The organism is Microbacterium sp. KRD172 (genome assembly GCF_017168295.1).
GTDB lineage: Bacteria > Actinomycetota > Actinomycetes > Actinomycetales > Microbacteriaceae > Microbacterium > Microbacterium profundi.
In genome coordinates, this window is the sequence record NZ_JABFAS010000002.1 from 2020460 (window position 1) to 2076529 (window position 56070).

A 56070-nucleotide genomic window follows, 5' to 3' on the forward strand; every position below is an offset into this window, starting at 1 on the left:
GGTGCCGTCGGCGACGTCGGCGTTAGGCTGGTGGCGTGCTGGAGACTTTCACTGTTGCGGATGCTGTCGAACTCGCCGTCGTCGAACGCAGCGGACTCATCGAATCCCGCCATGCCGGTTCGGCCATCGTCCTGTCGCCGGACGGAGATGTCGTGCGCCGGTTGGGAAACCCTGACGCGTTGGTCCTCCCCCGCTCCAGTCTGAAGCCGCTTCAGGCCATCGCATGCGTCACTGCGGGCGCCGAGCTGGCGGGTGAACAGCTGGCGATCTCCACGGCGAGTCACGTCGGCACCGATCGTCACGTCGATCTGGTCCGCGAGATCCTGACCGCCGGCGGTCTCACAGAAGACGACCTCGGCTGTCCCTCGACGTGGCCGCGAGACACCGGCACGCGCGACGAACTCGTCCGAGAGCACGGACGACCCACGCGCATCCGAATGGACTGCTCCGGCAAGCATGCCGCGATGCTTCGCGCGTGCGTCGCCACCGGCTGGCCGACCGAGGGATATCTGCATCCGTCGCATCCGCTGCAGCTTCACATCCGCGAGGTGGTCGAACGCCTGAGCGGCGAGAAGATCGCGCACACGGCGGTGGACGGATGCGGTGCGCCGATCCACGCGATCACCCTCGCCGGGCTCGGACGTGCCATTCACCGGATCGGGTCCGCCTCCGAGCGATCGCCGTTCGCCCTGCATCGGGTCGCGGGCACCCTTGTCCGCGCTGTCAAGGAGAACCCGTGGACGATCGAGGGCCCCGGACGAGCGGACACGATCGCGATCGAGACACTCGGCGTGTTCGCCAAGAGCGGTGCTGAAGGGATCATGACGATGGTCGCCCCTGACGGTACGACCGTCGTGCTCAAGATGCTCGACGGCGGCGCACGCGCACTCGTGATCGTCGCGGCGACACTGCTCGCTCGCGCCGGAGCACTGAGCGAAGCCGATCTGGCGACGCTCGCCAACGCACTTCCCCTCGCCGTCCTCGGCGGAGGGAGCGACGTCGGGATGATCCGTCCCGGCGCCGCCGTCTGATGCCCTGACCCGGGGCAGTATCCCCTCAGAGTCGAGGGAGGAGAGGAGCCACGATGAGGATCAGCGTCCCCACCGAGGTCAAGAACAACGAGTACCGTGTCGCTCTGACACCGGCGGGAGTGCACGATCTGGTGCGTTCCGGTCACGAGGTTTTCGTGCAGTCCGGAGCAGGCGTCGGCTCGTCCATGCCCGACGCCGAGTACGCCGAAGCCGGCGCGACGATGCTGGACGACGCCGCAGAGGTCTGGGCGCGCGCCGAACTTCTGCTGAAGGTCAAGGAGCCGATCGCGAGTGAATACGACCACTTCCGCGACGACCTCACCCTGTTCACTTACCTGCACCTGGCCGCCGACCGTCCGCTGACCGACCGGCTCCTCGCCGACCGCGTCACAGCGATCGCATACGAGACGGTGCAGCTTCCCGGAGGCGGGCTTCCGCTTCTCGCGCCGATGAGCGAGGTCGCCGGGCGGCTCGCCCCGCTCGTCGGCGCCAACACCCTGCTGCGCTCCAACGGCGGCCTCGGACTGCTCATGTCCGGCGTGCCGGGCACCCGACCGGCGACGGTCACAGTGATCGGCGGCGGCGTGGCCGGAGCGAACGCCGCGGTCATCGCGAGCGGCATGGGCGCGGATGTCACGATCTTCGACACGAACATCCCGAGACTGCGGATGCTGGACGACCACTTCGCTGGACGGGTGAAGACGGCGGCCTCCAATCCGCTGGACCTGCGCCGCGCGGTGATCGACTCCGATCTCGTCATCGGATCGGTGCTGATCCCGGGTGCGCGGGCGCCGAAGCTCGTCACGAACGATATGGTGGCCCAGATGCGACCCGGTAGCGTGCTCGTCGATATCGCCGTCGACCAGGGCGGCTGCTTCGAGGACACGCACCCGACAACGCATGACAACCCGACGTTCGGGGTGCACGACACCGTGTTCTACTGCGTTGCGAACATGCCAGGGGCGGTGCCGAACACCTCGACCTCGGCTCTCACGAACGCGACGTTGCCCTACGTGCGCCAGATCGCATCCCGCGGCTGGCGCGACGCGCTCGGCGCGGACGCCGCACTCGCGAGCGGACTCAACACCGCGAAGGGCGCCGTGATCAACGATGGCGTGGCAGTCGCCCACGGCCTGGAGGCGAGCGCGATCGCATCCGTGCTGTGAGATCCGGTGCGGAATCAGCCGTGCGCGCGCCCATCACCGCGAGGCGTCCAGTTCGGGGATGACGACGCGCTGCGGGGCGCGACCGTCATGGATCGTCCAGGCCCGGCCCGCATGCGGCTCGGCGAACGGCGGCAACTCTCGGATGCTCGCGAATGACCGCAGCTCTCCCCCGCATTCGGCGAGGAACAGCATCTCGCCCTCGAGGCGAATCCGCTGCCACAGCGGCCACTGGCGCTGCCAGCTGTCGGCGTCGCCGACCAGTATCGTCGGCGCGGCCCCGGCTGAGATCGCGGCCCCCGGCACTCCGACCACCGGCAGCGCCGACGGAGCATCCTGATGCTGATCCGCGACCGGCGAGACCACGTGATCGGGATAGGCGGCTCGCAAGCCCTCCACGACCCGTCGGACGCCGAGTGCGATCACGCCGACCACTCGCGCGGTCGGGGTCCACCGTTCCACGGCGCCGGTTCCGGCGGCATCCGTTTCGCCGGTTGCTTCAACCCAGACGACCTGCACCTCACGATCATCGACTCTGGCACGACCTGCCGGACGGTCGCGACGGTAGCCGTCGTTGTCCCCGCCTGCGGCGAGGTGCTCCATCTTGGTACCCATCCGCAGCAGCATCCGCGTCGGCAGTGCCTCGAGCACGCGTGCAGTCTGGCCGGACGCGCGCCCTGTCGTGATGACGACGGTGCATCCTCGCGCCGCAGCCGACCGCACCAGCTTCTCCATCCGTTCCAGGAACGCCTGCGCGTACTCCACCGGGAAGGCTGCGAGGAGCTGATCGAGGTCGTCGCACAGCACGAGTTCCGGTGCGTCCGCGCCGGCGTCGAGCAGCTCGGCCAGCGCATCCCAGGCGCGCTCGGGTTCGGCACGCAACAGCATCGACCGTGTGCTCTGGGTCGCCAGGGCGCGCAGCACAGACGTGCGCCCTGAGCTGCTGCCCCCGATCACGGCAAGCCCACGGTCGATTCCGGGCCGCAGCAGCATGGGTCTCTGACGCTGTCGTTCCGGCTCATCCGTGAGTCCGACCAGCAATGCGCCCTCGTGGGGGTAGGCGGTGACCAGCTCATCGAGATCGAGCCTTCGTGGCAACGGCGCGAGCCACGGGCTCGCCGGCTCGCCGGCGTCAGACCAGCGGGCGCCGATCTGGCGCAGGTCGCCCGCACCCGTGAGAGCGACACGCACGGCCACCGCTGCCGTGTCCTGCGGACGCCGGACGAATGCGAGGCCCCTGGAGGCCGCGCCGCCCGGGAGCTCGGCCGCGTCATCGGATCCGATGACGAGTCGGCTGTCCGCGGCCTCGGTCACCCGCAGACTCACCCGAAGCGGGCAGTTCGCCGCGAGCCCGTCACGGATGACACCGGCCGCTCGCTGCGTGCCGAGGATGAGGTGCATCCCGAGCGCTCTGCCACGGGCTGCGACGTCTGAGAACACAGCGCCGAGGTCCGGATGCTCCTGCAGAAGCGCGGCGAACTCATCGACGACGATCACGAGTCGGCCGAGCCGACCAGACGCCTCGGAGACACTTCGCACGCCGAGTTCGGCGAGCACCGCCTCGCGACGACGAAGCTCCGCCGTGAGGCTCTCCACTCCGCGGCGCGCGCCCTCCTCGTCGAGATCGGTGATCACCGCGGCGACGTGCGGAAGCGCCCGCAGCGGGTCGAATGCGGTGCCGCCCTTGAAGTCAGCCAGTACGAATGCCACCTCGTCCGGGCCGTGCGAGCGCGCCATCGAGGCGATCCAGGTCACGAGCAGTTCACTCTTGCCCGACCCGGTCATCCCCGTCACGATGGCGTGCGGGCCGTCCTCTACGAGGTCGAGCACGACGTCGGTGCTCTCTGTGCGACCGATCACGGCCGCAAGACCTGCACGACCCGGCTCCGCAGTCATCGCAAGCTCACCCAGCGCCACCACGTCCGGCAACTGTGCCGCCTCGCCCTCCCGTTCGGCGCTGCCCGCGGCGATCGCCATCGCCTGCGCGCGGGAGAGGCATTCCACAGCGATCCCCTCGATGCCTGCCGAGGTACGCAGCCGCGCTCGTGCCGGATCTGCGAAGTCGATGAGTGTCGTCACACCCTCAGGCACTTCGCCATCCGTCTCGCACACGCGTATCTGCGCGGAAGCATCCGGACATTCCTCATCCCCCACCACTACGGCGAGCCGCCACGCCCCGCGCCTGGGTCTTCCGGCATGCGGAAAGCCTGCGAGCCCGAGCACCTCCAGTCCCCCGCCGATGAGTGCGAGCTGTCCAGACGAATGACGCAGGCACAGCTGCACCACCAGCGCCCTCGCGGCAGCGCCGGCGACGGCCGCGGGTCCGCGCAGGCAGATTCCGCGTCCCATCGCGACGGCGATCGGAACGCCCTTCACCTGCGATGCGCGCTCTCTGAAGGCACGTGCGCGTTCGCCGTCATCGCCGGTCACCCGGAGGGCACTGCGCCTGGCGCCTGAACCGACGACGATCGGTGTCGAATCGTCGATCGGCCGAAGATCGCGCAGGGGCGCATCCACGACGGACGCGGCCGCGTCCGGATGGACACGCCGCAGCTCACGACGTTCGGTCTGATGCCGTCGCATGAGGTCCTGCTCTGCGCGACGCCACCCGGCCGTCTCGTCATCGGCTGCGGCCCGTCGTTCGCGGCGTCGAGTGCGCAGACCGTCCAGCAGCGAAGCGCCGATCATCAGCGGGCCGAGCGCCGCGAAAGCGAGTGAGAATATCGATCCGGTGATGAGCCAGAGCACGATGCCCGCGGCGATCGGCACGACGGCGGCGAGCACCGGTACGGACTGCCGTCGTGGCTCGGCGGCAGCAGCGGGAAGCGTGAGCGGTTCGAGGTCCATGACCTCATTGCACGGCATCCGAACACGGCGGATGCCGTTGTCCACAGCTCCGCGGAGCTATTCTTCGGTGGGCTCCGCTGTGGAGGAAGATTCGGAGGATGATTCGTCTTCGGTCGTGACCGCGTCATCACCTGCGGCAGGAGCGTGCCCCGGCCGCTCCACCTGAACGACGATGAGCGTCACATTGTCGCGGCCGCCGTTCTCCAGCGCCGCAGCCAGCATCGCGTCAGCGGCGACTGCGGGGTCCGCCTGCTCACGCAGGAAATGCTGGATGCCGTAATCGGTGAGCTCCTTGGTCAATCCGTCGGAGCAGATCACGAACCGGTCACCGTCGAGCACCTCGATTCCGAGGTAGTCCGGCGGCGTGAGCTCGCTCGCCCCGACAGCGCGTGTGATGACGTTGCTATAGGGGTGGCTCTCCGCCTCCTCCGCGCTGAGCCGTCCCGAGCTGATCAGCTCCTGCACCACGGAATGGTCGGTCGTGACCTGAACCAGCCGCTCATCACGAAGCAGATAGACACGGGAATCGCCGATATTGAGCGAGACCCACCGGGGTTCGTCGTCCGTCGTGTCGAAGAAGATGCCGGTGAGAGTAGTACCGGTTCCTTCGTCAGTGGTCTCCGGGTGCGAGGCGATGTCGCCCACAGCCTGCGTGAGGGCATTCTCGATGGCAGCGGTGCCGACCTCGCCGGAGTCGACGACCTCCTGCAGGCGCGTGATCGTACTCTGACTCGCGATCTCCCCGCCCGCGTGCCCGCCCATGCCGTCTGCCACGACGAACAGCGGGTACTGCGCCAGGAACGCATCCTGATTGTTGTCCCGGCGACGCCCGGTATCGGTCACTCCAGCCCAGACCAGGACGATCTCCCCGCCGTCCGGGGCCGCGACGCGATGGGTCTGCGTGGACGTCTCAGACAAAGGGTTCCTCCGGGTTGGATGCGGCGGTGCGAGTGGCCGCAGGATTCTCACACATCGTAGTGGAACTACGACATGGCCATGTGTCCACGCTATCGGAATCTCCGCCGGGTACGACGAAGGACCCCCGATCACGATCGAGGGTCCTTCGTTCAGCTCATCAGGCTGGTGGCTGCGTCGGCGGTGCCGGTGGAGCGGCGGGCGGTGCCGGCGGAGTCGCGGGCGGCGTCGTCGGTGCGGCCGGCGGAGTGGCCGGTGCTGCCGGCGGCGTGGACGGTGCAGCCGGCGGCGTCACGGGCCCTGCGGGAGGCGTCGCGGGGCCGGCCGGCGGCTGGTATCCGGGAGCAGCCGGTGGCTGGTAGCCGGGCGCAGCGGGCTGCTGGTAACCCGGAGCAGGCTGCTGGTACCCCTGCGGCGGACCGTATCCCTGCGGCGGTGCGTATCCCTGCGGGGCTGCGCCGTAGCCGGGGGCCGCACCGGGTGCGACCTGCGCCGAAGGCTGAACCGGGATGCCGTCCCACGCGGTGCGGTCGGCGAAGAACGCGTTGCCGCCCCAAGGGGAGGCCGGGATCTGCGGGTTCCAGCGCGACTTGTCGAACGCATTGATTCCGAGCCAGATGAGGGACGTGATGCCGGCGGTGATGATACCCAGGGCATACAGCACGACCCAGGCCGGAGTCTTGCCGAGCTTGAGACCGATGCGGTAAGCCGCGAGAGTCATGAGGGCGAAGGATGCGAGGCCGAGGACCTGGCCGATCACCGGGATCCAGCCGAGCACGATCGTCGCACCGATCGCGTAGAGGAACAACCACGGACTGAGGTCACCCAGCTTGAGGAACACCATGCTGTTGTATACCGGGATCCACGCGCGCCATTTACCCTGGACGCCGGCCTTTTCGAAGATCTTCATCATGAAGATCGAACCGATGACGTAGATGGCGACGGCGACGAGGAACCCGACGAGGTACACCGCCCCGAGTATCGCGAGGCTTTGGGAATCGTAGGAGGACATGAGACTCTCAATCCTTGAAGACAGGGAGCGAACCTCGCCCCCCGGTTACGAAGCCTTCGCTTCGCGCATTGGCCATGGTAGCGGGGTCATCCGCTCACTGGCAATGACACACTCACCCGCATCGTGATGTGTCGACACGACGCTCAGGTCTCCGTCACGAGCTCGAGCACGCCTGCCTGCTCCGCCTGCCGGATGGTGATCGATCGTGCACGCGCCCATCCCTGCAGGGCTGCGAGGGAGCGCACCCTGGGTCGGTCCTCGGCCAGCGCTCGCACGAGTTCGCCCTTGGCCTTCTTGTTGAAGTGGTTGAGGGCACGTCCTTCACCTGTCACGACACGCACGTACGCGTACGGCACGGATGCCGGTACCGGGCCGAGTGCGACATAGGCCTCGCTGCGGAGGTCCAGGACGAACCCTGGCGCGTCTTGAGCCATCGCCTCTGACGTCGCGAGCGCCCAGTGCCGACGCAACGGCGCGATCCCGGGAAGCGACGTGCCCGCCGCGAGCCGATACGTCGGAATCGCATCGAGCGCGGCGATCGGACCGAACGGCGCCGAATGGATCCACACGTGCCTGTCCAGCCATCGCCTGGCAACGGCGTCCAACGACGTCGCATCCAGGGCATCGTAGAGAACGCCCGTGTAGCGGTCGACCGCGGCCATGGTCGGCGCGGAACCCAGAGCGGCATTGTGGTCGATGTCGCCGAGTTGACGGTCGCTGAGCTTGTGCACGCGCCTGGCTGCGGCCGGATCCGCCGCGAGTCCTATGAGCGCCGTCACGACGGCAGTTCGTTCGGCAGCCAGAGCAGGCAGCGCGAGGGAGTCGATCGCCAACGGGGCACCCGACCCGCCTGGGCGCTTGGTCTCGGAGGGAGGGAGGAGTATTTTCATGGGGCTCGAGATGCCGAATCAGATCGGTGACAGCAGACGAGAACGCGCCCGCCCGTCAACTCGAGGGTGACAGGCGGACGCGTACGTGATGAGTGCGCTCAGGCGATGAGGGCCGCGTTGCCGGCGACGATCGTCAGCTGGCTGCCTTCCATGGAGAGGAAGCCGTCCTGCGCGTTCGCGAGCACTTTGCTGCCGTCGGCGCGCGTGATGCGCACCTGGCCCTCTGCGAGGATCGCCAGGATCGGCTCGTGACCGCTCATGATTCCGATCTCACCCTCGACGGTCTTGGCGACGACGAGAGTCGCGTCTCCCGTCCAGACCTCCGCGTCCGCGGAGACGAGGCTGACGTTCAGAGCCATGATCAGCCGTTCTCCTTCTGGAGCTGAGCCCAGCGCTCTTCGACGTCGGAGATGCCACCGACGTTGAAGAAGGCCTGCTCGGCAACGTGATCGAAGTCACCCTTCGCGATCGCGTCGAACGACTCGATCGTCTCCTTGAGAGGAACGGTCGAGCCCTCGACACCGGTGAACTTCTTCGCCATGTAGGTGTTCTGCGAGAGGAACTGCTGGATGCGACGTGCACGCGACACGACGATCTTGTCCTCTTCGGAGAGCTCGTCGACACCGAGGATCGCGATGATCTCCTGCAGTTCCTTGTTCTTCTGGAGGATCTGCTTGACCGTGGTGGCGACGCGGTAGTGGTCCTCGCCCAGGTAGCGAGGGTCCATGATGCGCGAGGTCGAGGTCAGCGGGTCGATGGCGGGGTACAGACCCTTCGACGCGATCTCACGGCTGAGCTCGGTCGTCGCGTCGAGGTGCGCGAAGGTCGTCGCCGGAGCCGGGTCGGTGTAGTCATCGGCGGGAACGTAGATCGCCTGCAGTGAGGTGATCGAGTGGCCGCGGGTCGAGGTGATGCGCTCCTGGAGGAGGCCCATCTCGTCAGCGAGGTTCGGCTGGTAGCCCACAGCGGAGGGCATGCGGCCCAGCAGCGTGGAGACCTCGGAACCTGCCTGCGTGAAGCGGAAGATGTTGTCGATGAACAGCAGAACGTCCTGCTTCTGCACGTCACGGAAGTACTCCGCCATCGTCAGGGCCGAAAGGGCGACGCGCAGACGCGTTCCCGGCGGCTCGTCCATCTGGCCGAAGACGAGAGCAGTCTTGTCGAAGACGCCCGCCTCTTCCATCTCGGCGATGAGGTCGTTGCCCTCACGTGTGCGCTCACCGACTCCGGCGAACACCGACACACCGCCGTGGTTCTGTGCGACGCGCTGGATCATCTCCTGGATGAGGACGGTCTTGCCGACACCAGCACCACCGAAGAGGCCGATCTTTCCGCCGAGCACGTACGGCGTGAGAAGGTCGATCGACTTGATGCCGGTCTCGAACATCTGGGTCTTCGACTCGAGCTGGTCGAAAGGCGGCGCCGAACGGTGGATCGGCCAGCGCTCCGTGATCTCGATCTGCTCGCCAGGCTCGGCGTTGAGCACCTCGCCGATGACGTTGAAGACCTTGCCCTTGGTGACGTCGCCGACGGGAACCGAGATCGGCTCGCCGGTGTCGCGCACCTCCTGGCCGCGGACGATGCCGTCCGTCGGCTTGAGCGCGATCGCGCGGATCAGGTCGTCGCCGAGGTGCTGTGCGACCTCGAGCGTGATCTCCGTCGACTCCTCGCCGATGACGATGGTGGTCTTCAGCGCGTTGTAGATGTCAGGAATCGAGTCGTGCGGGAACTCGATATCGACGACCGGGCCCGTGACGCGTGCGACGCGCCCGACGACCGCGGTCCCAGCCTCAGCTGTGGCGGTGGGGGTCATATCTTCGTCTCTTTCTTGATGGTCTATTTGCTCGAGAGGGCGTCGGCGCCGCCGACGATCTCAGCGATCTGCTGCGTGATCTCCGCCTGACGCGCGTTGTTGCGCAGGCGGGTGTAGTCAGTGATGAGCTTGTCGGCATTGTCGCTGGCGGACTTCATCGCCTTCTGCGTCGCGGCCTGCTTGGCCGCCGACGACTGCAGCAGAGCGTTGAAGATGCGGCTCTGCAGATACACCGGCAGGATCGCATCGAGAACGGTCTCGGCATCCGGCTCGAACTCGTAGAGCGGATACACCGCTCCGCTCGGCTCAGCGGCCTCGGTGTTCTCGACGATCTCCAACGGAAGCAGGCGCACCGTCTCCGGCGACTGCGTCATCATGCTGACGAAACGGTTGTAGACGAGGTGGAGCTCGTCCACTCCGCCATCCTCACCGCCGCGGTTGAACGCTTCGAGCAGCGTGGCCGAGATCTCCTCGGCCGTCTTGAACTGCGGAGTGTCCGTGTCGCCCGTCCACTCTGCAGCGGCCTTGATGCCACGGAACTGGAAGTATCCGACGGCCTTGCGACCGACGAGGTAGTACACCGGCTCGCTGCCCTGAGAACGGATCAGCTCGCCGACTTCCATCGCCTCGCGGAGGATCTGCGAGTTGAAGGCACCCGCGAGTCCGCGGTCGGAGGAGAAGACCACGACGGCGGACCGGCGGATCGTCTCGGGCTCACGCGTGAGCGGGTGATCGACATTGGAATACGTCGCGACGGCGGAGACAGCCTGCGTCACGGCCCGAGCGAAGGGCGACGACGCGCGCACGCGCGCCATCGCCTTCTGAATGCGCGAAGCCGCGATGAGCTCCATCGCCTTCGTGATCTTCTTGGTCGTCTGAGCAGAAGAGATCTTCTGCTTGTAGACCCTGAGTTGAGCGCCCATGTTTCAGTACCTCACGCGATTACGCGCGACGACCCTTGACGATCTTCTCCTGGTTGACGTCGTCCACGTCCTGGGCTGCGTGCTCCTCATGGCCCACGGCGCCGATGGACTGGCCCTTGCCACCCTGGAACTCGAGCAGGAAAGCGTCGACCTGCTTCTCCAGTTCGGCCGCGGTGTCGTCATCGAGGACGTTCGTCTCGCGCAGGGTGTCGAGCACCTTGGTGTTGCGTCGCAGGTGATCGAGGAGCTCGCGCTCGAAGCGCAGCACATCGGAGACCTCGAGCTTGTCGAGCTTGCCCTTGGTGCCGGCCCAGATCGAGACGACCTGGTCTTCGACGGGGTACGGCGAGTACTGCGGCTGCTTGAGCAGCTCGGTCAGACGAGCACCCCGATCGAGCTGACGACGTGAGGTCGCGTCGAGGTCGCTCGCGAACATCGCGAAGGCCTCGAGCGATCGGTACTGCGCAAGTTCCAGCTTCAGCGTTCCGGAGACCTTCTTGATGCTCTTGACCTGAGCGTCACCACCGACACGGGACACCGAGATGCCCACATCGACCGCAGGGCGCTGGTTGGCGTTGAAGAGGTCGGACTGCAGGAAGATCTGGCCATCGGTGATCGAGATCACGTTGGTCGGGATGTACGCCGAGACGTCGTTCGCCTTGGTCTCGATGATCGGGAGACCCGTCATCGAACCGGCACCGAGCTCGTCGGACAGCTTCGCGCAACGCTCCAGCAGACGGGAGTGCAGGTAGAAGACGTCGCCAGGGTATGCCTCGCGGCCCGGCGGACGGCGCAGGAGGAGCGAGACGGCGCGGTACGCCTCTGCCTGCTTCGACAGGTCATCGAAGATGATGAGGACGTGCTTGCCGCTGTACATCCAGTGCTGGCCGATCGCGGATCCGGTGTAGGGCGCGATGTACTTGAAACCGGCCGGGTCGGAGGCAGGAGCGGCGACGATGGTGGTGTACTCCATCGCTCCGGCGTCCTCGAGCGCACCCTTGACGGAGGCGATCGTGGAACCCTTCTGACCGATGGCGACGTAGATGCAGCGCACCTGCTTGTCGACATCGCCGGAGGCCCAGTTGTCCTTCTGGTTGATGATCGTGTCGATCGCGATGGCCGTCTTGCCGGTCTGGCGGTCGCCGATGATGAGCTGACGCTGGCCGCGGCCGACGGGGATCATGGCGTCGATGGCCTTGATTCCGGTCTGCATCGGCTCGTGCACGCTCTTTCGCTGCATGACACCCGGTGCCTGCAGCTCGAGCTCACGACGTCCCTCCGATGCGATCTCGCCGAGGCCGTCGATCGGGTTGCCGAGCGGGTCGACCACGCGTCCGAGGTAGCCGTCGCCGACAGCGACCGAGAGGACCTCGCCGGTGCGGCGGACTTCCTGACCGGCCTGGATCCCGGCGAAGTCGCCGAGCACCACGGTGCCGATCTCGCTCTCGTCGAGGTTCAACGCGAGGCCCTGCGTGCCGTTGTCGAACGTCAGGAGCTCGTTCGCCATCACGCCCGGCAGCCCCTCGATGTGGGCGATGCCGTCTGCCGCGTCGATGACGGTGCCGACCTCGGTCGCTGCGGCGCCTGTGGGCTCGTACGCAGCGGCGAAGTCCTTCAGCGCGTCACGGATGACGTCGGGGCTGATCGATAGTTCTGCCATTGTCTTCCCTTTGTATTGAGAGAGTCTGCGCGGTTCCCCGCGCGAAGTCGTATTAGCCCGCGAGCTTCTGTCGAAGATCGGCGAGCCGCGCGGAGATGCTGCCGTCGATGACGTCATCGGCGATCTGCACACGCAGTCCGCCCACGACGGTGGGGTCGATCACTTCGTTGATCGAGACCTGGCCGTCATAGCGCGCTGCCAGCGCGTCGCCGAGACGGGTGCGCTGCGCGGCGGACAGTGGGGTCGCGGTCTGAACCGTGGCCACGATGCGGTCGCCCTGCGCCGAGACGATCTTCATCGCACGGTTCAGCAGCTGACGGACGCGACGTCCGCGTGGCTGCCGGACGAGCGAGGAGACGATCAGCGTCGTCGGTGCACTCGCCGTGCCGCCGATCAGCTTCTCGACGAGCGCGCCCTTCGCATCGTCGTCGCCCAATCGGGTTCCGAGCGCGAGCTCGAGCTCCGGGTTCGCGGCGATGACGCGGAGGAAAGAGAACAGCTCGCCTTCGATGTCGACCGCGGGCTCGGCGATGGCTGCGGCGCGGATCGCGAGTTCCTCGATCCCGGAGACGAGGCCGTCCACGTCGGACCACCTCTCCCCGACTGCAGCAGAGAGCACCTGACGCGTGGTGTCCGACAGTGTGCCGAAGACCGTCGCGACGACCTGCTCACGCAGGCCCGCAGGAGCAGCCGGGTCGGCCAGCGCGCCGCTCAGCTGACCGGATTCGCCCACCAGACGCGCCACGGTGAAGAGCTCACCGGCCGTGTCGAGGGTGACGTCCTTCGCTTGAGCGAGGGCCGCCGTCGAAGCCGCGAGCGCCTGAGTGGTCGCGCTGCCCATCAGGAAGCCCCGCCCGGTACCTGAGCCTGTCGAAGATCTGACGCCTCAAGGTCTGCGAGGAAGCGATCCACGACAGCGGTCGCACGCGCATCATCCGAGAGGGTCTCGCCGACCACGCCACCGGCGAGGTCGATCGCGAGCGTGCCGACCTCGGAGCGCAGCGCGACGAGCGTCGTCTGACGCTCCGCCTCGATCTGCGCGTGCGCGGCTGCGGTGACGCGTGCGGCCTCGACCGTCGCGGCATCCTTCGCCTCGGCGACGATCTTCCTGCTGTCCTCACGGGCAGCCTCACGGATCTCACCGGCCTCGGTACGAGCCTCGGCGAGCTGACGCGTGTACTCCTCGAGAGCCGCCTCAGCCTGCTTCTGCGCTTCGTCGGCCTTGGCGATGTTGCCCTCGATGGCGGCGGAGCGCTCGTCGAGCATCTTCGCCACATTCGGGAGAGCGACCTTCCAGGCCACGATCAGGATGATGACGAAGCAGACGGCTGACCAGACGATGTCGTACGTCGCCGGCAGAAGCGGGTTCTGCTCCTCGGCTGCGAGCGTGACAAGAGCGTTCAGCATCCTGTCTCCTTACGTGTGGGTGAGAGGATCAGTAGCCGAAGAGGAACGCGACGCCGATACCGACGAACGCAAGCGCCTCGGTGAAGGCGATACCGATCCACATGGTGCCCTGAAGCTTGCCGGACAGCTCAGGCTGGCGCGCGATGCCCTCGATCGTCTTGCCGACGACGATGCCCACACCGATGGCCGGGCCGATTGCTGCCAGGCCGTAGCCGACGTTGGCGATCGAGCCGGTGATGTCGATGTTGATGGCTGCAAGAACCGAGTTGGGATCCACAGGTGTTTCCTTTCATTGAGGGGAGCTGGCGCGCCCCGATTAGTGTTCGTCCGCGACTGCGAGCTGAATGTAGACCGCGGTGAGGATGGTGAAGACGTACGCCTGGAGGAACGCCACCAGGATCTCGAAGGCCGTGAAGGCGAAGCCGAAGGCGAGCGTTCCCGCTCCCAGCACAGACCAGAAGCCGCCCATCGAGAAGATGAAGAACTGGGTCGCCGCGAAGAACAGCACCAGCATGAGGTGGCCGACCATCATGTTCATCAGCAGTCGCAGCGTGAGCGTGACCGGACGGACGATGAAGGTCGAGATGAACTCCAGCGGCGCGACGATGATGTACAGGAACGGCGGCACTCCGGGCGGGAAGAGCGAGTTGCGGATGAAGTGCCAGACGCCCTTGCGCACGCCGGCGTAGATGAACGCGACGTAGGAGATCACCGCGAGCATCAGCGGCACGGCGATGATGCTCGTGCCTGCGATGTTCAGGAACGGGATGACACCCGTGATGTTCATGAACAGCACCATGAAGAAGATCGTGGTGAGCAGCGGGAGGAAGCGGTCGCCGTCCTTCTTGCCGATCATGTCGTGCGCGATGTTGACGCGGACGAGGTCGAAGAGCATCTCGATGACGCCCTGGCCGCGGCCGGGGATCAGCTTGAGCTTGCGCGTGCCGAGCCAGAGGATGAGAACCACGACGATCGTCGCCAGAAACTGCACCAGATGGATGCGGTTCACTGAGAGCGGGCCGATCGAGAAGAGGATCTCCGGAAAGAACTCTGCGATCGACGGTGGTTGGAATTCGTCCGTTGCGAGACGGACGAGGAGGCTCGCGGCGTGAGTCAACGTTGCTCCAGCTTCGGGGCATCGACCAGGATCGACGCGACGATTTGGGTGGGGAGTTCTAGCTGAGTCGGAGCATCTCGCACGACGCGAAAGCTCGCCCAGCGAACCCGGAATCAGACTATCAAGATTTTCCCAGCGTCACGAATCCTCGCGGTCTTCGGGGTTGGATTCCGGCAGCGAGACGTCTGAGACGTACGGCATGCGCATCCGCGTGAACACGACGGCGTCGATCACCAGGCTCACCACGATCCCGGCGACGAGCGCGAGGAAGATGATCAGCGGGACTACCCAGTCCTGCCCGCGCAGGATCACGATGGCGACGACGAACACGACCAGTTTGAGCAACCAGCTGCCCATCACGATCCCGAAGAAGACCGTCGCGAACATCTCCCTGCCGTACCAGCGGTTCGCGATCAGCACGCTCAGCGGGGTCAGCGCCAGGAAGACGATGGCGAGGGCGACACCTGCCAGCCCACTCCACAGCCCATCAGCGCCCGCGACGAGGAAGCCGATGCCCCCGCCGAGGATGACGAGAACGATCGCGGCGATGCCCGTCCAGATCAGCACCTGCCGCAGCATCGAGGTGATCGCGGGCATCGGACGTTTCGGTGTGTCGCTCATCGGTTCTCCGGAGAAGGTGTCGGCACGGTGGTTGAAGGATCAGTGGCTGAAGGATCAGTGGCTGAAGGATCAGTGGCTGGCAGATCGGTCGGCACGCTCGGAGCGCGCCGGGTGGGAAGCAGAGTGACGAGGAGGCATGCTGCGACCCCCACCACGCCGAAGGCGACACCGGGGAGGTACTGGCCTGGCCAGTCCTCACGCGATCCGATGTACATGAGCAGCACGGCGAGCGAGATCACGGCCGTCCATGCGTAGAAGATCAGGACGGCGTCGCGGTCGCGGTGACCGAGATCCAGCATCCGATGGTGCAGGTGCTTGCGGTCCGGCGAGAAGGGCGACCTGCCGGCCCTCATGCGCCGGAACACGGCAAGACCGAAATCGAGCAACGGCAGCATGACGACCACGAGCGGCAGCAGGATCGGGATGAAGGCGCCGAGCAGCTGCGAGCGGCCGAATTCCTCCGGGTCCATCGCACTCGAGGACATCTGGCCGGTGAGCGCGATCGCGGATGTCGCCATCAGCAGGCCGATCACCAGGGCACCCGAGTCGCCCATGAACAGCTTCGCCGGGCTCCAGTTCAAGGGCAGGAAACCGATGCAGGCGCCGATCACGACGGCGGCGAGGAATGACGCCAGGTTGAAGTAGCTGCTGGTTCCCGTGTCGCGCGTGAGGATGTACGAATATGCGAAGAACACACCGTTGGCGATGAGGCAGACGCCCGCGACCAGTCCGTCGAGTCCGTCGATGAAGTTGACCGCGTTCATGACGACGACGATCGCGAACATCGTCACGGCGATGCTCAGCCAACTGGAGACGATGACCATCTCTCCGAGCGGCAGCGAGAGGATCTGCAGCCCGCCGAGCACCGTGATGATCCCGGCAGCGAGGAACTGCACGCCGAGCTTGATGAACCAGTCGAGATCCCAGAGGTCATCGATCACGCCGATGATGGCGATGAGCAGCGCGGCGCCGAGCACGGCCCACATCGTCTGCGGCGGCACCCACATGATGCTGAAGAACGGATTCGCCGCGGACACGCCGATGGCGGCGGCGATACCGAGGAACATCGCCACTCCCCCGAGCCGCGGCGTGGGAGTCGTATGAACGTCGCGTTCCCGGATGCCGGGATACAGCTTGAAGCGCAGGCTGAGCTGCCAGACCACCCATGACATCACGAGCGTGACGGTCGCGGTGAGGATGATCGTGAAGAGGTACTGCTTCACGCCGCGCCGTCCGGCGCATCCAGCAGGTCGCCGATGACGCCGCGCAACTGCTTCATCGTCACGGCACCCTCACGAAGGAGCCGGATCCGCGCGTCTCCCTCACCGTCGCCTCGACGAACGAGCGATGTGGCGTCGATGATCGTGGATGCCACGCCCGTCGCGCTCATGCCGCCGTCGAGATAGACCGCGACGCTGTCGCCCAGCATCCGCTCCGCGCCCTCGGCGGAGATGGCAGCGGACTCCCCGGTGAGGTTCGCGCTCGACACGGCGAGAGGACCGGTCTCCTCGAGGAGCTCGAGCGCCACTCGCTGGTCGGGCATGCGCACCGCGACGGTTCCCAGCGTGTCGCCGAGATCCCACGCGAGCGAAGGCTGCGCGGGCAGGACGATGGTCAGTCCGCCGGGCCAGAACTCGTCGACGAGCTTCTGCACCGGCTCAGGGATCTCCTCCACGAGGGCGGCAAGCGCCGCCTGACCGGCCACGAGCACAGGCGGCGGCTGATTGCGGCCACGGCCCTTCGCATCCAGCAGCCGCTGGACGGCAGAGGGCGTGAACGCGTCGGCGGCGATGCCGTAGACCGTGTCGGTGGGCATGACGATGAGCTCGCCCCTGGCGATCGCCTGACGAGCGTGGCGCATTCCGGCGAGCAGCTGTGCCTCATCGCGGCAATCGAAGACAGAGGACATGACCCCACCATTCTAGGTGCACGAGCACGGCCGAGCCTGCGGAATGCTCAGGGGCGCAGCGCCGTCGTCGCCCTGTCCCGGTGCGTCAGATCGGGATGCGTCCTCGGCACCCGCCAGCCGTCGGCGGCGAGAAGGCTGCGGACCGCCTCGCCCTGGAGCTCGCCGTGCTCGATCACCAGCAGCCCGCCCGGGCGGAGGAGTGCGAGCGCCCTCGTGCTCAGAACCCGTACGATGTCGAGGCCGTCCGGCCCGCCGTACAGTGCCATCGCGGGGTCGAACAACCGCACTTCCGGGTCCCGAGGGATCGCATCATCCGGCACATACGGCGGGTTCGAGATCACGACGGATGCCGTGCCGTCGAGCTCTCGGAGGGAGTCGGTCAGGTCTCCCTGCACGAGAGTGAGGTTCTCGGCGTCCGCCGTGTTGCGCACCGCCCACGCATGAGCGTCGGGCGAGAGCTCGACGGCGAACACACGCGAGTGCGGCACCTCCGTGGCCATCGCCATGGCGATGGCGCCGCTTCCAGTGCACAGATCCACACCGATCGGCGCCGGGTCCGCGGCGTTGGACAGCGCGTCGATCGCGAACTGGACGACGATCTCCGTCTCGGGTCGCGGAACGAACACACCGGGACCCACCGCGAGTTCGAGGTGCCGGAACGGCGCCACGCCGGTCAGGTGCTGCAGCGGCTCACGCGCCGCACGGCGCGTGACCAGAGCCTCGAAGGCGACGACTTCCTGCTCGCCGACGGTGTCCCCGCGCACGATCGCAGCCTGCACCGCGCCCCTGCGCAGTCCTCGGATGTGACCTGCCAGCAGTTCGGCGTCCACGAGCGGGTCTGGCACGCCGGCCATGGCAAGACGCTCGGCGGCGGAGCGGACGACAGCTGCGAGGGTCATTTCGGCCATCCTCTCAGCGTACGGTGCGGCCCGTGCCGTCACCTGACACAAATGCGCCGGGGATGCATCGCCTCGAATAGGCTTGCCGTGCAACGTTCCGCGAACGAAAGGCCAGCACATGTCCGGCATCCATTCCGACATCACAACCGCTTTCGGCAACACGCCGCTGGTTCGGCTGAACCGCGTCACCGAGGGCGTCGGGGCCACTGTTCTGGCGAAGCTCGAGTACTACAACCCGGCGTCCAGCGTGAAGGACCGCATCGGCATCGCGATGGTCAACGCTGCCGAGGCGTCGGGTGAGCTGAAGCCCGGCGGGACGATCGTCGAGTCGACCAGCGGCAACACCGGCATCGCCCTCGCGATGGTCGGCGCCGCACGCGGGTACAAGGTCATCCTGACGATGCCGGCGTCGATGTCGAAGGAGCGGCGTGTGCTGCTCAAGGCCTTCGGTGCCGAGATCGTGCTCACCGACCCGACCAAGGGCATGAGTGGTGCGATCGAGGAGACCAAGAAGATCGTCGCCGACACACCGGGCGCGGTCTGGATCAAGCAGTTCGAGAACGTGGCGAACCCGCAGATCCACCGCGAGACGACCGCTCAGGAGATCCTCCGCGACACCGACGGCGACATCGACATCTTCATCGCCGGCGTCGGCACCGGCGGCACCGTCACCGGCACCGGCCAGGCGCTCAAGGCGGCCAAGCCCGATGTGAAGGTGATCGCCGTGGAGCCCAAGGACTCCCCCGTGCTCACCGAGGGCCACCCCGGGCCGCACAAGATCCAGGGCATCGGCCCGAACTTCGTTCCCGATGTGCTCGACCGCGATGTGCTCGACGAGGTCATCGCAGTGGAGTTCGAGGAGTCGCTGCGCCTCGCACGCGACCTCGCCGCCAAGGAGGGCCTGCTCGTCGGGATGTCCTCGGGCGCCGCGCTCTCGGCCGCGCTGCAGGTCGCCGCACGTCCGGAGAACGCCGGCAAGACCATCGTCGTCGTCATGCCGGACACGGGCGAGCGCTACATCTCGACCGCACTGTTCGAGGATCTGCGCGAGAGCTGAACACGAACATGGGCATGATCGGGCGAATGCGCGAGGACGTCTCAGCCGCGCGCCTTCGCGACCCTGCCGCACGCAGCGGCATTGAACTGGTGCTGCTCTATCCGGGGCTGCATGCGATCTGGTGGCATCGAGTGTGGCATGGACTCTGGCTGCGAGACGCTCGCCTGCTCGCTCGTGCGGGTTCGCAGATCTCGCGCCGGCTCACCGGGATCGAGATCCACCCCGGCGCGAAGATCGGTCGACGCTTCTTCATCGATCACGGCATGGGCGTCGTGATCGGCGAGACGGCCGAGCTCGGAGACGATGTCATGCTCTACCACGGCGTCACGCTCGGTGGCCGCACGCGAGACGCGACCGGCAAGCGGCATCCGACGCTCGCGAACGGTGTCATCGTCGGTGCCGGGGCGAAGATCCTCGGGCCCATCACGGTCGGCACCAACACCGTCGTCGGAGCCAACGCCGTCGTCACGAAAGATGCTCCGAGCGACAGCATCCTCGTCGGCGTCCCCGCCAAGGCCCGTCATCGAAGCGATCACGACGACTTCTCGGACCTGCGCGTCGTATCCGACTACTCGATCTGAGCGGATCGAGTAGTCAGCGCCCGCGGCGCTCCTTCACCTCGCGCTTGAGGAAGATCAGCGGCAGCAGCACGGTGCCAAGCGCCGAGATCAGCCAGACGATCACCGAGCCCAGCAGCCATCCTGTGACATCGACGATGCGCAGACCACCGATCGGCAGCAGCACGACGACGATCAGCGCGACCAGGGTCGAGAAGATGCCGATGCCCCCCCATCAGCACGGGTGCGTAGCGATCGGCGAGCTTGGTGATCCACGGGCTCAGGATGCTCTGCAGGATCGCGAAGATGACGATGCAGATGACGAAGCCCCACCACTTGTCCCACTGGATCTGGAATCCGGGCAGCACGAGGTCGGCGACGATGAGCCCGATCCCCGCCGAGACGAGATAGATGAGCGTGCGGAACAGGAGCGTGATCACACCCCGATCCTAGCGCTCGGGCTTCGAGATCAGGAGTCTTGACCGACGGCGGCGAGGCGTGCCTCTTCGTCGGCGGTGATCGCGCTCTCGATGATCGGATCGAGCGCCCCGTCCATCACCTGATCGAGGTTGTAGGCCTTGAACCCCGTGCGGTGATCTGCGATCCGATTCTCGGGGAAGTTGTAGGTGCGGATGCGTTCGGAGCGGTCCATGCCGCGGATCTGCGACTTTCGTGCGTCGGATGCCGCGGCATCCAGCTCTTCCTGTCGCCTTGCGAGGATGCGCGCACGCAGCACCCGCATCCCGGCCTCGCGGTTCTGCAGCTGTGATTTCTCGTTCTGCATGGCGACCACGATGCCGGTGGGAAGGTGCGTGATGCGCACGGCGGAGTCGGTGGTGTTGACCGACTGCCCGCCGGGGCCCGAGGAGCGGTACACGTCGATCTTGAGATCGTTCTGGCTGATCTCGACCTCATCGGGCTCGTCGACCTCGGGGAAGACGAGCACGCCAGTAGTGGAGGTGTGGATGCGCCCCTGCGACTCGGTGGCAGGCACTCGTTGCACACGGTGCACCCCGCCCTCGTACTTCAGATGCGCCCACACGCCCTGCGCTGGATCCGACGAGGATCCCTTGATCGCGATCTGGACGTCCTTGTAGCCGCCGAGGTCGGACTCGTTGCGCTCGAGCAGCTCGGTCTTCCAGCCCCTGTGCGCGGCGTACTGGATGTACATCCGCAGAAGGTCGGCGGCGAACAGCGCCGATTCTGCGCCGCCCTCGCCCGCCTTGATCTCCATGATCACGTCACGGGCGTCGTCGGGGTCGCGAGGGATGAGCAGTCTCCGCAGCCTCTCCTGAGCCTGTGCCAGACCCTCTTCGATGACCGGCACCTCCTCGGCGAACGCGTCGTCCTCCTTCGCCAGCTCGCGCGCGGCGTCGAGGTCATCCGAAGCGAGCGTCCAGGCGTCGTAGGCCGAGACGATCCGGCTGAGCTCGGCGTAGCGACGGTTGACGCGCTTCGCCCGCGCTGCATCGGCGTGCACCGCCGGGTCGGAGAGTTCCTCCTGCACCCGGCGGTGTTCGTCGATGAGACTCTGGACGGATTCGAACACGCCTATGCTCCGGTCAGCGTCGGATCAGCGGATGTTGTTCTCGTGGCTGTGGCTGGAGCCGCCGGCCGCGGGTGCAGGCATCGACTTCTGCATCTGCACGAGGAACTCCACGTTCGAGTTCGTCTCCTTCAGCTTGCCGAGGACGACCTCGAGGGCCTGCTGCTGGTCGAGACCGGCAAGCGCGCGGCGCAGCTTCCAAGTGATCTTGACCTCGTCGGCCGAAAGGAGCATCTCCTCGCGACGGGTGCTCGAGGCGTTGATGTCGACAGCGGGGAAGATCCGCTTGTCCGCAAGCTGACGCGACAGGCGCAGTTCGCTGTTGCCGGTGCCCTTGAACTCCTCGAAGATGACCTCGTCCATCTTGGAACCGGTCTCGACGAGCGCGGTGGCGAGGATCGTGAGCGATCCGCCGTTCTCGATGTTGCGCGCAGCGCCGAAGAAGCGCTTGGGCGGGTACAGCGCCGCGGCGTCCACGCCACCGGAGAGCACGCGACCGGAGGTGGGAGTCGCGATGTTGTACGCGCGGCCGAGACGAGTGATCGAGTCGAGCAGCACGACGACGTCGCGTCCGAGCTCCACCAGACGCTTGGCACGCTCGATCGCGAGCTCTGCGACCGTGACGTGGTCTTCGGCCGGACGGTCGAAGGTCGAGGCGATGACCTCGCCCTTCACCGTGCGCTCCATGTCGGTGACCTCTTCCGGACGCTCGTCGACCAGGACGACCATGAGGTGGACCTCAGGGTTGTTCTGCGCGATGGCGTTGGCGATCTGCTGGAGCACGATCGTCTTGCCGGCCTTCGGCGGCGCGACGATGAGGCCTCGCTGGCCCTTGCCGATCGGGGCGACCAGGTCGATGATGCGCTGCGTCAGCTTCTCCGGAGCCGTCTCCAGGCGCAGGCGCTCCTGCGGGTACAGCGGCGTGAGCGCGCCGAACTCGACGCGTGTGGCCGCGTCGTCGACCGACAGTCCGTTGACCGAGTCGACCTTCACCAGGGCGTTGTACTTCTGGCGTCCCTGCTGCTCGTTCTCGCGTGGCTGCTTGATGGCGCCGACGATCGCGTCGCCCTTGCGCAGGTTGTACTTCTTCACCTGGCCGAGCGAGACGTAGACGTCGCTGGCACCGGCGAGGTAGCCGGTGGTGCGCACGAACGCGTAGTTGTCGAGCACGTCGAGGATGCCGGCGATCGGGATGAGCACGTCGTCCTCACCGATCTCGGTCTCGAACTCGTCCGACGTCGTGCCGCTGCGGCGCTTGTTGCGCTGGCGGCCACGGCCGTTGCCGTTCTCATCGTCGGAGGAGGGGCCGTTCTGCTGCTGCTGCGGGGCGTCCTGACCACCGTTGCGGCCACGGTTGCGACTGCGGTTGCGGCTGCGACCCCGGCCGGAGCCCTCTTCACCGTCGCTGGAATCGGCGCCGTTGCTGTCGCCGGCGTCGGTCTTCGCTGCGGACTGGCGGTTCTGCGACTGGTTGCCCTCGGACTGCTTGCCGTCAGCCTGCCTGTTGTCGGCCTGAGCGCCTCCGGTGCTGCGACCGGGAGCCTTCTCATCCTGTGCGGCGTCGGTGGACTTGTCCGTCGAGGATCCCTCGGTCGAGGACTCGGCAGCGGGCGTCGCGTCGGCGGCCGGCTCGGCCTTCTTGGTGCGGCGGCCCCGACCGGTCGTCTTCGGTGCAGCCTCTGCCGGGGCGTCGCCGGATGCGGAGCCGTCAGCGGCGGAATCGACCCGCGGTTCGGTCGAGGTTGCCGCGTCCGGTGCATCCGCGTTCGGTGTGTCAGAGGTCGGTGTGTCAGAGGTCGGAGCGTCAGCAGCCGGCGCCTCGGCCGGCGTCTCTGCGGCGTCCGCCTTCTTGGCGCGGCTCCGACGCGGGGCCTTCGCCTTCGGCGCGGCGGCTGCGTCGGCAACCGGTGCCGATTCTGCCGCGGCAGCCGGTGCGGCGTCGGCAGCGGGTGCGGCGTCGGCAGCGGGTGCCGCGTCGGCGGCTTCGGCCTTCGCGGCCGCAGTCGCGGTGTTCGCCCGGCGCGGCGCGCGCTTGCGTGCCGGAGCCTTCTCGGGTGCGGTCTCGGTCACTGCGGGTGCAGCATCTGCAGCAGCAGCGGTCGATGCCTGGTCGTTCTGGGTCTCGGAGAAATTCTCCACGAGTACTCCCTCATATGTAGTGGGAAATGAGCATGTCTCGCGCACAACGGGTGCTGCGCGCGATCGCACGGGCAGATGCTCGGCACCTGCCGGCCAGGACCAGGAAAGAGGTTCTGGCGGTTGCGTGCGGATCTCGCAGAATTGCGATGGGGGCCAGATTCACGAAATTACGTGGAGCCCTCCGCTCGATCCCTTACTGTACCACCACGCACGTCGACGGCCAGCATGAGGGCCTCCCACGGGGTGTCGGTGACAGAGGCAGCGAGTTCGGCGGCTTCGAGTCGGCTGCCCGGCCCGTCGGCGAGAACGAGAACGCTCGGGCCTGCACCGGAGACGACGGCGGCGAAGCCGGCCCTGCGCAGTTCCTGGACGAGCGTGTGCGTCTCCGGCATGGCTTCCGCGCGGTAGTCCTGGTGCAGGCGATCCGCCGTGGCGTCGAGGAGCAGCTCAGGGCTCTGCGTGAGCGCGGCGATCAGCAGCGCGGAGCGCGAGACGTTGAACACCGCATCCTCACGGGACACCTGCGGAGGCTGCAGCGAACGGGCGAGCACGGTCGACATGGTGCGCTCCGGCACGAGCACGAGGGGCGCGACGCCGCGGTGAACGAGCAGCTTCTTGTGCTGCGGGCCGCGCTCGCCGGTCCACGCGATCGTGAGCCCGCCGAACAGTGCGGGGGCGACATTGTCGGGGTGCCCCTCGAGCTCGGTGGCGAGGCGCAGCAGGTCGGTGTCCGTGAAGTCGACCTCGCCCTCCAGCAGCCCCTTGGCCGCGAGCACGCCCGCGGTGACAGCGGCTCCGGACGATCCGAGACCGCGGCCGTGCGGCACGCCGTTATGGGCGGTGATACGGAGTCCCGGCATCACCCGGCCGACGTCCTTGTAGACGTGCTCGATCGACCGCACAACGAGATTCGACTCGTCGCGGGAGATCTCCGAGGCACCGGAACCGGACACCTCGATCTCGAGACGGTCGTCGGCGAGTGCCGAGACGGTGAGCTCGTCGTACACGCTGAGCGCCAGGCCGAGGGTGTCGAAACCGGGGCCGAGGTTCGCGCTCGTCGCCGGTACCTGCACCGCGACGGTGCGCAGATCAGCGACCATCACTCGCCTTCCACACGCAGGACCGACACCACGCGCTCGACGACGGCGCTGGCCGCGAGCTTTTCGACGGTGTCGCTGAGCGCCTGCTCGGTCGCCCTGTGCGTGCCGATGATGAGGCGGGCCGTCGCGTCGTCTTCGCCTTCGCCCTCGACGGTCTGCACGACCGTCGCGACGGACACGCCGCCGTCGCTCAGGATGCCTGCCACCGCGGCGAGCACGCCGGGCTGGTCGTCGACCTCGAGCGTGACCTGGTAGCGCGTGATGACGCTCCCGATCGGGACGGTCGGCAGGTTCGCACGTGTCGACTCCCCCACTCCCACGCCACCGGCGATGTGACGACGCGCGGCGGAGACGACGTCGCCGAGCACCGCCGACGCGGTCTGCACGCCGCCGGCGCCTGCCCCGTAGAACATCAGGGAGCCGGCGGCCTCAGCCTCGACGAACACGGCGTTGTTCGCACCGTGCACGGAGGCGAGCGGATGCGTGCGCGGCACGAGTGCCGGGTACACCCGTACCGAGATGGACTCGGCGCCATCGACGACGAGCCGCTCGCACACCGCGAGCAGTTTGATGACGAATCCGGCGGCACGGGCCTCTTCGATCATCGACGGAGTGATCCGAGTGATGCCCTCGCGATGCACAGCCTCCAACGGCACGGCGGTGTGGAAGGCGAGGGATGCCAGAATCGCCGCCTTCTGCGCGGCATCGAAGCCCTCGACATCGGCGGTCGGGTCGGACTCGGCGTATCCGAGACGCTGCGCATCGGCGAGCACCTCGCCGAAATCGGCACCTTCGCTGTCCATGCGGTCCAGGATGTAGTTCGTCGTACCGTTGACGATGCCCATCAGCCGCACGACGCGGTCACCTGCCAGCGAGTCCCGCAGCGGACGGATGATCGGGATGGCTCCTGCTGCTGCCGCCTCGTAGTAGACCGATGCCCCGACCTGGTCGGCGGCTTCGAACAGCTCAGGTCCGTGCGTCGCGAGCAGTGCCTTGTTGGCGGTGACCACGTCGGCGCCGGAGCTCAGCGCGAGCAGCAGGCTGCCGCGCGCCGGCTCGATCCCGCCCATCAGTTCGATCACGATGTCGCTGCCGACGATCAGGCTTTCGGCGTCGGTCGTGAACAGGTCCTTCGGCAGATCCACATCGCGCTTCGCATCGACATCGCGCACCGCGATGCCGGCGAGTTCGAGCGATGCCCCCGCCCTGTCCGCCAGTTCTTCGCCGTGCTGCAGCAGAATGCGCGCCACCTGCGATCCGACGGCGCCGGCGCCGAGCAGCGCCACCCTCAGTCGTCGGTACTGTGCTGGACTGCTCACCTGGGGGTGGGTCATCGTGCTCCTTCATTCGCGCTGATCCCGGCATCCCGCGCCAGCAGGTCGTCGATGCTCTCTCCGCGCACGATCACGCGGGAGCGGCCGTCCGAGACGGCGACGACGGGCGGGCGTGGGACATGGTTGTAGTTGCTCGACAGCGAGGCGCAGTAGGCACCGGTCGCCGGAACGGCGAGCAGATCGCCTGGCCCGATGTCGGCGGGGAGGTACTCATGATCGACGACGATGTCGCCGGATTCGCAGTGCTTGCCGACCACCCGAGCCAGAACAGGGACACCCGTTCCCGCCCTGGATGCGATCCGCGCGGAGTACTGCGCACCGTAGAGAGCCGTGCGCGCATTGTCGCTCATCCCGCCGTCGACGCTGACGTAGAGACGACTCGCGCCCGAGTCCAGGCGCACTTCCTTGGTGGTGCCGACCTCGTAGAGCGTGACGCCGGCGGTGCCGACGATCGCACGACCGGGCTCGAACGCGAGCTGGGGCATCGACATGCCCCTCGCCGCGCAACCCTCTGCGACTGCAGCGACGATCTCTGCCGCCAGTTGTTCGATCGGCGTCGGGTCATCGACGCTGGTGTAGGCGATCCCGAAACCACCGCCGAGGTTCAACAGCGGCACCTCACCGCCGGCCAGCAGTCGGTGATGCAGATCGAGCACGCGCGATGCCGACTCGCGGAAGCCGGCGACGCCGAAGATCTGCGAACCGATGTGGCAGTGCAGACCGAGGAACTCCAGTCCTGGCAGCTCTCGGATGCGGGCGACGGCGGTCTCGGCATCCGCGAAGGTCATGCCGAACTTCTGATCCTCATGCGCCGTCGCGAGGAAGTCGTGGGTCTCCGCGTGCACGCCGCTGTTGACGCGGACCAGCACGCGCTGGACGACGTCGGTGCGCGACGCGGCCTCCGCGACGCGCTCGATCTCGATCGCGCTGTCGACGATGATCGTGCCGATGCCGACCTGCACCGCGCGCTCGATCTCACTCACGGACTTGTTGTTGCCGTGGAAGCCGATGCGCGAAGGATCGACGTCGGCCGCGAGAGCGACCTCCAGCTCACCGCGGGTGCAGACGTCGACGCGCAGGCCCTCTTCCGTCACCCATCGCGCGATCGCGGTCGACAGGAAGGCTTTGCCCGCGTAGTAGACACTCGCGGTCGTTCCGTGCGCCTTCGCGGCGGCGTCGAACGAGGAGCGGAACGCACGAGCGCGTGCGCGCACCTCGACCTCGTCGAGTACGAGCAGCGGAGTCCCATGGTCGCGGATGAGGTCAGTCGCCGACACGCCGCCGATCGACAGGACGTCGCCGCTGTCGCGATGAGCGGATGCCGGCCACACAGCAGGGGCCAGCGCGTTCGGGTCTTCCGGCACGACGAGCCACTCGGGGGCGAGCGAGACAGCGGAAGAATGCACCACGCACCAATCGTCAGGAGGGATCCTCGGGCAGGATCACGCCATACGAGGTTGCCCCGATTCTAAGGCACCGGGAAGACGCGGCCCGCATACGCAAGCCCCTCCCGCGCGCAGATCACGATTCATTACGGTGGAGTCATGGAGAGCACACGCGGGACCGTCTCGGGCGACAGGAGGAATCCGGGTGGTGTCGCCGGACTGATCAGATCCGTGACGGCCTGGGCACTCGAGCGGAAGCTCGTGCGGGCTGCACTGCTCTACTCCGAACGGCGAGGCCCCATGCTCGCCGACAGCGTCACCTATCGAGCGCTCTTCAGCGTCTTCGCCGGTCTGCTGCTCGGATTCTCGATCGCGGCGATCTGGCTGGCAGGCAACGACGAGGCGTGGGATGCGATCATCGCGGCGATCGACTCCGCGGTCCCAGGTCTCGTCGGCGAAGGCGGCGTCGTCGAGGATCCCTCATCGATCGCCGCTGTGGGGGGCCTGTCGATCGCGGGAATCATCTCACTGGTCGCGCTGGTCGGCGCGGCCCTCGGTGCGATCGGATCACTGCGCACGGCAGTGCGCACGATCGCCGGAGCCGTTCTCGACGATGTGTTCTGGCTCTGGGTGATACTGCGCAACCTCGCACTCGCGATCGGGATCGGGCTGTCATTCCTCGCCGCCGCGGCGGTCACGTTCGTCGCGCGCGTCGGAATCGGCTTCGCGACCGACCTGCTCGGGCTGCCTTCGGATGCTGTCGCCGCCGTCGTGGGCATCAGGATCGTGTCGCTCCTCGTCGTGTTCGCACTGGACGCATTGCTGATCTTCGGCGTGTTCCGGCTGCTGTCCGGACAGCGGGTCTCGGCTCGCGTGATCTGGCCGGGTGCGCTGCTGGGCGGCGTCGGACTCCTCGCGCTGCAGGAGCTGTCGAGTCTGTTCGTCGGCGGTGCGACCTCCAATCCGCTGCTCGCGTCGTTCGCTTCGCTGCTCGCCCTGCTGATCTGGCTGAACCTCAGCGCGCAGGTCATGCTCCTCGCGTGCGCGTACATCGTCACCGGCGCAGAGGAGGAACGCGACCGCGTGTCGGCCAGGGACGGCGCGCGTACTCTCGCAGAGCGCCGAGTGCAGCGCGCCCAGCAGGATGTGCGGATCGCGACGAGCGCCCTGCGCGCCGCGGAGAAGGCCGCAGCCGCAGAGCGGCAAGCTTAGGGGCAGACGCCGTTCTCCTGCAGCGTCTCGTCGGTGACGATCGCGCCATCGACCTGTACGTCGACCACGACCTCATCGCCGTCGACTGCGAGACCCGTCATGGTGAGTCCGGCCGGGAGCTGATCCGCGATGCAGATGCGCTGCGTCTCGGTGAGCTGCTCGGCGATCGTGCCGAAGCGATCGGCGATCTGCTGGGCGTCCAGCGTCGCGCCAGCGACCTGCAAGGAAACCGGCGTGAGCAGCAGCTCCCCGGCATCAGCGCCGGGCGTCACCGTCAACGCGATCGGCAGGGAGAGGCCGAGCACGGGAACGCTGCCCGAGACGGTGACATCGGGCTCTGCGAATGCGACCGAGTCGATCGGCAGATCGGATGCCGCGACGAGCACGGTGAACTGGTCGGAGTCGATCCGCACCGTACCCCGCGCATCGGTGAGGTCTCCCCCGCGCAGCGGGATTCCGGTCGCCGTGACGTCGGCTGCACCCGTGACGCCGCCGATTGTCACTGATTCAGTGGTCAGATCCAGCCGGTCCAGTCGGCCGCCGATCAGTTGCGGCAGCAGGATGCCCGATGCGTCGACGTCGAGTTGCTGGTCGGCGGGAAGCTCGAGCTGTTCGATGACGATGCCGCGCACGATGCCGGGCAGCACAGCCCTCGCGATGAGTTCTGCCGCGACGGCGAGCACTGCGACGACGAGCACGATGATGAGCAGCACCCACGGCCAGCGAGCGCGTCGTGCTCCCTCGACCTCCATCACATGCGCTCGGGGGCTGACACGCCGAGCAGTCCGAGCCCGTTGCGCAGAACCTGGCCCGTGGCGTCGTTCAGCCACAGCCGCGTGCGGTGCACGCTCTCGATCGGGTCGTCGCTCAGCGGGGTCACGCGGCAGTTGTCGTACCAGCGGTGGTACAGACCGGCCAGTTCCTCTAGGTAGCGCGCGACACGATGCGGCTCGCGCACCTGGGCGGCGAATGCGACGATGCGCGGGAACTCCTGCAGCGCACCGAGGAGCGCGGACTCCGTCTCATGCGTCAACGTCTCCGGGGCGAACTCCGAGCGATCGACACCGGAATCGGCGGCGTTGCGTCCGACGTTGTGCGTGCGGGCGTGCGCGTACTGCACGTAGAAGACCGGGTTGTCGTTCGTGCGCTTCTGAAGAAGCTCCGGATCGAGGTCGAGCGGCGAGTCGGCCGGCGAACGCTCCAGCGAGTACCGCAGCGCATCGGTGCCTAGCCAGTCGAGCAGGTCGTCCATCTCGATGATGTTGCCAGCGCGCTTGGAGAGTCGTGCGCCGTTGATCGACACCATCTGTCCGATCAGCACCTCGACGTTCTTCTCCGGGTCCTGGCCTGCCGCGCCGGCGATCGCCTTGAGGCGGTGCACATAGCCGTGGTGGTCGGCGCCCAGCAGGTAGATCTTGTTCTCGAACCGGCGGTCGCCCTTGTTCAGGTAGTACGCGGCGTCGGCGGCGAAATAGGTGTACTCGCCGTTGGAGCGGCGGATGACGCGGTCCTTGTCATCGCCGAAGTCGGTGGTGCGCACCCAGACGGCGCCGTCCTCGTCGAACACATGGCCCTGCTCGCGCAGGCGATCCACCGCCTGGTCGATCAGGCTCACGCCCGCGGCATCCTTCGCATGCAGTGTGCGCTCGGAGAACCAGACGTCGAAGGGCACGTTGAAGCGATCGAGAGAGCTCTTGATCTCGGCCAGCTGGAACTCGTACGCGAGGTCTTCGGCGACCGTGAGCTGCTCGGAGTCCGCCAGGTCGAGCAGATCGGGACGCGCCTCGACCACGCGCGCAGCGAGCGTGGCGATGTACTGGCCCGGGTATCCGCCCTCGGGGGTCGGCTCGCCCTTCGCCGCCGCGATGATCGAGTTGGCGAAGCGCTGCATCTGCGCACCGGCGTCGTTGATGTAGTACTCGCGGATCGCGTTCGCGCCGCTGGCGAGCAGCAGGCGCACGATCGAGTCGCCGAGAGCCGCCCAGCGGGTGTGGGCGATGTGCAGCGGCCCGGTCGGGTTCGCCGACACGAACTCGACGTTGACGCTGACGCCGGTCTGGGAGTCGTTCGTGCCGTATGCGGTGCCCGCGTCGACGATCATCTTGGCGAGCACACCCGCGGCGGCGGCATCCAGGCGGAAGTTGATGAACCCGGGGCCGGCGACCTCTGCGCTCTTCACTCCGTCGACGCCGACGATCTCGTCGGCGATGCGCTGCGCGAGCTCGCGCGGGTTCGTGCCGAGCTTCTTCGCGAGCCGCATCGCGATATTGGATGCCCAGTCGCCGTGGTCGCGGTTGCGCGGACGCTCCAGCGCGATGTCGGCTGCATCGATGCCGAGCGCCTCGTCGGGTCGCAGGGACGCGGCGATCGGCGTGACGACGGCGAGGAGGGCTTCGGCGAGGGTGTCGGGGTTCATAGCCTGTCAAGTCTACGGCGCGTCGCACGCCGGAATTCTCCGTTCGGGCGTGCGTCGCTTACCCTCTTGCCATGGCTTCGGGGAGGATGACGCGCGGCGCCCGTGCGGTGACGGTCTTCGTCGCGCTCACGGCTGCGATCACCGCCGTCGTCCTCGGCGTCTGGCGGCCGTGGGTTCCGGCCCCGATCGAGTCGCCGGTCCTCGCATCGGAAGAGGTCGTCGCCGTGGCTCCCGCACCGCTCATCCTGCCAGAGCATCCGCAGGTCCTGGTCTTCGGCGACTCGTGGACCTACGGCTCCGCGGCGAGCGATCCCACGCTCGGATACGCCTACCTGCTGGCAGATCTGCTGGACGGTGAGACCACCGTGGACGGCGTGCGCGGGAGCGGCTATCTGAAGCCGGGGATCGACGGGCCGACCTTCGGTGAGCGAATCGCCGCGCTGGATCCGGCGCTCGACCCGGACCTCGTGATCATCCAGGGCTCCATCAATGATCGCGCCTCGGGGGCTGCGGGATATCGCGAAGCCGTGACGGCCGCGTGGGATGCGCTGGCCGAGACATACCCCGAAGCCACGATCGTGGTGCTGGGCCCCGCTCCGCACGAGCTGCCCGTCGGCGATGCGACGGCCCGGATCGATCGGGACCTCGCTGCGCTGGCCGGCGGCAGGGGCTGGTGGTACATCTCCCCCGTGCAACAGGAATGGATCACCGATCAGAACTACCTTGGCGTGATCGATGTCGACCTCGGCAACAGGCATCCGTCCACCGACGGCCACCGATACCTCGCTGAGAAGGTCGCGGCGGCGCTGAGCGAGCTCATGGCCGCGCCGGTGACCGAGGCCGGCGGTGCGCAGACCCCACCCGAGCAGTGAACGAAGTCGTAGCCAGGGTCAGTCAGGAGGCCCACGCGTCGGCCACTGTCGCGGCCGCCTCCGCAGCCGTCACACGCACGCGGCCCTGATGCGCAAGCGCATCGTTCCACTCGGTCTGCGAAGGTAGAGGCGCGAAGGCAACGGAGTGCGCGGCCGTCGTCGGGCCGAACCGTGCATGGAGTCGACGCGCTTCGTCGGTGATGAGACCGCGCGTGGCCAGCGCCCAGAGGTCGTAGAGGTCTCGGGGTGCATGGCGATCGTGCCATGCCGCGAGCTTTGCTGCAGCGAATGCCGGTGCGGTGAGAACTCGCAGCTCAGCCGGTGGGGCGTCTGCATACCTCTGCTCCAGGGTGCGCACCTCTGTGGGCCATCGCGGATATCCCGTGTGAGGGAGCAGCTGCAATTGGATCGAGGCGTCGCCGATTAGCATTACTGATGTTTGTGCCTGGCGAGTGTTCACGATGTCCGGAACGAAGGTCGGCGTTCCCACCACTCTGCCGAGAGCCGAGATGAGTACGTCTTGGATATCACGCGCCAGCACGGGGCGCGGAGAAAGCGCGATGAGATCGATGTCCTCGGATAGACGCAGGTCCGGGAGGTACGTGCGTGCCAGCGCAGTGCCGCCGAAGAAGAGCAGACGGTCGCTTTCGATTCGCGAGAGAGCTGCGAGGGCGTGAGAGATCACGTGATCCCGTCGCACCTGGTGCGCGGAAACGCCGAATGCAGCCGTCGTTGAGTTCAGATCCGCGGCCGAGAGGATGCCCGGCGCCCCACGACTTCGAGCCATCTCAGTCCTCCAGTGATGCCAAAAGGGCTCGAGCCGAGGGAGGCACACGGCTGCTCTGCTCGAGCACCCTCTGGAACTGCGCACGCGTGACCCGCGCCGCGAGATTCGCAACGGCCTCACTGTGCTGCCCTTCTCCCAGTGCCGCGCGCACCGTGCGATTGGCCAGCAGGTCGAACAAGGTCTGCGGAGGGGACGTCACGAGGGCAGCGCCGAGAACTGTCTGCTCGAGCGTTGCGTCGACTTCGTCGATGCGTCGGAACACGAAGTGAACGCGCCCGCCCGTCGCAAGTTCGACGGGTTTAATGCCGCGCTCCCCCACTGCGATCGTCGTGATTCCTATGGCGCGCGGAATCGCGTGCCAATGTCGCGCGGCACCAGCGCCCATCAGAACGACGGCGCGGGGTCCAAAGCGCGCGGTGGCCAGGGCAAGCGCTCCCGCCTCGAGCGGTGGCTTCCATCCACGTGCATCTGCGCCGTCAGGTGGGACCGTGTACACGCCGTGCGCGAGCTTAGTCACGGCACCCTTCCGAATAAGGCGAGCGATGGTGCGCGTCGTGTTGGTGACGATCGCTCCGATATCCTCCGTGCGTACGGTTCGCATCGGAGCACGTTCGATCGTGCGGATCACTTCGACGTCATCCATCGCGCCTCCTAAGTGAGCATGAATATACACTAGGCGTCGGTTTCTGCTTACTTAGTTTGAGCCATCCAGATCTGGCGACAGCGCGACCGAGCAGATGTCGAACAACGCGAGAAGGGCCGCCCTGTTGGACGGCCCTTCTCGCTGTTCTGTGCCCCCGACAGGAGTCGAACCTGCGACCTACGGTACCGGAAACCGGCGCTCTATCCACTGAGCTACGGAGGCGTACCGAACGACGATATCACTGGTCGGGAGTCATCAATATCACTGCCAGCCTGTTGACGATCCATGCCAGGCGCATAAGAGCGCCGAGCACGACAATCACGCTGCCCACGACCAGTCCCATTCCCAGCGGCAGACCGAAGAACGCGAATACGATCGAGCCGTTGTCCATGTGGTCACAGTACGGCCAATGTCCGTTGAAGAGGGAAGAATCACGCACTCGCTTGACCTTCAGCCGGGGTGAGAGTCGATCATGGGACCATGAGGCAGTCGCATGAGTCCGATCGCGACGAGGTCGAGCAGCCGCCGTTGCAGACGATCAGTGCGTTCGCTCGCTCAGTCGGCCTGAGTGCGAGTGCGCTGCGTCAGTACGGGGAGACAGGTCTGCTCGCACCCGCCGATGTCGAGGAGCGAACCGGATATCGCTACTACTCGCTGGAACAGCAGCAGCGAGCGATATGGATTCGACGTCTGAGGGATGCAGGGCTCTCTCTGGAGCGCATCAGTGCGATGTTCGAGAGCGATCTCCCGGGAGCGGAGATCATCCTGCGTGCCTGGCGTGCCGACGCTCGCGAGCGCTATGAAGTGATCACGGCACTGGTGGACGACCTGACTTTCACTCTGCGCGCACGAGTAGAGAAGAACCCCGCGATACGCACCTCGGCCCGATTCGATGCCGCGGCTCTGGCATCCGCCATCCGGCAGGTCGCTTCGGCCAGTGCGGATGCCGGTGGAGACGACGACCACGACGGCGTACTCATCGAGGTCGGTCACACATCGGCCGCGATCGTCGCGACAGACCGCTACGTGTTGATGGCGCGAACAGGACTCTCCTCGGTGATCGATGGTCCACCGGCTCGGGTGAGATTCGCTCCAGCACAGGTGCTGGAGTGGCTTCGAGGTCGGCAGTCGGTGGATCTCGTCATCGATGCCCCGTCCGGGCGTGACCACGATGCGGCGAGCGCAGTGAATCGGTTCTGCGATGAGCGCGATGACGAGCTGTCACTGCCGAACCGAGCGGACCTTTTCCCGAGCGTGCATCGAATGCTCGAGACGGCTGCGTTTCCGCCCACCAATGCGCTCTTCTCCCTGGACGAAGTGCGGAGCCTCACCTCAGCGCCGGAGGACGACACTGTGCACCTCAACGTCGACGGTGACTCCGCGCTGCTGACGTCCGGCCGACGGTCGGTCTCAGGTGCCGGCATGGGTGTCACCGCTGCCCTAGCTCTGTCTCGGCCCGTTCTGCGCCGCATCGCCGACGCCTCCGTCGGTCACGAACTCACGTGCGACATGCATGACTCCGGTCGGGCGCTGGTGTGGCGGGCCCCCAGCCAGCCGGACTTCGTCGCGCTGGTGATGCCGCACCAGCCATGACGCCGCTGCGCTCAGCCCGAGGTTTCAACGCCTGGGTCGCCGCGACGGTCGGTTCAGAACTCGGCTCAGGGATCCTCGCCTTCGCTCTGACGTGGACCGCGTCCGGTATCGGCCCGCAGGTCGCATCTGCCGTGCTCACGCTCACTGTCGCTCCGTCCGTGGCCCTGGGATTGCTCGGGGGTGCCGTCGCCGACCGGTTCGGACCGCGTCGTGTCATGATCGCCGGCACGCTCGCGATGCTCCTCGTCAGCGCGGCCCTCGGCGTCGCGGTCATTCTCTGGATGCCGTCCGCCGTCCTTCTGCTGATCGCAGCGACGCTCATCGGCACCGTCGCAGCCTTCCAGCGGCCGGCAGCAGGCGTCTTCCCACGTCTGTTCGTCGCTGATGCCGATCTCGGAGCCGCGATGGCACGTGTCGGGATGGCGAGCCAGTTCGCGCGAACGATCGCTCCCCCGGCCGGCGGCCTGCTGGTCGGACTCATCGCCCTGAGCGGAGTGGCGTTCTTGGATGTCGTCGGCGCCGTCGTGATGCTCTGCACACTGCTGCTGATCCGACCTCCGCGTGCGAACGCTCCAGCCCGCGACGCGGTGTCGCTGCGCGGGATCGTCACCGGTGTCGCAACAGCGCGCCGAACGAGCGGCGTTCCTGCGCTCCTGGCTTGTGTGGGGATCGTCGCGGGAGCCGTCATCCCCGCCGTCCTGCTGGGCATCCCTCTGGCCGCACGGGAGCGCGGCTGGTCCGCATCCGATGCCGGCGTCATCGAGGCCGGTTGGATCGCCGGCGGCCTGGCCTGCGGCGCGTGGTTCGCGTGGCGCGGGACTGCGACGAAGGTGTCCCGGCCCATGGCGCTCGGTCCGCTTGTCGTCGCCGCCGGTCTCGGACTGCTCGCCATAGCCCCCGCGTGGATCGTCGCGCTGATCGGCACGACGTTCATCGGTGTCGGCGTGGTCGTGTTCACTGCCCACGTCTTCCCGACCTACCTTCTGTTCGCACCGTCCGCGATGGTCTCGAGGTTTCAGGCTCTGCTGATCCTCGTGCAGCAGGCGCCGCAGCTCCTCGTGAGCCCGCTGATCGGGCTCTTCGTCGCCGTCGTCGGGACAGGGCCTGTGCTCGCCGTGTCAGGATTGGTGGCGACGCTCGCGACGCTCATCGTCGTCACCGACAGGACGCTGCGAACCTTCACGACGAACCGATGACGCCCGCGCCTTCCGCGTGTTTCTCGATGCTCTCGAGGGGCTCGGCATCCTTGCGGCGACGCCCGAGGAATGACGCGCGATCCGTCTCACTCGTCCTGATGTCGCTCGAGCGCGTCCTGTGCTGCGGCTGCCGCCGCGCGAGCCTCCTCGACTCGCGTGCCCGCCTCACCCAGACCGTCGTCGAGCGCATCCCGCTCGCGCCGGGAACGGTCGGCTTCCTTGGCGACCCTCCTAAGCTCCGATTCCAGCTCGTCTGCTCGTTCGGCAAGCCGATCGATCTGATCGTTCACCCGCTTCCGGTTTCGGTCGATCTCGCCTCTCTCGCGTTCTGCCTGGGTGAGCGCGCTCTCGGCTGCGCGCAGTGCGCGTTCGGCGTCCTTCCGCTCCCGTCGCGCCTTGACCTCGTCGACGGGCGCCGCCGCAGACGCGATCGGAGCAGAACCGAGATCACCGGCGACCGAGTCCGCGAGGTCGGCCGAGTCTCCGCCGACCTCGAGTGGTCGTACGAGCCGTGCGGATGCCACGGCTGCGGCCGCGTCGGCGTCGAACATCGCGGCGTTCAACGTCTGCTCCACGGCATCCGCCGTCGACTGGGTGATCTGCTCACCGTGTGCTGCAGCCAGCTCCCGCGCCTGCTGCGCGAGAGCACGGATGAGCGCGCGGCGCTGTCGATTCAAGCTCGTCAGCACGGCTGCGTCCAGCTCGGCCTGCGCCTCTCGCAGATCACCGGCGAGATCGAGTGCCTCGCGGAGTTGACTCACGCGCTCGCGTGCGAAGAGGTTCACCACCCACGCCGCCAGGAGCGGTTTGCGAAGAGCGCGCACCCCGGTGGCCAGTCGCGCATCGCCCATCTCCTTGGCGCGGGTGTTGCGCGCCGCTGTGAACTCAGTGAGCGGGAGCGCGTAGAGCTCGATGGCGATGTCTTCCAACGTGACCTGCTCCGCCGCTGCCATCGCCCCATTGTGCCGCAACCGACGACCGGACACTTCTAGAATCACCGGTCAGCGTAACCACGCCCAGCCCACGCTCTACGATGGAACCGACGATCCCGACTCCCACCCACAGCACAATCGAGGTTCGAGACTTGCAGTACATCTCCACACGCGGCGGCACACTCGGACAGTTCAGCGACGTCCTTCTCGAAGGACTCGCACCCAACGGCGGGCTCGCCGTGCCAGAGACGCTGCCGCGCCTCAGCGCCGAAGACCTCGAGCGCCTGCGCCCGCTGAGTTACCCCGAACTCGCCACAGAGATCATCGGCCTGTTCGCCACAGACATCCCTCGCGATGACCTCGCCCGGCTCACGGCTGCGGCCTATGGAGGTGGCAAGTTCGCGGCAGACGAGATCGTCCCGCTCAGCGAGATCGGCGAGGGCATGACGCTCGTCGGTCTGTCGGAGGGGCCGACGTTGGCGTTCAAGGACATGGCGATGCAGTTCCTCGGTGAGGCGCTGGAGTACGTCCTGGAGAAGAACGACCGCGTGCTGAACGTGCTCGGCGCCACCTCGGGCGACACCGGCTCCGCCGCAGAGCATGCCCTGCGCGGCCGTGACCGCGTATCGGTCTTCATGCTCTCCCCGCAGGGTCGGATGAGTGCGTTCCAGCGTGCGCAGATGTACTCGCTGCAGGACGAGAACGTGCACAACATCGCCGTCGAGGGTGTCTTCGACGACTGCCAGAACCTCGTCAAGCGTCTCGCGACCGACCTCGACTTCAAGCGCGCGCACAGCCTCGGCGCAGTCAACTCGATCAACTTCGGCCGCATCTCGGCGCAGATCGCCTATTACGTGTGGGCATGGCTGCGCGTGACCGACGCAGTGGCCGACAGCGAACGCGCACAGTTCGAGGTCTCGTTCGCAGTGCCCTCGGGAAACTTCGGCAACATCCTCTCCGGCCACTACGCGAAGAGCATGGGCGTGCCGATCCGCACGCTCGTGCTCGCGTCGAACGAGAACAACGTGCTCGACGAGTTCTTCCGCACCGGTCACTATCGTCCTCGCAGCGCCGAGAACACCCTGGCGACGTCGAGTCCCTCCATGGACGTCTCTCGCGCATCCAACCTCGAGCGGTTCGTCTTCGACCTGCTCGGTCGCGACCCCGAGCGCACCGCCGCGGCCTGGCACGAGCTCGAGGAGCGCGATGAGATCGACCTCTCCGGCGAACTGGACCGGTTCGAGTCGGAGTTCGGCATCGTCAGCGGTACGAGCACGCACGATGATCGCATCGCGACCATCCGCGAGTTCTCCGAGAGCAGCGGCGTGATCCTCGACCCGCACACCGCCGACGGCGCCAAGGTGGCCAGAGCTCACGTCGAAGCCGGCATCCCGATGCTCGTGCTCGAAACGGCAAAGCCGGCGAAGTTCGCCGATCTGATCACCGAAGCGCTCGGCACGACGGTCGAGCCGGATGCCGACACCCAGGCGATGCTCGATGCACCGGCGCGTGTGACGAACATGCCCCACGACGAGCAGCAGCTGCGGGCCTACATCAACGAACGCGCCCTGCGCTGACACGATACTGTCGGCCCATGCCAGGCAAAGTCGATTTCAAGAAGACGATCGACGCGTACCGCGCCCGCAAGGGCCGCTTCGACGTCATCGACGTCCCTGAGCTGAACTACCTCATGATCGACGGTCACGGCGACCCGAACACCTCGCCCGAGTTCACCACCGCCGTCGAGGCGCTCTACCCGCTCGCGTACACGCTGAAGTTCACCAGCAAGCGCGAGCTCGACCGCGACTACACAGTCATGCCGCTTGAGGGGCTGTGGTGGGCAGACGATCATGCAGCGTTCACCGCCGCTCGCGACAAATCGCAGTGGGACTGGACGCTGATGATCATGCAGCCCGAGTGGATCGATCACGAGCTCGTCGCGGATGCCGTCGCCACCGCCGCCGCGAAGAACCAGGAAGGCCGGGTGCATGAAGTGCGCTTCGGCTCATATGCCGAGGGCAGGTGCGTGCAGACGCTGCACGTCGGGGCGTTCGACGAGGAGGCTCCCCTACTCGCCGAGATGCACGACGTGTTCATCCCCCGGAACGGTCTGCGGATGACCGGGAAGCACCACGAGATCTACTTCAGCGATCCGCGCAAGGGCGCACCGGAGCGGCGTCGCACGATCCTCCGCCAGCCGGTCGCCGCCGCCTGAGACCGATCAGTTCACGGCGACGGCGATCGCGGTGACGGCGATCGCGAGCAGCGGCAGCCCGCCCTGCATCGCAGCAGATCGTGCCTGCTTGCGGTTCGACAGCACCAGCACGAGGGCGGCGGCGAGCATCATTCCTGTACCGGCGAACACGAGGGTGAGTCCGACGGTCGCCAGCCCCGAGATCAGCAACGCGATCCCGAGCAGCGTCGCGAGCGCGAGGAACAGGTTGTAGAAGCCCTGGTTGAACGCGAGCGGCTTCGTGGTCTCTGCATCCGCCTCACTGGCGATACCGAAGATCTTGCGTGTCTCGGGCTCCGTCCACCTCAGGGACTCGAGCGCGAAGATGAAGACGTGGAAGGCTGCGGCAGCCGCCGCGAGGACCAGACCGAAGATGAGCATGGCTGATTCTCCCACCTGACTCGGCTGAGCCAGCACTCTCAGATGAGGAAGATCGGCAGCAGCCCAGGATTGTGCGCATGCACGAGCACAGCGAACACCATAGCGTCGAACAGCAGATGCACGGCGACCACGTACGCGAGTGAGTGCGTCTTCAGGAAGATGGAGCCCTGCAGCAGGGCGAACGGGATCGTCAGCAGCGGACCCCACTCGCGGTAGCCGAGCTCCCACAGGAACGACACGAACACGATCATCTGGAGCACGTTCGCGACCACATCGGGGAAGTGCCGCCGCAGCAGCGCGAACACCGTGCAGATGAAGAACAGCTCGTCCCAGATCCCCACCGCGCCCACGCCGACGAAGAGCCTGCCGATCAATTCGGGGGTGTCGACGACCGGCCAGTTCAGATACACACCGCTGGTGATGAAGTAGAACGGCAGGATCAGCCACCCGAGCACCAGCACCGCCACGAGCCAGGCCCACTGCAGGCCCTCCCATCGGCGGTGCGTGCGCCATGGGAAGCTGATCGCCCGGTCGCGATACACGAACCGCGAGATCAGGTACGGGACCACGACGGCGCCGCCGAGGGCGAGCGTGAATCGCAGCATCGCCATGTTGTCGAGCTCGGCGGCCAGCGGGATCACGCTGACGATCAGCAGCCCGAACGCGATCAGTGAGAGGTCGCGTGTGAGCGAAGGGCCGGATGCCGTCACCGCTCCGCGTTCCATCAACCAGGCCGCGCCGATACCCGCTGCGAGCAGCAGCCACCCCAGCCATGTCCACTGGACGACGAAGAACGCCGGTGCCGCGAGACACACCAGGAGGGCAGGAGCGATCCTCGGAATCCAGCCTGAACGCGTCATGCGCGTGGTGTGCGCCGGTACACGAGATCGCGGATGTCGCGACCCTTGGCGATCCCCTTGCGCTCGAAAGCCGTCATCACCCGCCCATCGTATCGCTGGGCCCATTCGCCCTCGAACGCGCGCTCGAACTGCGGTTCGCCGTCCAGCACCTCACGCATCTGCAGCGCGTAGTCCTCCCAGTCGGTCGCGAGTCGCAGCAGGCCGCCGTCCTCGAGTGCACGCGCGGCCGAATCGCCGAAGCCCGTGCGCACCAGCCGTCGCTTGGTGTGGCGCGTCTTGTGCCACGGGTCGGGAAAGAAGATCCAGACTTCAGATGCCGCACCCTCCGGCAGGTAGGAGTCGAGAACCTCGGGAGCATTCGCCTCGACGAGTCGCAGGTTCCGCACCCCGGCCTTGTCGGCGTCGAGCATCGTCCGGGCCAGCCCCGCCCTGAACACCTCGATGGCGAGGAAATCGTCGTCCGGCCGCGACGAGGCGGCCGAGATGATCGCGTGTCCCTGACCGGATCCGATCTCGACGAACAGGCGCGCATCGCGGCCGTACTCGAGCGTCGGATTCATCCGCGCTTCCGCGTGCACGCTCGTCGAGGCGAGGCCGCGCTGGACGTCGATCAGGTACCGCGGAGCGAGCTCTTCGAATGCTCGATCCTGCGCCTGAGACATCCGTCCGCTCCGCCTGACGAACGAGACCGGTTCTTCACGGAAGACGGGGATTTCGGGCATGCATCGATCTTAACCGGCGGGCCTGCGCGTCTCAGCGTCCGGCGGGTTGCGCGTCTCAGCGTCCCGCGGGCTCCGTGACGAAGTCGATCAGCTCCTCGACCCGGCCGAGCAGCGCCGGCTCGAGATCGCGGTACGTGTGCACCTTGCTCAGGATGTGCTGCCAGGCCCGCCCCGTGTCGCCCTGCGTCTCATGCGGCCATCCGAATGCACGGCAGATGCCGGTCTTCCAATCCGTGCCTCGGGGGATCTCAGGCCACCGCGAGATGCCCAGGGTCTTCGGCGTGACGCACTGCCACACGTCGATGAACGGATGCCCGACGATCTTGAGGTGCCGCCCGTGCGGCCCGCGCAGAATGGCGTCGGCGATGCGCGTTTCCTTCGATCCGGGCACGAGGTGGTCCACCAGCACGCCGTAGCGGCGCTCCGCGCTCGGCGGCTCCGCGGCGAGCAGGTCTTCGAGCTTGTCGACGCCCTCGAGGAGCTCGACCGCGACACCCTCGATCCGCAGGTCGGCGCCCCACACCTTCTCGACGAGCTCGGCGTCGTGTTTGCCCTCCACGAGGATGCGACTGGGCAGAGCGACGCGCGCGCGTTGGTCGGCGACGGCGAAGGAGCCGGATGCCGTGCGCTTGAGCGCCCGCTTCGAAGCAGCAGGCGGTGTCAGCCGCACAGGCTGTCCATCGATCAGGAACCCGCCGCCGAGGGGGAACAGCCGCTTGCGGCCATGGAAGTCCTCAAGTTCGACGTTGCCGCCCTGAACTCGCGTGACGGCTCCGCAGAAGCCGTCCTGGGCGACCTCGACCACGAGGTCGTGCTCGGCGGCGACATCGGGAACCTGCGTGGCTCCGCGGTTTCGCCATCCGTCTGCGAGCACATCCGAGCCATACCTGTCGTCCATGCCATCCAGCGTATGTGCCGCCTGGTTGCTTCCCGGCGGCGACACAGACTCTTTCCATAGAGTCGCTATCGTCGGTCGCCGGTAGTGAATAGACTCGATGCGCACGGGGGCCCTGAGCCGCCTCGGAGGGAGCACAATGCGGACTCGTATGACGGTCGTGCTGGGGTTGATCGTGGCGATGTTCGCTTCGGGCTGGGCCGGATCGGCGGCGGTTGCGACGCCCCCGGTGACGCTGAGTTCCGACTTCGTGACCGATGAGGCGGGTGTACTCAGTTCCGGCGAGCTGGATGCCGCCAACGCACGGCTCGACGACTTGGCTGCGGCGGACGGTGGCGACCTGTACGTCGTGTTCGTCGACGAGTTCACCGATCCGGCCGACAGCGTGGACTGGACCGACCAGGTGGCCGCAGACAACGGACTCGGCGCCGATCAGTATCTGATCGCCGTTGCGATCGACGCCGGGCAGTATGCGATCTCCGCGGATGCCAGTGGCCCACTGAGCGACAGCCAGATCGACGCGGTCGTGCAGGCGATGGAGAACGGTCTGCGCGCGAGCGACTGGGACGGCGCTGTCATCGCCGCGGCAGATGCGTTCCCCGGTCAGGGCGGCCAGGCCGGAGATGCCGGCGGGTTCCTCGGAATCCTCATCGCGCTCGTCATCGTGGCGATCGTGGTCGTCGTGATCGTGCTGATCGTCCGCTCGCGCAAGAAGAAGAAGGATGCTGCGCGCCCGACGGTCCCCGATCCGAACGATCCGTACGCGTCCGTGAGCGACGACGATCTGGAGAAACAGGTGGGCAGCGCGCTCGTGCAGGCCGATGACGCCATCACTTCGAGCCGTCAGGAGGTCGGCTTCGCTGTCGCCCAGTATGGCGAGGATTCGACCGCGGCTTTCACGCAGGTCGTCGAAGCCGCGCAGGCGAAGATCGCCGAAGCCTTCGCTCTCAAGCAGCAGATCGACGACGAGGTGCCCGATACGGCCGAGCAGCGCCGCGCCTGGCACATCCAGATCATCCAGCTCTGCGATGCGGCGGACGATCTGCTCGATGAGAACGTCGAAGCCTTCGAGGAGCTGCGAAAGCTCGAAGCCGAAGCGCCGCAGGCACTCGAACGGCTCACGGCGCGTCGCGCGGCCGCTCAGCAGGCACTCGCCACTGCGCCGGCCTCTCTCGCCGCACTGTCGCAGAACTACGACGCGGCAGCCCTCTCGACCGTCGCGGAGAACCCCGCGCAGGCGCAGCAACGGCTGTCGCTCGCCGATGCCGAGATGGCGGAGGCCTCTCAGCTGATCGCGGCCGGTAAGAACGGGGAGGCCGCCTTCGCGATCCGCACCGCAGAGGCCGCCGTACAGCAGAGCGAAGAGCTGACGGCCGCGGTCACGAGCCTCGGCGCGAACCTGTCGGCGGTGGAGGAGCAGGCACGCGCACTCATCGCCGATCTCGAGGCCGATCTCGCCGCAGCCGCGGCGATGCCCGATTCCGAGGCGCAACTCGCCCCGCTCATCGCCCGTACCCGGACGAGCATCGACAGCGCGCATGCGAGCCTGCAGTCCGCCCAGCGCAACCCGCAGCAGACGCTCGAGACGCTCGACTCGGCGAACACGCAGATCGATGCGGCGCTCGGACAGGCCCGTGAAGCATCCGCGGTCGCGCAGCGCGCGCAACGGATGCTGCAGCAGAGGCTGGCTCAGGCGCAGGCGCAGATCTCCGCAGCGAATGACTTCATCACGACCCGCCGCGGTGCGATCGGCGCGACGGCCCGCACCCGGCTCGCGGAGGCGAACGCCGCGTACTCCGAGGCCGTGGCGAATCAGCAGGCCGATCCTGCTCTGGCCACCGAACGCGCCACCCGTGCTGCGAGCCTCGCCGGCGAAGCCATCTCGTACGCGCAGAGCGAGGTCTCCTCGTTCAACAGCGGCGGATGGGGCGGCGGCGGTTGGAGTGGCGGAAGCAGCAGCGGCTGGGGCGGCGGAAGCGGCGGTGGCAGCGGCCTCGGCGGCGACATCCTCGGCGGCATTCTCGGCGGCCTGCTCAGCGGCGGCGGCTCGAGCCGCAGCAGCGGGGGCGGATGGAGCGGCGGGAGCAGCTGGCGATCCAGCGGCAGCAGCCGCAGCAGCCGTCCGTCGAGCTTCGGCGGTTCGCGCAGCAGCGGCCGCAGCGGCGGGCGCTCCAGAGGGGGGCGCTTCTAACATTCCTTCCTTCTTCTCACGACGTAACCGATCTCAGACCACTCCGTCTCAACCGAAAGGAAACACCATGACCAAGCAGTCCATCTTCGGTCGCATCTCCACCCTGATGAAGGCCAACATCAACGCCATGATCGATTCTGCGGAAGACCCGCAGAAGATGATCGACCAGCTCGTCCGCGACTACACCAACAACGTCGCAGACGCCGAGGCGGCGATCGCCGAGACGATCGGCAACCTGCGCCTCCTGGAGCGCGATCACGAGGAAGACGTCCAGTCCGCGACGAACTGGGGCAACAAGGCCATCGCAGCGAGCCGCAAGGCCGACGAACTCCGCAACAGCGGCGAGACGTCTGACGCCGACAAGTTCGACAGCCTCGCGAAGATCGCCCTTCAGCGTCAGATCAGCGCGGAACGCGAAGCGACCGGCGCAGAGCCGACCATCGCATCGCAGACCGAGATCGTCGACAAGCTCAAGAGCGGCCTGAACGGCATGAAGGACAAGCTCGGCGAGCTCAAGAACAAGCGCAGCGAGCTGCTCGCCCGCGCCAAGGTCGCCGAAGCGCAGACCAAGGTGCAGGACGCGGTCTCGTCGATCAACGTGCTCGACCCGACCAGCGAGCTCGGTCGTTTCGAAGACAAGGTCCGCCGCCAGGAGGCGCTCGCCCAAGGCAAGGTCGAGCTCGCGGCATCGAGCCTGGACGCGCAGTTCGAGAGCCTCGACGACCTCGGTGAGCTCACCGAGGTCGAGGCCAGGCTCGCCGAGCTCAAGTCCGGCGCGTCGCAGTCGCAGATCGAGTCCTGAGACTCCTGATGCCCCGGGCCGCTGTGCCCGGGGCATCCCCCATTCACCCTGGAGGTCCTCGTGGCCAGATTTCTCGTGGCACCGCAGTGGCAGGGCTCCCCTGCCCCTCGCGCGATGCTGCTCGTCGACGGTGCATCCGCCATCGCCGGGGACCTTCCGCGCAAGGCCAGCACCGTGCTCGACGTTCCGCTCGAAGCCGGTGATTCGCTGGGCACCCGCGTGCATCGGTTGAGTTCGCTTCAGCGCGTCCGCGAGCTGATCGCGCAGGAGATCGCTGCGGAGACGGTTCTCATCGGCGGGGACTGCAGCGTGACTGTCGCCGCTCTCGACGCGATCGACCGCGAAGACATCGCTGTGGTCTGGTGCGATGCGCACCCCGACCTGCACACGCCGGACACCTCGCCCTCAGGAGCTTTCTCCGGCATGGCGCTGCGCGCGGTACTCGGCGAAGGCGCGCCTGAGCTCGCGCTCTCTCCCGGCATTGCGCGCGATCGCGTCATCACCGTGGGTGCTCGCATCGTGGACGACGAAGAAGAGGAACCGCTCGCCGGCCTCACCCAGCTGTCCGTCGACGACCTCGACGACGTGGATGCCCTGGCCGATGCCGTCGCCGCGACGGGCGCGAGCCGCGTCTGGGTGCACATCGACGTGGACGTGCTCGACCCGTCCGAACTCGCGGGAGTGTCCTCGGCCGCGCCCTTCGGTGTCAGCACGAGCGCACTCAGCGCGGCCATCCGTGCACTCCGCACGCGGATTCCTCTCGCGGGCGCGACGATCGCCGGCTTCGCCCCGCGGTCCGCCGACGACGCGGTGGAAGACCTGGGCGCGATCCTTCGTCTCGTGGGTGCCGTCGCATGAGTGCTCCCCTGTGATCGAGGACTGGCGCACGACCGCGGATGCGGTTCTCGCGCGGGGACGTCGCTTCGACCGCCGCATCCCGGCGTTCCTGTTGCGCTCGCCGATCAGCCGCCTCGGCTATGCCTGGGGAACAGCGGTCGGCTGGACCTGGGGATCGATCTGGAGCACGGGACCGGTCGAGAGAAGGAGCGGACTCTGGGTCTTCCAGGGCATGCCGAAGTGGACGTTCAACCGTGGTGGCGTCTGCGTCGGAGGGTGCTTCCTGACAGGAGACACCAGGGCGAGCGATGCCGTCCTGCGCCATGAGGCCGTGCACAAGGCGCAGTGGCTGCGCTATGGCTTCCTGATGCCTGTGCTCTATCTGTTCGCGGGCCGTGATCCGATGCGCAACCGTTTCGAGATCGAAGCGGGACTGGAAGACGGCAATTACGTGCGGCGCCCTTCGGCAGGCTCAGGGACCGGTCGCAGCCCCCAAACCGTCTAGCGGTCGAGCGGAAGCAGACCGAAGCGCTCTGGGGCGTGGATCGTGGATGCCGGGATGCTGAGCGCACCCGTGAGGTGCTCGATGATGTCGGCCGTGCCGAGGTAGCCACCGAGCAGGGTCACGTGCGTCGGGTTCTCGCCATCGCACAGCATCTCATCGGCCCAGGCGCACGTTGCGCGCGCGATCGCTGCGCCTGGCGCGCAGGAGCGCCCGGATCCGGCTGCACCCGAGCGTGATGAGCGGGCGAGCCAGGTCACGGTCATGCGGGCCGGTGCCTCGATGACGCCGATGTCATCGACGTTCGGAACTTCGATGAAGATGCGCCCCGATGCGCACAGGGGAAGTGTCACGAGGAATGCCTCGAGTTCAGCCAGCGAGTTCTCGTCGGCCGTCACCAGGTAGTGCGCACGCATGCGCGCTGCGCGGCGCTGAGCTCGGCCGGTGCGGACATCGATGGAGGTCGTCATGATCTCCCCATTGTAACACCGATGAAGGGTTGCCTTACCTACACGCCTCTGTCTACGACCAGCGCACGCCGCAGGTCGCCGAGTTCGGCATCCGTCATCCCGTTCGCCGCGAGGTACCCGGCCGCCGAACCCCAGCGCGCGTCGACCTGTTCGAGGACTCGCCGCATCACTTCTGCGGGGGACAGAGTGGCCAAGGCGACCGCATGCTTCGCCTCCGGATGCTGCACCTCCAGGAACGCGACGATCCTGCGGTTGCGCTCGGGCGGCAGCATCGATGCGGTGAGCGCGTAGTCGCCGATGATCGACTCACGATCCGCGCCCACTGCCGCGAGGGCGAGCGCGACGGTGACACCCGTGCGATCCTTGCCCACCGTGCAGTGCACGAGCGTCGGTTCTCCGCGAGCGATGACACGAATGGCATCCGTCAGCCGCTCACCGCTCTCCTCGAGCAGTTGCCGGTACATCTCGTCAAGGCTCATGTCGTCCTCGAAGAACGAGGCGACCGAGCCGAGGAAGAGGGGAAGGTGAGTCGTCGCGATCGACGTCGTCGCAGACGGCGCGCTTGCGACCTCCTGGTCGTCACGCAGATCGACGATGTGCGAGATGCGCTGCTCGAGCTCCGCGACGCCTGCAGGTGTGGCAGCGACGAGGTTCCCCGACCTCAGCAGCCGCCCCTCGCGTATCCGCCCGCCCTCAGCCTGTATGCCTCCCACGTCGCGGACGTTGAAGACACCTTCGACATGGATGACCGTCACGCCGTCGCCGTAGCCGCGCGGGGCGGAACCGGATAACGGCCTGCGATGACGATGCGGTTGAACGCGTTGATCGAGACGCACGCCCAGCTCAGTGCGGCGTACTCCTTCTCGGTGAACACGCTGCCGACCCGGTCGTACACATCGTCGGCGATCCCGCCATCGTGGATGAAGGTGAATGCCTCGGCGAGTTCGAGGGCCGCGCGCTCGCGATCCGAGAACACACCGCTCTCACGCCAGGTCGGGATCTGCAGGAGCGTATCGGCATCGACGCCTGCAGTCGCCGCCCGATCGAAGTGGATCCGGGTGCAGTACGCGCAACCGTTCAGTTGCGAGCAATGGATCATGACAATCTCTTTGAGACGGTCGTCGATGCCATTCGCGGAACAGATCTCGCCCACTGTGCGAGAGAATGCATCGAGAGCCTGATAGGCGGTCGGTTCCGTCTTCGACAAGTGCACTCGTGTCTCGCTCATACCTCAATGATACGGGCGCCCGCCCACCCTCTCCGAGAGGCAGGAAATGCATCCTGCAGACTACAAGTGCATGAGGTTTGGCATACTGGTCGCTTGGGGGCGGCACTGAGTTGGCATATCGCTTCTGCATTTTCCCACGAGCATGGACTGGGGGCAGAATATGGTCGTGGCCACAGAGACAAGTGAGTTCAGCTATCTTCCCCAGCAGGCGCAGGTACTGAACGTGCCCGTACCCCCTGTCGAACGTGTGACCGTTCGTCTCGCCGACGGACGAGAGCTCAGCGCCCTTCGCTTCGGCGATGAACCGCCCGTGGTCACACTTCTGCACGGAGCAGGACTCAACGCGCACACCTGGGACACGACGGCACTGCTGCTGCAGCAGCCGGCACTGGTCATCGATCTCGCCGGACACGGCGATTCCAGTTGGCGCGATGACCTCGACTACTCCGCTCGCACCCTCGCGGCGGACGTCATCGTCGCGCTCGAGAAGTGGACGGTCGAACCGCAGATCCTCGTTGGTCAGTCCCTCGGCGGGCTGACGGCAGCGGCCGTGGCATCCGCTCGCCCCGATCTGGTGCGCGAGCTGATCACCGTCGACATCACGCCGGGGATCGACTCCTCAGGCGGCCCGGCCGCCCTGCGCGAGTTCTACGCGGGGCCGACGGACTTCGCCTCCCGCGACGATCTGGTCGACCGTGCCATGTCGTTCGGCCTCGGCGGCTCGCGCGCCGATACCGAACGCGGCGTCTTCTTCAACTCACGCATCCGTGCCGACGGGCGCGTCGAGTGGAAGCATCACTTCGCCCATCTCGCGGCCCAGGTGTTCGCTCCGGCCGACTCTCCCGCGGGTGTCGGTGCGACAGCGCCGATCCTGCGCACCACCGGCTGGGACGATCTCGCCGGCACGCAGGCGCCGATCACGCTCGTACGAGCGACCTCGGGTTTCGTCAGCGAGGCCGACGGCGATGAACTGCTCCGACGTGTCCCGACCGCCCGCGTGGTCGCCATGGACGCTTCGCACAATGTGCAGGAGACCGCTCCTCGTGAGCTCGCCGATCTGATCCGCGCTGCCGCGCACTCCCCCGCCTGAGGAATGCGACGCCGTATTCCGCTGTTCCCACTTCACTGACCGCACCGCTCTACGCTCTACTGCACCGGCACACAGCACCTGCCGCACCGAGAGGATCCACAACTTCATGTTCCGACGAAACAGACGCCTCGCCGTCCTGTCCGCGCTCGCCGCCACCGCCGTCATCCTGAGCGCCTGCGCAGGTTCGCCGGAACCGGTGAAGACCTCGACAGGTGAGCCCGACCTGGACGCCACCCTCACGGTGGGGCTCGTCCTCGAGCCGACCAACCTCGACATCCGTCGTACCAGCGGTGCCGCGATCGAGCAGATCCTCATCGACAACATCTACGAGGGACTCGTCACCCGCAGCCAGGACAACGAGATCGAACCGCGTCTCGCATCGGAGTACGAGGTCGCGGACGACGGCCTCACCTACACGTTCACACTGAACCCGGAGGTGACCTTCCACAGCGGCACCGCCCTCACCTCCGCCGATGTCGTCGCATCCTACGAGGCTGTGCGCACCGACCAAACGCTCCAGGGCAACGCCGAGTTCGCGAACGTGGCATCCATAACGGCACCGGACGCGACGACGGTCGTGATCACCCTCACCGAGCCGAATCAGAACTTCCTGTTCACCCTCACCGGCCCTGCGGGACTCGTCTTCCAGTCCGGAGACACGACCGACCTGCAGACCGCGGAGAACGGCACCGGTCCGTTCACGCTGGAGAACTGGAGCAAGGGCAGTACCATCACCTTCGCCCGCTTCGACGCGTACTGGGGCGAGCCGGCCAAGGTCGCAGAGGTCGTGTTCGAGTACATCCCCGACTTCACCGCCGGCGTGAACGCGGCGCTCGACGGCAGCCTCGACGTGCTGACCGCGGTCGACCCGAACCTCGCGCCGCAGCTCGAGGATTCCGGCGACTTCACTCTCACGACCGGGCGCACCACCGACAAGGCGGTGCTCGCGTTCAACAATGCCAAGGCTCCGCTCGATGACGCGCGTGTACGCGAGGCGCTGCGGCTCGCGATCGACCACGAGGGACTCGTCGAGGCGGTCGGCGCCGGAGCGACGCTCTACGGCCCCATCCCCGAACTCGACCCCGGTTACGAGGATCTCTCCGATGTCGCCCCGTACGACCCCGACCGCGCGAAAGAGCTGCTCGCGGAGGCGGGTCAGGAGAACCTCGACCTCACCTTGACGATCCCGTCGTTCTACGGCACCACAGTGCCGCAGGTGCTCGTCTCGGACTTCGCCAAGGTCGGAGTCACTCTCGAGGTGGACGCGGTGGAGTTCCCGACGTGGCTCGAGGACGTCTACACGAACAAGGACTACGAGCTCAGCTTCGTGCTGCACGTCGAGCCGCGCGACTTCGGCAACTTCGCCGACCCGGACTACTACTTCAACTACGACAACCCCGAGGTGCAGTCGCTGTACGCCGACGCGCTCGCCGAGGTCGACGAGGATGCTTCGGCGAAGCTGCTCGCCGAGGCTGCACGTCTGGTCTCCGAGGATCACGCCGCCGACTGGCTCTACAACGGCGCCACCATCACCGCGGTATCCCCGGTCGTCACCGGGTTCCCGCAGGACTCGATCAACTCGCGCATCAACCTCGCGGGTGTCGCCAAAGCCGCCGAGTAGCCACGGCGTGATCCGCTACACGTTCACACGAGGAGTCCTGCTCATCGCAGGGCTCCTCGTGTCGAGCGTGCTCATCTTCCTCACGCTGCGCGTCTTCCCCGGCGACGTCGCCCAGCTCATCGCCGGCACCCAGGCATCACCGGCCACTGTCGAGGCGTTGCGGGAATCGCTCGGATTCAACCGTCCTCTGCTGGTGCAGTACAGCGAGTGGATCGGCGGAGTGCTCACCGGCGACCTCGGCACCTCTCAGCTCAGCGGCGCATCCGTCGGAGCGGAGCTCGCCGAGAAGGCGCAGGTGACCGTTCCGCTCGGGCTGATGGCGCTGGTGATCGCACTGCTGATCGCCGTGCCGTTCGGGATCCTCTCCGCGCTGTGGCGCGGCCGCGCCTCCGGCACGGCGCTCAGCGTCACCGCGCAGGCGCTGGCTGCGGTGCCGGTGATCTGGGCCGGCATGATGCTGATCGTCGTGTTCGCGGTGTGGCTCGGCGCTCTCCCCGCCCAGGGTTTCCCCCGCGGCGGATGGGAGCAGCCCTGGCAGGCCTTCCGGGCACTGATACTGCCCGCGCTCACGATCGGAATCGTCGAGGGCGCCATGCTGTTGCGCTTCGTCCGCAGCGCCACCCTGCAGGCTCGTGGGCAGGACTTCGTCCGCACCGCCGCAGCCAAGGGACTGACCCGCAACAGGGCGCTCGTTCAGCACGGCATCCCTGCGGTCGGACTCTCCATCGTGACCGTGCTCGGTCTGCAGGTGGCGGGCATCATCGTCGGCTCGGTCGTCATCGAGCAGCTGTTCACGCTGCCTGGCATCGGACGCATGCTGGTCGCCGACGTCGGCACGCGCGACCTGATCAAGGTGCAGAGCGAACTGCTCGTGCTCACCGGTCTCGTACTGGTGATCGGCTTCATCGTCGATCTCATCCACCATTTCGTCGATCCGCGCCAGCGAGAGGCCGCCTGATGCCCCGCTGGCTGCGAGACCTGTGGAGGAGCACCACCGGACGCTTCGGTCTGATCACCGTGATCGTCATCGCACTCGTCGCCCTGATCTCGGTCTTCTGGACCCCCTTCAACCCGTTCGACGCCGACGTGCGCGACCGCTGGGCTGCGCCGAGCTGGCCGCATCTGCTCGGCACGGACAACACCGGGCGCGACATCCTCAGCCTCGTCATGGCGGGGACCCGCACGACCGTCTTCGTCAGCATCGGCGCGGGGATCGTCGCAACGATCGTCGGAATAGCCCTCGCCTCGCTCGGAGCGCTCACCGCCAGGTGGGTGCGCGAGACCGTCGCTGTGCTCGTCGACATCCTGATCGCGTTCCCCGTGCTGATCATCGCCATGATGATCTCCTCGGTCTGGGGCGGGTCGCTGTGGGTCGTGATCTGGGCGGTCGGCATCGGCTTCGGCGTCAACATCGCCCGTGTCACCCGACCAGAGCTGCGTCGCGTGCAGCAGAGCGACTTCGTGCTCGCCGGCCGGGCGGCGGGGCTCACCCCCGCGCAGAACCTGGTGCGTCACCTGCTGCCGAACGTCGCGCCGGTCTTCATCGTGCAGTTGTCGTGGTCGATGGCGGTGGCGGTCCTCGCCGAAGCCGGGCTGTCGTACCTCGGCTTCGGGGCGTCGGTGGTCGAACCGTCGTGGGGCATCCTGCTGTCGGATCTGCAACGGTACATCAGCATCCATCCGCTGTCCGTGATCTGGCCGGGCCTCGCCATCACGATCACGGTGCTCGCGCTCAACCTGCTAGGCGACGCACTGCGTGAGGCGACCGATCCGACACTTCGCCATCGCAGTGCCGAGCTGCACACACCGGCGGTGGTCGCATGAGTCTCTCCGTCAAGGACCTCGTCGTCGAGATCGACGGGCGCCGCGTCATCGACGGCATCTCCTTCGACGTGCCGGACGGCGCGCGCCTGGGGCTGATCGGCGAGTCCGGCTCCGGCAAGTCGCTCACGGCACTCGCGATCCTCGGGCTGCTGCCCGACGGCGCGACGGCGACCGGCAGCATCCGCTGGGATGACGCCGAGCTGATCGGCATGCCGGATCGTGAGCTCGCGCGCTTCCGCGGCGATGACATCGGCATCGTCTTCCAGGAGCCGCGGACCGCCCTCAACCCCATCCGCACCGTCGGGCGTCAGATCGCGGAATCCGTGCGCATCCACACCGGAGCCGGGAAGCGCGAGGCCCGAGCGCGCGCCGTCGAGGAGGCGGCACGCGTGCGCCTGCCCGACCCGGAGTCGATCGTGCAGAAGTACCCGCACCAGCTCTCCGGCGGTCAGCGGCAACGCGTCGCTATCGCAATGGCCCTCGCCTGCCGGCCGCGGCTGCTGATCGCCGATGAGCCCACGACCGCTCTGGACGTGACGATCCAGGCCGAGATCCTGAAGCTGCTGCTCTCGCTCGTGGAGGAGCAGGGCATGTCGCTGATGTTCATCACGCACGACCTCGCCGTCCTGGCCCAGGTCGCGACGCATGGCGTGGTACTCGAGGATGGACGCGTCGTCGAGTCGGCGCCGGTCTCGACCCTGCTCACGGCACCCTCGTCACCGATCACCCAGGGACTGCTGCGCGATGCCACCGCGACGCTGTGGCGACCGGAAGGCGGTGAACGATGAGCCTGATCTCCACACGCGGCCTCTCGCGTGACTTCCCCGTCGCGAAGAGGACGATGCTCGAACGCGCCGGCACGCAGACCGCACTGCATCCGACCGATATCGACATCGAGGCCGGCGAGGCGATCGGCATCATCGGCGAATCCGGCTCTGGCAAGTCCACGCTGGTGCGCCTGCTGCTGGCGCTGGATCGGCCGACGTCCGGCACCGTGTCGATCGATGGAAGGGCGGTGGATGCCACGGCCTCCGCCCGCTCGCTGCACTGGCTCCGTCGCCAGAGCGGGCTCGTGTTCCAGGACCCGTATGCCTCGCTCGACCCGCGGATGAATGCAGGGCAGATCATCACCGAGCCGCTGTGGGCCCTCGGCATCGCAGGCGATCATCGGGCACGTGTGCGCGAGGTGCTCGCGCAGGTGGGCCTGGAGCCCGACATGGCCGAGCGCTATCCGCATGAGTTCTCCGGCGGCCAGCGCCAACGCGTCGCCCTGGCACGAGCCATCGCACATCGACCGCGCATCCTCGTGGGCGACGAACCGCTCTCCGCCCTCGACGTCACCGTGCGCGCGCAGATCCTCGAACTGCTCGACGGTCTGCTGCAGACCGAGGATCTCGCGCTCATCCTGGTCTCGCACGACATCGGCGTGGTGCAGAACCTGTGCGACACCGTCGCGGTGATGAAGGACGGCCGCATCGTCGAGCGCGGTGCGACCCAGGACGTGCTCCTGCATCCGCAGCAGGACTACACCAAGCGTCTGCTGGCCGCGATCCCCGTCATCCCCGAAACAGGCGGCGGCGAGACTTCGGCGTGAGCGACTTCTGCAGGTAGACCGTTCCCAGTGAGCGGCCGAACTTGAAGCCGACCCGCCCCATGCGTCCGACCTCGACGAAGCCGAACCTGTTGTGCAGCCTGATCGACGGCTCGGCGCCGCTGTCGCTGATCACCGCGACGATCTCGCGCAGGCCGATCTCCTCGCATGCGGTGATGAGCGCCTGCAGCAGTGCGGACCCGAGGCCCTTGCCTCCTGCGCCGGGTCCGAGGTAGATCGAATCCTCCACCGTGTAGCGATACGCCGACTTGCTCGCCCACGGCTGGACGAGCGCGTACCCGATCACCTGGTTCGATGGCGTCACGGCGACGAGGAACGGCAGTTTGAGCTTCGTCAGCATCGCGAACTTCTCGCGCCAGTAGCGGTGCGTGCTGCGCTTCTCGTCGAACGTCACGACGGAGTTGGCCACGTAGTGGTTGTAGATCTCTCGGACGTCGGGAAGATCGCGCTGCAGTGCGGATCGGATAGTGAACGAGAACGTGCCCTGATCGGGCTCCGGCTCGCGCAGATGACGCGGCAGTCTTCGACGTCGGTCTCCCGGTTCGAACTGCATGCGCTCAGCTTATAGTTCGTGGTCGACGCGCCAGTCCACCGCGCTCGCCCCCTGCTGCTCGAGCAACGCATTCGCACGCGAGAAGGGCCGGGATCCGAAGAACCCGCGATGCGCGGACAACGGCGACGGGTGCGCAGAGGCGATCACGGGCGTATCTCCGAGCATCGGCTGCAGGTTCGCGGCATCCCTCCCCCACAGGATCGCGACGAGCGGTTGATCGCGAGCGGCGAGCGTGCGGATGGCGAGTTCGGTGACCTGCTCCCAGCCCCAGCGGCGATGGGATGCCGGTGCACCGGGCGCGACCGTCAGCACCCTGTTCAGCAGCAGCACGCCCTGGTCACTCCACGTCGTCAGATCGCCGTGCGATGCCGGCGGGATGCCGAGATCGCTCTGCAGTTCGGCGTAGATGTTGTTCAGGCTCCGCGGGAGCGGGCGCACGTGGCGCTCCACAGCGAACGACAGGCCGATGGGATGCCCGGGCGTCGGATAAGGGTCCTGACCTGTGATCAGCACCCGCATATCAGCGAGCGGTCGCCGGAACGCGCGGAGCACGTGGTCGCCGGCGGGGAGGTAGCCCCGCCCCTCCGCCTGCTCGAGCCGCAGACGTTCGCCGAGTGCGCTGATGACATCCGCGACGGGCGCGAGAGCCTCCGCCCAGTCCCAGTCGATCAGCCCTTCATCCGCGAGCTGCGCAAGAGAGCGGCCCGGCATGCGGGCTCAGCCTTCACCGCCGCGGACCCGCAACGGTCCCCGCGCCAGCAGATGCTGTGCCGATTGGGCGACGGGACGCATCGTGATGAGGTCGAGATTGACATGGCCCGGCGCATCCAATGCGTAGCCGATGACGTCGGCGACATCGTGCGCGTTGAGCGGCTCCTCGACCCCGGCGTAGACCGCTTCGGCTGCGAGGCTGTCACCGCCGAGACGGTTCAGCGTGAACTCTTCGGTGTGCACCATGCCGGGCGCGACCTCGACGACGCGGATCGGCTCGCCGTTGAGCTCCTGCCGGAGAACCTTGACGAGCATCGACTCCGCGGCTTTGGCCGCGTTGTAGCCGCTGCCGCCGGGGTATGCGATCTGTGCGGCGGTCGACGTCACGAAGACCGCGTCCGCGTGCCCGTCGGATTCGGCGGCACGACGCAGCTGCGGGAGGATGCCGGCGACCAGGCGCTGGGTGGCGAGCACGTTGACGTCGAACATCCACTGCCAGTCGGCGATGCTCGCGTCCTCGATCCGCTCGGTGCCGCGCGCACCACCGGCGACCTGCACCAGC

Annotated in this window: 58 protein-coding genes and 1 tRNA gene (1 of these 59 running past the window's edge); 20 read left to right on the forward strand and 39 right to left on the reverse strand. The window is 67.1% G+C overall.

Translation table 11 applies throughout. From position 1 onward, the window contains the following. Positions 1–35 precede the first annotated feature (35 nt). Together J1M43_RS10160 and ald are read left to right on the forward strand one after the other, a co-directional pair. Entirely contained in the window at positions 36–1031 is a 996-nt protein-coding gene (locus J1M43_RS10160) for an asparaginase (protein ID WP_206476602.1), read from the forward strand. A gap of 53 nt (positions 1032–1084) precedes the next feature. Continuing rightward, a complete protein-coding gene (ald, locus tag J1M43_RS10165) occupies positions 1085–2197 on the forward strand; it encodes an alanine dehydrogenase (protein WP_206476603.1) in 1113 nt (370 codons plus the stop codon). Between the two features lie 33 nt (positions 2198–2230). Here ald and J1M43_RS10170 read toward each other — a convergent pair whose 3' ends face one another. The 16 genes from J1M43_RS10170 to prmC form a co-directional block, all read right to left on the reverse strand. Continuing rightward, the gene (locus J1M43_RS10170; protein WP_206476604.1) at positions 2231–5041 is read right to left on the reverse strand and encodes an FtsK/SpoIIIE domain-containing protein; all 2811 of its coding nucleotides are present in this window, start codon (positions 5039–5041) and stop codon (positions 2231–2233) included. 57 nt (positions 5042–5098) lie between these two features. Then, complete coding sequence (locus J1M43_RS10175; protein WP_033104650.1) at positions 5099–5959, reverse strand: PP2C family serine/threonine-protein phosphatase; 861 nt, start codon at positions 5957–5959, stop codon at positions 5099–5101. A 157-nt stretch (positions 5960–6116) separates the two neighbouring features. Beyond that, a complete protein-coding gene (locus J1M43_RS10180; RefSeq protein WP_206476605.1) occupies positions 6117–6968 on the reverse strand; it encodes a large exoprotein in 852 nt (283 codons plus the stop codon). 143 nt (positions 6969–7111) lie between these two features. Beyond that, a complete protein-coding gene (locus tag J1M43_RS10185; protein ID WP_206476606.1) occupies positions 7112–7858 on the reverse strand; it encodes a YaaA family protein in 747 nt (248 codons plus the stop codon). A gap of 98 nt (positions 7859–7956) precedes the next feature. Further along, entirely contained in the window at positions 7957–8217 is a 261-nt protein-coding gene (locus J1M43_RS10190) for a F0F1 ATP synthase subunit epsilon (protein WP_033104652.1), read from the reverse strand. Between the two features lie 2 nt (positions 8218–8219). Beyond that, positions 8220–9671: a F0F1 ATP synthase subunit beta gene (gene atpD, locus J1M43_RS10195; protein WP_033104653.1), complete on the reverse strand. Its 1452-nt coding sequence runs from the start codon at positions 9669–9671 to the stop codon at positions 8220–8222. Positions 9672–9694: 23 nt separating this feature from the next. Then, entirely contained in the window at positions 9695–10594 is a 900-nt protein-coding gene (locus tag J1M43_RS10200) for a F0F1 ATP synthase subunit gamma (RefSeq protein ID WP_033104654.1), read from the reverse strand. A 19-nt stretch (positions 10595–10613) separates the two neighbouring features. Then, positions 10614–12254: a F0F1 ATP synthase subunit alpha gene (gene atpA / locus J1M43_RS10205; protein ID WP_033104655.1), complete on the reverse strand. Its 1641-nt coding sequence runs from the start codon at positions 12252–12254 to the stop codon at positions 10614–10616. A 52-nt stretch (positions 12255–12306) separates the two neighbouring features. After that, complete coding sequence (locus tag J1M43_RS10210; protein WP_206476607.1) at positions 12307–13095, reverse strand: F0F1 ATP synthase subunit delta; 789 nt, start codon at positions 13093–13095, stop codon at positions 12307–12309. Further along, positions 13095–13661 (reverse strand): F0F1 ATP synthase subunit B, encoded by a 567-nt coding sequence (locus J1M43_RS10215; protein ID WP_033104657.1) that lies wholly within the window; start codon positions 13659–13661, stop codon positions 13095–13097. The genes J1M43_RS10210 and J1M43_RS10215 overlap by 1 nt, the downstream gene beginning before the upstream one ends. A 28-nt stretch (positions 13662–13689) precedes the next feature. Beyond that, positions 13690–13938, reverse strand: a complete 249-nt coding sequence (gene atpE, locus J1M43_RS10220; protein WP_033104658.1) for a F0F1 ATP synthase subunit C — start codon at positions 13936–13938, stop codon at positions 13690–13692. Positions 13939–13977: 39 nt separating this feature from the next. Further along, positions 13978–14778 carry a F0F1 ATP synthase subunit A gene (atpB, locus tag J1M43_RS10225; protein ID WP_033104659.1) on the reverse strand — a complete coding sequence of 267 codons (801 nt, stop codon included), beginning with the start codon at positions 14776–14778 and terminating at the stop codon, positions 13978–13980. A gap of 138 nt (positions 14779–14916) precedes the next feature. Continuing rightward, positions 14917–15399 (reverse strand): hypothetical protein, encoded by a 483-nt coding sequence (locus J1M43_RS10230; protein WP_052166651.1) that lies wholly within the window; start codon positions 15397–15399, stop codon positions 14917–14919. Next, positions 15396–16622 carry an MraY family glycosyltransferase gene (locus J1M43_RS10235; protein ID WP_206476608.1) on the reverse strand — a complete coding sequence of 409 codons (1227 nt, stop codon included), beginning with the start codon at positions 16620–16622 and terminating at the stop codon, positions 15396–15398. The genes J1M43_RS10230 and J1M43_RS10235 overlap by 4 nt, the downstream gene beginning before the upstream one ends. Beyond that, positions 16619–17308 carry an L-threonylcarbamoyladenylate synthase gene (locus tag J1M43_RS10240; protein ID WP_033104660.1) on the reverse strand — a complete coding sequence of 230 codons (690 nt, stop codon included), beginning with the start codon at positions 17306–17308 and terminating at the stop codon, positions 16619–16621. Before J1M43_RS10240 ends, J1M43_RS10235 begins: the two co-directional genes overlap by 4 nt. A 47-nt stretch (positions 17309–17355) precedes the next feature. Further along, positions 17356–18216 (reverse strand): peptide chain release factor N(5)-glutamine methyltransferase, encoded by an 861-nt coding sequence (gene prmC / locus J1M43_RS10245; RefSeq protein ID WP_033104661.1) that lies wholly within the window; start codon positions 18214–18216, stop codon positions 17356–17358. Between the two features lie 109 nt (positions 18217–18325). Between prmC and cysK the strand changes: the two genes are divergently transcribed. Then, positions 18326–19264 (forward strand): cysteine synthase A, encoded by a 939-nt coding sequence (gene cysK, locus J1M43_RS10250; protein WP_033104662.1) that lies wholly within the window; start codon positions 18326–18328, stop codon positions 19262–19264. 8 nt (positions 19265–19272) lie between these two features. Continuing rightward, a complete protein-coding gene (epsC, locus tag J1M43_RS10255) occupies positions 19273–19845 on the forward strand; it encodes a serine O-acetyltransferase EpsC (RefSeq protein WP_033104663.1) in 573 nt (190 codons plus the stop codon). Here epsC and J1M43_RS10260 read toward each other — a convergent pair. The 6 genes from J1M43_RS10260 to lysA form a co-directional block, all read right to left on the reverse strand. After that, positions 19833–20261 (reverse strand): hypothetical protein, encoded by a 429-nt coding sequence (locus tag J1M43_RS10260; protein ID WP_241245215.1) that lies wholly within the window; start codon positions 20259–20261, stop codon positions 19833–19835. The two genes, epsC and J1M43_RS10260, sit on opposite strands and share 13 nt — an antisense overlap. Positions 20262–20290: 29 nt before the next feature. After that, entirely contained in the window at positions 20291–21370 is a 1080-nt protein-coding gene (gene prfA, locus J1M43_RS10265) for a peptide chain release factor 1 (protein ID WP_206476609.1), read from the reverse strand. Positions 21371–21394: 24 nt separating this feature from the next. Continuing rightward, the gene (gene rho / locus J1M43_RS10270; protein WP_206476610.1) at positions 21395–23506 is read right to left on the reverse strand and encodes a transcription termination factor Rho; all 2112 of its coding nucleotides are present in this window, start codon (positions 23504–23506) and stop codon (positions 21395–21397) included. Between the two features lie 167 nt (positions 23507–23673). Then, positions 23674–24606: a homoserine kinase gene (thrB, locus tag J1M43_RS10275; RefSeq protein WP_033104667.1), complete on the reverse strand. Its 933-nt coding sequence runs from the start codon at positions 24604–24606 to the stop codon at positions 23674–23676. Further along, positions 24606–25940, reverse strand: a complete 1335-nt coding sequence (locus tag J1M43_RS10280; protein WP_033104668.1) for a homoserine dehydrogenase — start codon at positions 25938–25940, stop codon at positions 24606–24608. Before J1M43_RS10280 ends, thrB begins: the two co-directional genes overlap by 1 nt. Beyond that, positions 25937–27346 carry a diaminopimelate decarboxylase gene (gene lysA, locus J1M43_RS10285; RefSeq protein WP_033106136.1) on the reverse strand — a complete coding sequence of 470 codons (1410 nt, stop codon included), beginning with the start codon at positions 27344–27346 and terminating at the stop codon, positions 25937–25939. Before lysA ends, J1M43_RS10280 begins: the two co-directional genes overlap by 4 nt. Before the next feature lie 138 nt (positions 27347–27484). Between lysA and J1M43_RS10290 the strand changes: the two genes are divergently transcribed. Beyond that, positions 27485–28537, forward strand: a complete 1053-nt coding sequence (locus tag J1M43_RS10290; protein ID WP_052166653.1) for a YihY/virulence factor BrkB family protein — start codon at positions 27485–27487, stop codon at positions 28535–28537. Here J1M43_RS10290 and J1M43_RS10295 read toward each other — a convergent pair. Together J1M43_RS10295 and argS are read right to left on the reverse strand one after the other, a co-directional pair. Next, positions 28534–29289: an LmeA family phospholipid-binding protein gene (locus J1M43_RS10295; RefSeq protein WP_033104669.1), complete on the reverse strand. Its 756-nt coding sequence runs from the start codon at positions 29287–29289 to the stop codon at positions 28534–28536. The two genes, J1M43_RS10290 and J1M43_RS10295, sit on opposite strands and share 4 nt — an antisense overlap. Next, entirely contained in the window at positions 29289–30953 is a 1665-nt protein-coding gene (gene argS, locus J1M43_RS10300; RefSeq protein WP_033104670.1) for an arginine--tRNA ligase, read from the reverse strand. The genes J1M43_RS10295 and argS overlap by 1 nt, the downstream gene beginning before the upstream one ends. Before the next feature lie 71 nt (positions 30954–31024). On the opposite strand from argS, the gene J1M43_RS10305 reads away from it, so the two are divergent. Beyond that, positions 31025–31825, forward strand: coding sequence for an SGNH/GDSL hydrolase family protein (locus J1M43_RS10305; protein ID WP_033104671.1), 801 nt, complete (start codon positions 31025–31027; stop codon positions 31823–31825). 22 nt (positions 31826–31847) lie between these two features. Here the strand turns inward: J1M43_RS10305 and J1M43_RS10310 are convergent, their stop codons facing one another. The 4 genes from J1M43_RS10310 to J1M43_RS10325 form a co-directional block, all read right to left on the reverse strand. After that, positions 31848–32612, reverse strand: coding sequence for a nucleotidyl transferase AbiEii/AbiGii toxin family protein (locus J1M43_RS10310; RefSeq protein WP_084595444.1), 765 nt, complete (start codon positions 32610–32612; stop codon positions 31848–31850). A 1-nt stretch (position 32613) separates the two neighbouring features. Continuing rightward, the gene (locus J1M43_RS10315; RefSeq protein WP_052166654.1) at positions 32614–33255 is read right to left on the reverse strand and encodes a type IV toxin-antitoxin system AbiEi family antitoxin domain-containing protein; all 642 of its coding nucleotides are present in this window, start codon (positions 33253–33255) and stop codon (positions 32614–32616) included. Positions 33256–33404: 149 nt separating this feature from the next. Next, positions 33405–33477: transfer RNA gene (locus J1M43_RS10320), tRNA-Arg, on the reverse strand. A 16-nt stretch (positions 33478–33493) separates the two neighbouring features. Beyond that, positions 33494–33646 carry a hypothetical protein gene (locus J1M43_RS10325; protein ID WP_160175013.1) on the reverse strand — a complete coding sequence of 51 codons (153 nt, stop codon included), beginning with the start codon at positions 33644–33646 and terminating at the stop codon, positions 33494–33496. A gap of 89 nt (positions 33647–33735) precedes the next feature. On the opposite strand from J1M43_RS10325, the gene J1M43_RS10330 reads away from it, so the two are divergent. Beyond that, the gene (locus J1M43_RS10330) at positions 33736–34848 is read left to right on the forward strand and encodes a MerR family transcriptional regulator (RefSeq protein WP_052166655.1); all 1113 of its coding nucleotides are present in this window, start codon (positions 33736–33738) and stop codon (positions 34846–34848) included. Continuing rightward, entirely contained in the window at positions 34845–36044 is a 1200-nt protein-coding gene (locus tag J1M43_RS10335) for an MFS transporter (RefSeq protein ID WP_033104672.1), read from the forward strand. The genes J1M43_RS10330 and J1M43_RS10335 overlap by 4 nt, the downstream gene beginning before the upstream one ends. Before the next feature lie 86 nt (positions 36045–36130). On the opposite strand, the gene J1M43_RS10340 is transcribed toward J1M43_RS10335, so the two are convergent. Further along, positions 36131–36997 (reverse strand): transposase, encoded by an 867-nt coding sequence (locus J1M43_RS10340; RefSeq protein ID WP_206476611.1) that lies wholly within the window; start codon positions 36995–36997, stop codon positions 36131–36133. Between the two features lie 131 nt (positions 36998–37128). Between J1M43_RS10340 and thrC the strand changes: the two genes are divergently transcribed. Further along, a complete protein-coding gene (thrC, locus tag J1M43_RS10345) occupies positions 37129–38553 on the forward strand; it encodes a threonine synthase (protein WP_206476612.1) in 1425 nt (474 codons plus the stop codon). Between the two features lie 17 nt (positions 38554–38570). Next, positions 38571–39191 (forward strand): GyrI-like domain-containing protein, encoded by a 621-nt coding sequence (locus J1M43_RS10350; protein ID WP_033104675.1) that lies wholly within the window; start codon positions 38571–38573, stop codon positions 39189–39191. A 6-nt stretch (positions 39192–39197) separates the two neighbouring features. Here the strand turns inward: J1M43_RS10350 and J1M43_RS10355 are convergent, their stop codons facing one another. From J1M43_RS10355 to J1M43_RS10370, 4 genes are read right to left on the reverse strand one after another with little or no spacing between them, the layout of a single operon-like run. Further along, positions 39198–39590: a DUF1304 domain-containing protein gene (locus tag J1M43_RS10355; RefSeq protein WP_033104676.1), complete on the reverse strand. Its 393-nt coding sequence runs from the start codon at positions 39588–39590 to the stop codon at positions 39198–39200. A gap of 38 nt (positions 39591–39628) precedes the next feature. Beyond that, positions 39629–40450 (reverse strand): type II CAAX prenyl endopeptidase Rce1 family protein, encoded by an 822-nt coding sequence (locus J1M43_RS10360; RefSeq protein ID WP_206476613.1) that lies wholly within the window; start codon positions 40448–40450, stop codon positions 39629–39631. Further along, positions 40447–41172: a tRNA (guanosine(46)-N7)-methyltransferase TrmB gene (gene trmB / locus J1M43_RS10365; protein WP_033104678.1), complete on the reverse strand. Its 726-nt coding sequence runs from the start codon at positions 41170–41172 to the stop codon at positions 40447–40449. The genes J1M43_RS10360 and trmB overlap by 4 nt, the downstream gene beginning before the upstream one ends. 55 nt (positions 41173–41227) lie before the next feature. Next, positions 41228–42070: a DUF3097 domain-containing protein gene (locus J1M43_RS10370; protein ID WP_206476614.1), complete on the reverse strand. Its 843-nt coding sequence runs from the start codon at positions 42068–42070 to the stop codon at positions 41228–41230. 148 nt (positions 42071–42218) lie between these two features. On the opposite strand from J1M43_RS10370, the gene J1M43_RS10375 reads away from it, so the two are divergent. The 4 genes from J1M43_RS10375 to J1M43_RS10390 all read left to right on the forward strand — a co-directional run bounded on the left by J1M43_RS10375 (position 42219) and on the right by J1M43_RS10390 (position 46402). After that, entirely contained in the window at positions 42219–44258 is a 2040-nt protein-coding gene (locus J1M43_RS10375) for a TPM domain-containing protein (protein WP_206476615.1), read from the forward strand. A gap of 67 nt (positions 44259–44325) precedes the next feature. Beyond that, positions 44326–45060 carry a PspA/IM30 family protein gene (locus J1M43_RS10380; RefSeq protein WP_033104681.1) on the forward strand — a complete coding sequence of 245 codons (735 nt, stop codon included), beginning with the start codon at positions 44326–44328 and terminating at the stop codon, positions 45058–45060. A 60-nt stretch (positions 45061–45120) separates the two neighbouring features. Beyond that, a complete protein-coding gene (locus J1M43_RS10385; RefSeq protein WP_206476616.1) occupies positions 45121–45918 on the forward strand; it encodes an arginase family protein in 798 nt (265 codons plus the stop codon). Positions 45919–45928: 10 nt separating this feature from the next. Further along, positions 45929–46402, forward strand: coding sequence for a hypothetical protein (locus J1M43_RS10390; RefSeq protein WP_052166657.1), 474 nt, complete (start codon positions 45929–45931; stop codon positions 46400–46402). Here the strand turns inward: J1M43_RS10390 and J1M43_RS10395 are convergent. The 3 genes from J1M43_RS10395 to J1M43_RS10405 are packed head-to-tail and all read right to left on the reverse strand — an operon-like array spanning position 46399 to position 48097. Continuing rightward, the gene (locus J1M43_RS10395) at positions 46399–46869 is read right to left on the reverse strand and encodes an SIP domain-containing protein (protein ID WP_033104683.1); all 471 of its coding nucleotides are present in this window, start codon (positions 46867–46869) and stop codon (positions 46399–46401) included. The genes J1M43_RS10390 and J1M43_RS10395 overlap by 4 nt on opposite strands. A gap of 38 nt (positions 46870–46907) precedes the next feature. Continuing rightward, positions 46908–47624: a tyrosine-protein phosphatase gene (locus tag J1M43_RS10400; protein WP_033104684.1), complete on the reverse strand. Its 717-nt coding sequence runs from the start codon at positions 47622–47624 to the stop codon at positions 46908–46910. Then, positions 47621–48097 carry a carboxymuconolactone decarboxylase family protein gene (locus tag J1M43_RS10405; RefSeq protein ID WP_033104685.1) on the reverse strand — a complete coding sequence of 159 codons (477 nt, stop codon included), beginning with the start codon at positions 48095–48097 and terminating at the stop codon, positions 47621–47623. The genes J1M43_RS10400 and J1M43_RS10405 overlap by 4 nt, the downstream gene beginning before the upstream one ends. 160 nt (positions 48098–48257) lie before the next feature. Here J1M43_RS10405 and J1M43_RS10410 point away from each other — a divergent pair, with 160 nt between their 5' ends. The 6 genes from J1M43_RS10410 to J1M43_RS10435 all read left to right on the forward strand — a co-directional run bounded on the left by J1M43_RS10410 (position 48258) and on the right by J1M43_RS10435 (position 54226). Further along, positions 48258–49187, forward strand: coding sequence for an alpha/beta fold hydrolase (locus J1M43_RS10410; RefSeq protein WP_206476617.1), 930 nt, complete (start codon positions 48258–48260; stop codon positions 49185–49187). Between the two features lie 106 nt (positions 49188–49293). Further along, the gene (locus J1M43_RS10415; RefSeq protein ID WP_206476618.1) at positions 49294–50808 is read left to right on the forward strand and encodes an ABC transporter substrate-binding protein; all 1515 of its coding nucleotides are present in this window, start codon (positions 49294–49296) and stop codon (positions 50806–50808) included. Positions 50809–50815: 7 nt separating this feature from the next. Then, positions 50816–51766: an ABC transporter permease gene (locus J1M43_RS10420; RefSeq protein WP_033104688.1), complete on the forward strand. Its 951-nt coding sequence runs from the start codon at positions 50816–50818 to the stop codon at positions 51764–51766. After that, entirely contained in the window at positions 51766–52632 is an 867-nt protein-coding gene (locus tag J1M43_RS10425) for an ABC transporter permease (protein WP_033104689.1), read from the forward strand. Before J1M43_RS10420 ends, J1M43_RS10425 begins: the two co-directional genes overlap by 1 nt. Beyond that, the gene (locus tag J1M43_RS10430) at positions 52629–53420 is read left to right on the forward strand and encodes an ABC transporter ATP-binding protein (protein ID WP_206476619.1); all 792 of its coding nucleotides are present in this window, start codon (positions 52629–52631) and stop codon (positions 53418–53420) included. The genes J1M43_RS10425 and J1M43_RS10430 overlap by 4 nt, the downstream gene beginning before the upstream one ends. Further along, positions 53417–54226 (forward strand): ABC transporter ATP-binding protein, encoded by an 810-nt coding sequence (locus J1M43_RS10435; RefSeq protein ID WP_206476620.1) that lies wholly within the window; start codon positions 53417–53419, stop codon positions 54224–54226. Before J1M43_RS10430 ends, J1M43_RS10435 begins: the two co-directional genes overlap by 4 nt. On the opposite strand, the gene J1M43_RS10440 is transcribed toward J1M43_RS10435, so the two are convergent. The 3 genes in view from J1M43_RS10440 to J1M43_RS10450 are tightly spaced (at most 9 nt apart) and all read right to left on the reverse strand, a layout consistent with a single transcriptional unit that may run on beyond the window. Next, positions 54189–54797: a GNAT family N-acetyltransferase gene (locus J1M43_RS10440; RefSeq protein WP_206476621.1), complete on the reverse strand. Its 609-nt coding sequence runs from the start codon at positions 54795–54797 to the stop codon at positions 54189–54191. The two genes, J1M43_RS10435 and J1M43_RS10440, sit on opposite strands and share 38 nt — an antisense overlap. 9 nt (positions 54798–54806) lie before the next feature. Further along, positions 54807–55508, reverse strand: coding sequence for a uracil-DNA glycosylase (locus J1M43_RS10445; RefSeq protein WP_206476622.1), 702 nt, complete (start codon positions 55506–55508; stop codon positions 54807–54809). 6 nt (positions 55509–55514) lie between these two features. After that, positions 55515–56070, reverse strand: the 3' portion of a protein-coding gene (locus tag J1M43_RS10450) for an SDR family oxidoreductase (RefSeq protein WP_206476623.1). The gene runs 230 nt beyond the window's last position; the window shows 556 of its 786 coding nt (coding positions 231–786); its start codon lies beyond the right edge, outside the window; it ends in the stop codon at positions 55515–55517.

Bases quoted from the DNA above. Each gene is read 5' to 3' on its own strand.
- ald (WP_206476603.1), top strand. From the start codon at position 1,085: ATGAGGATCAGCGTCCCCACCGAGGTCAAGAACAACGAGTACCGTGTC.
- J1M43_RS10170 (WP_206476604.1), bottom strand. From the start codon at position 5,041: ATGGACCTCGAACCGCTCACGCTTCCCGCTGCTGCCGCCGAGCCACGA.
- J1M43_RS10180 (WP_206476605.1), bottom strand. From the start codon at position 6,968: ATGTCCTCCTACGATTCCCAAAGCCTCGCGATACTCGGGGCGGTGTAC.
- J1M43_RS10185 (WP_206476606.1), bottom strand. From the start codon at position 7,858: ATGAAAATACTCCTCCCTCCCTCCGAGACCAAGCGCCCAGGCGGGTCG.
- J1M43_RS10190 (WP_033104652.1), bottom strand. From the start codon at position 8,217: ATGGCTCTGAACGTCAGCCTCGTCTCCGCGGACGCGGAGGTCTGGACG.
- atpD (WP_033104653.1), bottom strand. From the start codon at position 9,671: ATGACCCCCACCGCCACAGCTGAGGCTGGGACCGCGGTCGTCGGGCGC.
- J1M43_RS10200 (WP_033104654.1), bottom strand. From the start codon at position 10,594: ATGGGCGCTCAACTCAGGGTCTACAAGCAGAAGATCTCTTCTGCTCAG.
- atpA (WP_033104655.1), bottom strand. From the start codon at position 12,254: ATGGCAGAACTATCGATCAGCCCCGACGTCATCCGTGACGCGCTGAAG.
- J1M43_RS10210 (WP_206476607.1), bottom strand. From the start codon at position 13,095: ATGGGCAGCGCGACCACTCAGGCGCTCGCGGCTTCGACGGCGGCCCTC.
- J1M43_RS10215 (WP_033104657.1), bottom strand. From the start codon at position 13,661: ATGCTGAACGCTCTTGTCACGCTCGCAGCCGAGGAGCAGAACCCGCTT.
- J1M43_RS10230 (WP_052166651.1), bottom strand. From the start codon at position 15,399: ATGAGCGACACACCGAAACGTCCGATGCCCGCGATCACCTCGATGCTG.
- J1M43_RS10240 (WP_033104660.1), bottom strand. From the start codon at position 17,308: ATGTCCTCTGTCTTCGATTGCCGCGATGAGGCACAGCTGCTCGCCGGA.
- prmC (WP_033104661.1), bottom strand. From the start codon at position 18,216: ATGGCCGAAATGACCCTCGCAGCTGTCGTCCGCTCCGCCGCCGAGCGT.
- cysK (WP_033104662.1), top strand. From the start codon at position 18,326: ATGTCCGGCATCCATTCCGACATCACAACCGCTTTCGGCAACACGCCG.
- epsC (WP_033104663.1), top strand. From the start codon at position 19,273: ATGGGCATGATCGGGCGAATGCGCGAGGACGTCTCAGCCGCGCGCCTT.
- thrB (WP_033104667.1), bottom strand. From the start codon at position 24,606: ATGGTCGCTGATCTGCGCACCGTCGCGGTGCAGGTACCGGCGACGAGC.
- J1M43_RS10280 (WP_033104668.1), bottom strand. From the start codon at position 25,940: ATGACCCACCCCCAGGTGAGCAGTCCAGCACAGTACCGACGACTGAGG.
- J1M43_RS10290 (WP_052166653.1), top strand. From the start codon at position 27,485: ATGGAGAGCACACGCGGGACCGTCTCGGGCGACAGGAGGAATCCGGGT.
- J1M43_RS10295 (WP_033104669.1), bottom strand. From the start codon at position 29,289: ATGGAGGTCGAGGGAGCACGACGCGCTCGCTGGCCGTGGGTGCTGCTC.
- argS (WP_033104670.1), bottom strand. From the start codon at position 30,953: ATGAACCCCGACACCCTCGCCGAAGCCCTCCTCGCCGTCGTCACGCCG.
- J1M43_RS10305 (WP_033104671.1), top strand. From the start codon at position 31,025: ATGGCTTCGGGGAGGATGACGCGCGGCGCCCGTGCGGTGACGGTCTTC.
- J1M43_RS10310 (WP_084595444.1), bottom strand. From the start codon at position 32,612: ATGGCTCGAAGTCGTGGGGCGCCGGGCATCCTCTCGGCCGCGGATCTG.
- J1M43_RS10315 (WP_052166654.1), bottom strand. From the start codon at position 33,255: ATGGATGACGTCGAAGTGATCCGCACGATCGAACGTGCTCCGATGCGA.
- J1M43_RS10325 (WP_160175013.1), bottom strand. From the start codon at position 33,646: ATGGACAACGGCTCGATCGTATTCGCGTTCTTCGGTCTGCCGCTGGGA.
- J1M43_RS10330 (WP_052166655.1), top strand. From the start codon at position 33,736: ATGAGGCAGTCGCATGAGTCCGATCGCGACGAGGTCGAGCAGCCGCCG.
- J1M43_RS10335 (WP_033104672.1), top strand. From the start codon at position 34,845: ATGACGCCGCTGCGCTCAGCCCGAGGTTTCAACGCCTGGGTCGCCGCG.
- J1M43_RS10340 (WP_206476611.1), bottom strand. From the start codon at position 36,997: ATGGCAGCGGCGGAGCAGGTCACGTTGGAAGACATCGCCATCGAGCTC.
- J1M43_RS10350 (WP_033104675.1), top strand. From the start codon at position 38,571: ATGCCAGGCAAAGTCGATTTCAAGAAGACGATCGACGCGTACCGCGCC.
- J1M43_RS10355 (WP_033104676.1), bottom strand. From the start codon at position 39,590: ATGCTCATCTTCGGTCTGGTCCTCGCGGCGGCTGCCGCAGCCTTCCAC.
- J1M43_RS10360 (WP_206476613.1), bottom strand. From the start codon at position 40,450: ATGACGCGTTCAGGCTGGATTCCGAGGATCGCTCCTGCCCTCCTGGTG.
- trmB (WP_033104678.1), bottom strand. From the start codon at position 41,172: ATGCCCGAAATCCCCGTCTTCCGTGAAGAACCGGTCTCGTTCGTCAGG.
- J1M43_RS10370 (WP_206476614.1), bottom strand. From the start codon at position 42,070: ATGGACGACAGGTATGGCTCGGATGTGCTCGCAGACGGATGGCGAAAC.
- J1M43_RS10375 (WP_206476615.1), top strand. From the start codon at position 42,219: ATGACGGTCGTGCTGGGGTTGATCGTGGCGATGTTCGCTTCGGGCTGG.
- J1M43_RS10380 (WP_033104681.1), top strand. From the start codon at position 44,326: ATGACCAAGCAGTCCATCTTCGGTCGCATCTCCACCCTGATGAAGGCC.
- J1M43_RS10395 (WP_033104683.1), bottom strand. From the start codon at position 46,869: ATGACGACCTCCATCGATGTCCGCACCGGCCGAGCTCAGCGCCGCGCA.
- J1M43_RS10405 (WP_033104685.1), bottom strand. From the start codon at position 48,097: ATGAGCGAGACACGAGTGCACTTGTCGAAGACGGAACCGACCGCCTAT.
- J1M43_RS10410 (WP_206476617.1), top strand. From the start codon at position 48,258: ATGGTCGTGGCCACAGAGACAAGTGAGTTCAGCTATCTTCCCCAGCAG.
- J1M43_RS10415 (WP_206476618.1), top strand. From the start codon at position 49,294: ATGTTCCGACGAAACAGACGCCTCGCCGTCCTGTCCGCGCTCGCCGCC.
- J1M43_RS10425 (WP_033104689.1), top strand. From the start codon at position 51,766: ATGCCCCGCTGGCTGCGAGACCTGTGGAGGAGCACCACCGGACGCTTC.
- J1M43_RS10430 (WP_206476619.1), top strand. From the start codon at position 52,629: ATGAGTCTCTCCGTCAAGGACCTCGTCGTCGAGATCGACGGGCGCCGC.
- J1M43_RS10435 (WP_206476620.1), top strand. From the start codon at position 53,417: ATGAGCCTGATCTCCACACGCGGCCTCTCGCGTGACTTCCCCGTCGCG.
- J1M43_RS10440 (WP_206476621.1), bottom strand. From the start codon at position 54,797: ATGCAGTTCGAACCGGGAGACCGACGTCGAAGACTGCCGCGTCATCTG.
- J1M43_RS10445 (WP_206476622.1), bottom strand. From the start codon at position 55,508: ATGCCGGGCCGCTCTCTTGCGCAGCTCGCGGATGAAGGGCTGATCGAC.